This is a genomic window from Celerinatantimonas sediminis (assembly GCF_046054195.1).
GTDB lineage: Bacteria > Pseudomonadota > Gammaproteobacteria > Enterobacterales > Celerinatantimonadaceae > Celerinatantimonas.
The window spans coordinates 1-53,576 of sequence record NZ_JBEQCS010000024.1; the positions used below are offsets into that span (position 1 = coordinate 1).

Genomic DNA, 53,576 nt, shown 5'->3' on the forward strand with positions numbered 1-53,576 from the left:
GCTCTGGCATTTTCTCTTATGTGGCTACCTATGTGGGTTGACTAATATATGTACAACAAAGATCAACACGCTCTAGTTTACAAAGCAGTTGAATAAATAAAGAGCTAGCAAAAGGGCTAATGGCTATTAGCCCTTTTGAATCAGGCAAAAAGCGTGTACTCGTTAAATCTTAAATCGACCGACTTCTTCGCGAATCGAATCGGCGACATCGTTTAAGCGACTCACTTGTTGGGCTTCGTTTTCACTTTCATTGGCAAGCTCTGTGGCTACCACGCGAATGGTTTCACTATTACGGCTAATTTCTTCTGTAACTGAAGTTTGTTCCTCAGCAGCGGTTGCGATTTGGCTCGACATGTCGGAGATCTGCTCAATTGAATTGGCAATCACCTGCAGGCTTTGTGCTGCAGTGCTGGCATCATTCACACTGGTCTGAGCAATTTTTTGACTGTTGTTCATGACCCCAACGGCTTGTTCAGTTGAGGTTTGTAATTTATCGATCATGGTTTTAATCTCAACCGCTGATTTTTGCGTTTGCAAAGAAAGGGCCCTAACTTCATCGGCGACCACCGCAAAGCCTCGACCATGTTCACCTGCTCGAGCCGCTTCAATCGCCGCATTAAGTGCTAATAGGTTGGTTTGTTCGGCAATGTTGGTAATGGTTTCCAAAATAGTGCTGATCCCCTTCGCATGCGCACTTAACTCGCCGATAAAGCCAGTGGCATTTTCAACCTGTTGCGCAAGATGTTCTGTCGATGCGCGGCTTTGCTGCACTTGTTGTCGGCCCTGCTGACCCATTTCAACCGAATGGTTGGCTGCTTGTGCAGTTGTTTCTGCATTATTAGCAATTTCTGCAGTTGCACTGTTCATTTGCGTAACTGCTGCGGCAATTTGTTCTATCTCTTGTTGCTGCGCGCTAACGCGTTGTGCTCGCTCAATAGATGAATCATTAATTGCCAAAGCCTCACTACGCAGTCGATCGGCTAATTGAGCCAGGCGAGTCACAACGCCATGCATATGGGTGACAAACTGGTTAAATCCCACAGCAAGTTGACCAATTTCGTTGTTCTCGTTTTTAATACTGATGCGGCTCGTCAGATCGCCCTTACCTTGAGCAATTTCAGCAAGGGCTCCAGAGACGCGTTCTAAATCTTTGAAGACTAATTTAAAACCAAAGAACAATAGCAATGTGAAGATAATGACTAAAATACCGGCAATAATAATTTGCTCGATCATCGATTTATAAATAGGTGCCATTAATTGGTGCTTGTCCATATAAAAGACTAACAGCCATTGTGTATTGGGCACCTTAAGGCCAAACACAAACCGTTGCGTGCCAGCAATGTTCTCATCAGCTAAAACATCTCGTTGAGCCAACGTAGTTAGATTTTGATAAGTAAAATAATCATCGACTTCAGTTGCCTTGTGATTGACCATTTTAGGGTCAGGATAGGCAATGATATTGCCGTCTTGACTAACTAACATTGCTTTGCCGGAACCTGGAATTTTTAGCGATGCAATTTGGGTTGATAGCTGTTCTAGAGTTAAATTAGCACCGATAATCCCGGTAATCTGTTTGTCATTGTCGCGAACTGGATAGGTGACAATGACACCCAGCTGTTTGGTCGTCGAACTAACCAGTGGCCCAATAATCGTTGGTTCACCTGCCGCCTTAGCCTGTTTATACCAGCTTTTCTGACGAGGGTCGTAGTTAAGCCGATGCTTATCCATTTCTGGATCTTGGCGAAACATCTGGCCATTTTCATTCCCATAATAGGTCAAAGAAAAATTACCACTGCGATATGCTTGAGCGATAGCCGGGTAGGGAGACGCTTTTTCAGGTGGCGTTTTTTCAATGGCCGTGGCGAGTGATTTCAAGATAACCTCGCGGCTTTGCAACCAGTCACTGACGCTGCGTCCATAGGCGCCAGCCAAGTGTTGAGAGTCTTGTAAAAGTGATTTTTTAAGCTGCTGAGTTGCTGATAGAGTGTTCTCGGTGACTAAGTAGACAGTCGTGACGATAACTGCCGCCATACTTACTAACAATATTTTGCTACGCAGTGAAATATTTATCATTTATGAAGCTCCTTTTCATTCGACCGAATCACACTTAGTACTCAGACGTTAGCCTGAAGGCATAATTAAGCGTATCGGAAGAACAACATGATTTTTTAGTATTACTACATATGGGGGGCACAACTTAGGTGAGGATTCACGATGGGTTACTGCGCCACAAATTGGGTGAAAGCGTAAATTAATTGTTGAACAAGATTTGTCATTCGACAAGTTGAGCAGTTGTTATTTTATAGTAAAACTGTCCTAAAATTTTATTGATAAACAACTAGAACAGCTTATAAATCAATGGGTTTTATGAGAGTCATGGATAAGAAAATTTATTGAAAATTTTTAACTTTTATGTGACTTTTCGAATGAAAAATTCAATAGATCCCATATCTAAAGTGAGTTGGTTATTCATTGAGTGACTTAGAATGTGTTAACTTAACTCATGCGTTTCAATAGATTAATACATATTATTCATTAGGTTATATCGACATTTCCCATCTAATTGAAAATCGTGATGCGTTAGAGCATATATTCTGCCTACCCAATCTTGGAAATGCTCAAAAAGGTCCCTAAGCAAACGAATTATGGATATAAAGCACTCTTTCGCTGGGGTTGTAAGGGCTTGGCTCAGAGGCAGATGCTCGTTCTTTGAAAGGTTCATATTGCCGTTTAACTAAATGAAGTAGTTTGTAAGGCCTGATTTGATATTTAATCAAAGTCAGGCCTTTTTTGATGCTAAAGCTTAGTTTGTTTTAAAAGCGGAGCAAACTTTGCCATATCATTATCAATAGCTGTGATAGAGGGTCGCTGGACCAGTTGAGTGAATCGCCATCACCTGAATATCTTTTGGCGGTTGATTTGGATCCCCCATTCCCGGTGCTTGAGCGGGCATACCCTTTACGGCTAGAGCGCGAATATCGTTCGGCCTTTCTTTGAGTAACTTATGGATATCGGCTGTAGGGACATGTCCCTCGAAGATATATCCGTCTATTATCGCAGTATGACAAGACTCAAGTGCTTTAGGTATGTGATATTGCGCCTTGATTTGCTCCATATCATCAACTAGGTGATCTTTGACCTGAAAACCTTGTTGCGTCATGATTTTTGACCACCTTAAACAGCAAGCGCAGTTTTCAGAGCGGTAGAGTTCTACGGTTGGCTTGGCCCAAATTGGGGCGCTAAAAGCAAAGATAATTGCTGAAATAAGAAATTTTTTTACCATTATTCTATCCAAATATTAACGACTAATGTTCAGCTAAAATTCTCATAGGCAGGACTTTGTATACGGCCTATATTAAATGTTCGCTGTATGAATGTGTTTGTATTGCAAAAGATTTTTATCAAACGTTATGTCGAATTGATTGGATAGGGACGGGGTCATCAGGAACAACAAATGCGCAGATTAACTGTTGGTCATAGCCGTGAAAAAGTGAAGATTTTGTACTGCTTTGTTTAATTATATCGGTTTGGATCACAATAGGCTGGCAACTTGAACATGCAAGCGAAAGTGGTGTCGTAAGTTCTTTTGACTGATAGAGAGATTTATTGGTGCTGTGCCCAATAACGCATTGCGCCGACCAGGTGGGCTGAGGATGCCCTTGGGCTTGCACAGGTAATACCCATATCAGTAATAAACCTAAAACAATTAAAATTCGCTTCATAACGCATATATTAAGTGCCAGATAACGGTAAGTTAATCGTTACAGTTAAGGGAGAGTCAATCATTGTTTTAATTATTTAATTGATATATGTCAATTATTTCTTATTCGAGGGCATCAAATAATTTTTACGATATGTTCTTGGTGAAAAACCACAATGTTTTTTAAACATACGAGAGAAGTAACTAATATCAGTATAACCAATTGAAACTGCAATGTCGGTAATTGAAATGGATGATGTTTGCAGTAGCATTTTTGCTTTAGTAATACGTTGTGACTCGCGCCATTCTTTCATTGATTGGCCCATTTCCTCCTTAAACAAATGAGATAACCTTGATGAAGAGAGAAATACCTGTGATGCTATTTCTTCAATTGTATGATTACTATCAATATTGGATTCAAGGTAATCACATACTTCTTTTATTCGAGGATCTTTGGGGGTGTCTGAAAATTTATTTTGACAATAAACAGAAGCAATAATAATCCGTTCTAAAGAGTTCATTGCTAAAGCTTCAGACATAACTGTACTTTTAGAAAAGTGAGTGTTTGTTTCGTTGAAAAGAGTATATAATTGATTATAATTATCTTTGTCAATTATTTTTATAAGTCCTATGTTATCAATGGTATTTTCCCATGTGAGCCAATTTAACCAATAAGAACGAGGGAAGAAATAGATCCAATAATGCTCCCATGTATCACTTTTCTTAGAGCGTGTGTAGTTGTGAATTACGTTAGGAGGAAATAATAAAAGGTCTCCTTTTTCACAATCAAAAGACTGATTTTCAGTAATGATCGTACCACTACCATCGATCGTTAAGTTAATAATGAAGCCTTTCATTCCATTTGGACGGTAGATGCGTTTGTCTAAATGATTTCCTTTAGCAATACTTGTTAATCCGGCAACAAGAAAACTATCAAATATAATAGGCATAACACATCTACGTCCATTGGTATTAATATCAATCTGTTAGGATCTTAAGATCCCATGGCTGAATAAGTAGTTGGGAACCACTGTCATAATAACTGCTAGTTATAACATCTTTTTTCTTAGAGTCAACATGAAATTTCACTGTATTATTTGAATAATTGAAAACAAACTGAATATTATTTCCATTTTTATTTATTAAACTTTTTACTATTATGGGGAATTCACTCGAAGATTGATTTGATCTTAATGGTAAACCTTTTACTAAATAAGTGAAAAGTTGATAAAAGAGCTCTTTTGAAGGTAAACATCCCAAATATAGAGCTTGGCCACTACCAAACTTTGATAAAGTAGCTGCTGCATATTTATCCCAGTATTTATGTTTGTATTTTAACAGTATTTCATTATCGGCAGATAATGAAGTTAATAATTCCATCCATAATTTAGGTGATTCATCACAACACTTAATATCTGAAGTTGTTGATTCTAATTGAGTGTTCTCAGTTGGAATCACAAACTGAGAGTAGGATACTTGGCATGATTGAGATAATATGGCTGGTTGTGTGGTACTTCTTACTTGTATATTTTCATCACAAAAGCCAGATTTAAATCCAACAATGATTCGACCTCCTTGATGAACAAATTTATTTATTTGTTCAAGTTGCTCAGTTGATATGGCATATAACGCTGGAATAATAAGTACCTTATACTTACAATCATTACTATCCAGATGATTGATAAAATCAACTGATATATTCTGATCATAGAGACTGTCGTAAAAAGTACGCAAAATATCATTATAAATATAATTGCGTTTCTCTTTGATATTTAGTTGTGGCTCATCAGGGGGGAACCAGCTTAAAGCCTCTAATGAATCATTACTGACATAAATTGCGACATCGTTATCGACTCGTAATGACTCTAATTGATGTGATAGCTCACTAAATTCTTTTCCAATCTGAGTAGACTCTAAGTAAGTTGAATTTTCAGAAAAATCATGGCTTAAAAGCCCTTTCCAGTATGTTTCATAAGAATTGTGAATGGAATGCCAATGCCAGTAGGCGACCATCTTTGCACCACTTGCTATATGACTAAAAGCTTGCAGTCTCAGTTGTCCAGGAAAAGGCGTCCATTTAGCAAATCCTTGGGCTTGAGTTTCTAATACTAAGTAGTTTTCCCCTTTCTTGGTGCTTCTGGCCATGTCCCCACCAAAGGAGATTTCCCGACCAGTCAATTTATCTTGACTCGGATGATAAATATCGATGCCTGTAACATCCATTTTTTCTGCGGCGGCAAAATGGTCAACGGCTGGCTGTAAACCAAAGGAATAACCGCGCCATTCTAGGTCAAAGTTTTGTGTTACGAATTGGTGACTATTCGAGTAGTTTTTAACTAGCGCAACTTGCCAATCAAGGTAATCCTTTACTACTTCGCGACGAAATCTTGCAAACTCATTGCCTAAACTAGCGTTTATTGTGCCTTCAATTGGAGGGATATCATCCCAACTACAAATTCGATTGCTCCAATAGTTTAAGCCAAATGTATTATTAAGTTCGTCCAAGTCTTGGAATTTTTCTTGTAAATAATTTTTAAAGGCGCTTTTTATATATTTTCCAACATTATTATAATGTTTGGTTTCGTTATCCACTTGGTAGCCAATGATAGCAGGGTGTAAATGAATGTGTTTAAGTAATGAATTAATTACAATTTTGGCATGGTGTAAAAAATCTGGATTCATAATATCCATGATTTGCCGGTGACCATAAGTTTCCTGACCATCAGGTGTTGTCACAAGAATGTCTGGAAACTTTTTAGCTAGCCAATGAGGAATAGCATATGTCGGAGTTCCGATAATGACACCAATCCCTGCATCATGCATTGCGTCTAACACTCGATCAATATGATGAAAATTAAACACACCTTCTTCTGGTTCCAATGTACTCCAAGTGGATTCGGCAATTCTTACAACATTGATGTTTGCCTTTTTCATCATTTCAATATCTTTATCTAGTCGTTCTTCAGATATATACTCATCATAATAAGCGACACCATATAATAACTTAGACATGAAAACTCCTTTATTTAACGCTTTTTATCATCATTACCAAAATGCCACCAAATAATGAAATTGCAGCGAGGGATGGTAAAATACTTAAATAGTGGTGACCAAACATTTCGAATAATACAGCTCCTAGTACTGGACCAAGGATTTGAGCTCCAGTATTTGCTAAATTTAATATTCCTAGATCTTTGGCTGCATTCTCATTATTAGGCAGTACTTCTAAGTTGAGAGCTTGGTCTACTGAGAAGAATATTCCTGAGCCAATTCCTGAAATAATTCCATACCAAATCATAGATGTAGGTTCTGCATAGAAGTAGGGGAGAATAGTCCCAATAGCTATTAAGATGGCTGATAATACAACAGGTTTTTTGCGAGTTTTAAGTTTGTCTGCTATAGGCCCTGAAATAGGAGAGAAAATGAAGGCGGTGATAATAGTGGCTATTCCCATCAATGAAATGTATTTGCCAGACACGGTTTCATTAAGGCTCATTCCAGAAGTTAAGAAGAATAGCTGGTAAACACTAAAAGCCGTAATGGTAATGCAGATCATCATTTTACCAAAAAGTGCGAGATAGAAGTCTCGTGAACCTTTAATTGGGAAAATAAAATATTTGACAAAAAATTCCCAGTCTAATTTTTTTTGTTTTGGCATGCATAGGCTTGATTTTTCGCGCAAAATAACAGCCGCAATAGGCCCAGATATCAACATAAATATAGCCATAACGTTGTACCCCATATCAATGAGAGATGGATTGGATGCACTTAAAAAATATCCTCCTACGACAGGCCCACCATATTCACCTAGGATAAATCCCGCTGCATAGATTGAAGATATAACGCCTCTATGTTTAGGTGCTGTTTTATCAGCAATAGCCGCAATTAAAGGGGCGACAATAAAGTTAATAAAGGTTTGTAGTAAACACCATAAAACAATAAACATTGTTAAATGACTACTATCATTTATTCTTCCAAGAAAAAATATGACAGCAGCAGTTAGAACTGACCCAGCAAGCATCCAAGGCGTACGTCTTCCCCAGCGAGAACGGGTTAGGTCTGATAGTGCGCCAATGATAATCGTGGTGATGGTAGAGGTTATCGCACCGAGAGTTCCAAGCAGTGCTAAAAAGTTATTTACAGCCGAACCACTTCCTATAATATGGCTTAGTTTGGCGGGATTTAAAACAGAATTTAATCCCATGAATGGCCCAAGCCAAAAGAGAGCTCCTAACCCAGCAGCTATCCCCACATATAAGGGAGCTTTAGGTTGTTTTCCATCGGTTATTTCTTTAACCCAGGTGATTTCATCTGCATCATTATTATTTTCAATAGGAATATTTGATTCAATATCCGTGTGCATGCTAAGACCCTCATATAATTAAAAGTTAACTTTCATAAATTATTTTTGAGAAATTTATTAAGAAGTTAACAATATTAATTGCCTACTTAGTAACCACTGTAAGTACTATTTGTTTCGTAGTTAAGATATATTAACTTGATAAAATAAGAGTTAATTTACATGCTAATAAACTTGGACAAAGCTGCTACTGACGAAAAACTGTGATCCCTGAGACTTTCCAGTAGTCGTCGAATTGTTGCATGCAGTTGCTAAAGCGCAACTCAGTTGGACGTCAGTTCTGCTATAGCCAGACCTGCTTAGTTTTAGTCATGAAAAATATAGAGTGAGTGGTAGATGAGACGATTGTTAAGGCGATACGTGGTGAATAACACACGGTCGTAGAATGTAATGCGTAACCTTTTAGAAAAAAATCAGGGATAGAACAGTTAAGATAATTTTCATTGAAAAATGGTGCCGATTATCAGAATCGAACTGATGACCTACGCATTACGAATGCGTTGCTCTACCGACTGAGCTAAATCGGCACTACTTAGATGTTTGTTTTTAGGAATACGAACTGAGGTTAGGATAGATGCAGCTTAAGGCTGTTGAGTCATCATTTCCCTAAATAAGGTACAAATATTCCTTTAAGTATGATGAACGAGCGGGGCAAGCGTCCCAAAGTCTAATCACAAAGGCTTTGTTCAATCAGACATAAAAAACGTTGAAGAATCATAGACCTTAGCACCTCGAAGATCAATAGATTAAAGTCATTAAATCCTGAGCTTAAGTGTGAATATTTGATCTGGCGTCAATCATCGAGAGCCTGTTGCTTAGAAGGGCTTTGGCAACAGGTTACATCAGTTTATCTGCTCTTAACTATTACCTATGTGAAACTAAGATACGGACATTGCTTGTAATCGGTCAGTCAGCCATGGAATCACTTCTTTTTTGCGGCTCGTAACTCCGGCAAGAGTGATAGGTTCTTGGTCAGCTTTTTGCGGATCGAAGAAATGTAAAACTGAGTTGTGCTTGCTGATATCAGTGAGCATCAGCACCACCATATCTAATTTATTTGCCAAACACTCTTCTTTCATGAGCGCTAATAGCTCTGGCAGTATGGGCGCTATATCAGCTAAGTCCTGCATTTCAATCTGGGCTAACAAAATAGCTTTGCCTGCAATCTGATAATTTTTTGCATCTCGATGCAACAGTCTGTCGGCACTTTGCCCGGCAATATCTGTTTTGGCTTTGAGCAAGCCTTTGACAAATTGTTGGTAATCCAGCTTGGCAATTTTGGTAAGCTCAGCAACCGCTGTTTTATCAAACTCGGTTGTCGTTGGGCCTGTTAGGGCAACAGTATCGGATAATATCGCGCCAAGCAGCAATGTTGCTTGCGCTTTTGTTAACACCATTGCGCTTTCTTGAGTCATTACTTGCCAAACGATGGTCGCACTGCATCCGAGCGGGCGAATCCAGACATTCGGTGGGTTTTTGGTGACGACAGTTCCGAGCCTGTGATGATCGATAACGCCAATAATATTGCTATCTAGTAAGGTTTTTGGGCCCTGTTCTGCATCGGTAAAATCAACTAACCAGACTTTTTGATCTTTTAGTGAATCTTCAAGCAGGGATGGCTGCTCAATGCTCGCTGATTTAAGAATATAGCGAGTCTCAGGCGTTAGTTCTCCTTGGCGAAAAGCTTGTGCATGGTGACCTTGTTGATTGAGCCAGTCGGCCACAACGAGGGCACTGCATATGCTGTCACTGTCGGGATTTTTATGCCCAAAGACATAAATAAGAGATTCGTTAGAATTGATGGAAGAAGCTGAAAAAGCGTTGTTTTTTTGCATAAAGATACCTGATAGATCTGATTAAAGATAAAATCAGGCGCCATCATTCGTTGTTAAACGACGGTTTGGATAAGGTGGAACACCATCACCTTGTGTTTTAAAGAATAGCGAAATGCGACCATTAAAGCAATTTTATTGTGTGCAATATAATTGTTCGATTCTATTGATCGCTTTATAATTGCAATGGACAAACTATTATGTGTGGAATTGAGGTATTGCCCATGAATCCGTGTAAAGTGACCAGCGAACAAGCGACCAGTGCAATCAAAGATGAAGACTTGTTGCTTGATAAACAGGTTTGTTTTCCACTTTACAGCGCAGCAAATGCTATCGTGCGCGCCTATCGACCTTTGCTGACTGAGTTAGATTTAACTTATGTTCAATACTTGGTAATGATGGTGCTCTGGCAATCCAACGGCATCAATGTCAAAACGCTGGGTGAAAAGCTGCATTTAGATTCAGGAACTTTAACACCATTGTTGAAACGTCTGGAAGCCAAGAAGTTGGTCGAGCGTCGCATCAGCCAAGTTGATGAGCGAGTTAAAGAGCTGTTTCTGACCAATGAAGGCGTGGCTCTTAAGCAAAGAGCTTTATCTATCCCCAATGCAATGTTCTGCAAAATGAATCTAGAAGTTGAAGAACTCACAATGCTCAAAGAGTTGTGTGAGAAAGTCATCAAGACTTTAAAATAATCGCTTGGGCGTATTTGGGCCCAAAAATCTTCGTTTATCTTTGCGATGAAATTCACAAGTTAGATTATTTGTGTAAAAATTTTCATTTCAAAATTGCACACAATTAAATTGCGCGATATCTTATTGGTATTCATCCGTCTATTCACCATAATGAAATAACAAAAACACGAGGGACTAGCTATGAGTTCAATTTACGATATTGAAGTGGTTACTATTGATGGTAAACCACTGAAACTTTCTGAATATAAAGGTAAAACACTCTTAATCGTCAACACTGCATCGGAATGTGGTTTAACACCGCAGTATGAGGCGCTGGAAAAACTGTATGAAGCGCGCAAAGGTGAAGGCTTGGAAATTTTAGGTTTCCCATGTAATCAATTTGGAGCACAGGAACCGGGCCAAGAAGCAGAAATTAAATCATTCTGCACTAAAAACTATGGCGTAACCTTTTCGATGTTCAGCAAATTAGAAGTCAATGGACCAGATCGCCATCCATTATATCAAGCGCTGTACTCCGCAATCCCAGAGCGTACGACAGCACCAGACAGCGAGTTTGTTGATTTGCTTAAAGGTTATGGTTTCGAAGTCAAAGAGGGCAACATTCTGTGGAACTTCGAAAAATTCCTAGTAAGTAAAGATGGCGAAGTGGTTGGTCATTTTGCTCCAGATATGACTCCCGATCATCCAATCCTTAGCAAAGCATTAGACGAAGCATTAGCTAAATAATTGCTCAATTAAGCTGATGTGTCTCATTTTGTATTACAGAGACACATCAGTTAGGTATGAATTTTAAGCTGTCAGAATTTCGCTCAGATCGGATTTTGCGTCGCTAGTTAATCGCAAATCAAATTGTTCTTTAAGTGTGTTCAGTAAATTCTCGGTTAAAAAAGCTGGCGCTGTTGGACCGGTATAAATTCCTCTTACTCCAAGTGATAACAATGTTAAAAGGATTACAATAGCTTTTTGTTCAAACCATGAGAGCACTAATGTTAATGGCAGTTCATTGATGCCGCATTCAAAGCTATCGGCCAGTGCCAGCACAAGTTGAATAGCAGAATAAGCATCGTTGCATTGACCAACATCTAACAGCCGGGGTATCCCAGAAATCTCTCCGAAGTTTTGTTTATTAAAGCGATATTTACCACAGCCTAATGTTAAAATAAGTGCGTTATCAGGGACTTGTTGCGCAAAATCAGTGTAATAGCGTCGTTGTGTTTTTGCGCCGTCACAGCCACCAATTAAGAAAAAGTGGCTAATATTACCGGATTTAACTTGTTCAATAACCGCCGGAGCTGCGTTCATCAGACTTTGATGGCCAAAGCCAATGGTTATCTGCTGTTCTGCTTGCGTATCAGTAAAACCAGATTGGGCGAGCGCGCATTCAATTACGTCACTAAAATCATCTCCGGTTAAATGTTGCACTCCGGGCCAACCTACAATATTGCGGGTAAATAATCGGTCTGCATATTGGCCAACATTTGGGTCAATCAGGCAATTGGATGTCATAACGATAGCTCCAGGAAACTTAGCAAATTCTCTTTGCTGGTTTTGCCAAGCACTCCCGTAGTTACCAACCAAATGCGGAAATTTTTTTAGCTCAGGGTACGCATGGGCAGGAAGTAACTCACCGTTTGTATAAACATTGATCCCAAGATCTTGAGTCTGCTCTAATATGGTTTTAAGGTCACACATGTCGTGGCCAGATACTAGAATACATTTCCCAGCAATCGGATTCGTATTGACTCTGGATGGTTGCGGATGACCGAAACTTGCGGTTTCGCCAGCATCTAACATAGCCATAACTTGATAGTTTAACTGGCCTATTTGCATTGCTGTGTTTAACAGCTGTTGGTCATCGCGACAATCACTGCCGAGAAATCCCATTATCTGATGGTATTGAGTATAAACTGCGGTGTCGGTCTGTCCCAGAACACGCGCATGTTCCATGTAGGCTGCAGCTCCCTTTAATCCATACAGACACAGTAATCTCAAACCTAGAGTATCAGCACTTATCTGATTTTGTTCGCGATTCACGGCCGTTTGTTCTGCAATATTGACGATTGCTGGATAGTTGTTAGGAAGCTGAAAATACGCCGCTTTGGTCATTGGAGGAAGAGGGAGCGCATGTGCCAATGCGCTTTTTTCAACTAGGTTTGCCAATTGATCGCGATAGCTCTGTGCTTGTTGAGCTAATTGTAGAATTCTAATCGGATCAAAGTTGACGTTGGTCAGTGTGGCAAATAGAGCTTGGGGAGCCCATTGATCAATTTCGTCGTTCACAATGTTATATCGCCGGGCTAAATCGGCCCAAAACGATAATCCTTCTAAGAGAAACACGAGAATATCTTGAAGGTTTGAAACTTCAGCTGTTTTTCCACAGACGCCAGTTGTGTGATCGCAACCATAACTGGTACTGGTATGGGCAGTTTGTTCACATTGGGCACAAAACATTAGGTTATTCCTTATCTTAGATTTAGTTTGCTAAGGTATAATCACAATGTGTGCCAAATCATAACTATATGATTATTATTGTATTTTATAATTCATGAGTCATAAATGATGTTCTTTTGACATCATGTGATGATAAAAATACATCACAATTTATAGTGTTAGAGCTTAAGATTAATTTTGTCCAAGTTCTAAGCAATCTGCTCAGCATCCGTTTATGTCAGCCCAAGTTTTTGCCCTAAACGATAAAGATTTCCTCGGTCCATCCCTAGTTCTCGAGCGGCTTTTGCCCATACACCGTGATTGTTAGTTAGCGCTCGTTCTATTAATTGGCGCTGATAGCACTGCATCGCTTCTTTGAGAGGGAGGGTTTGCACTGATGGATGCATGGAATCTCTGCCTTTTAGAGGAAAATCTAATACACCTCGATGTATTACGCTCTGTGCTTGGCCCAAAGTCTTAAGAGCTGCGCGAGTGAGAATATGTTCTAGTTCGCGAATATTGCCTGGCCAGCTGTAGCTGTGAAGTTGTTTTAGCGCCGCATCGCCAAGGGTCAGAGGTTGACAATGAAACTGCACCGTTAAGCGCTTAATTAAAGCATCACATAACAGTGGCAGGTCATCGAGACGTTCTCTCAATGGGGGAACATGTACCGGAAATATAGCAAGGCGGTGATATAAGTCACTGCGAAAGCGCCCGGCAGCAACCTCTTGTTGTAGATCTCGATTGGTGGCAGCTATCAGGCGAACATCTATGATTTTCACAACGTCACTACCGATGCGCTGCAGTTCTCCCTGCTGGATAACGCGAAGCAGCTTCGCTTGCAGATTCAGCGATAATTCGCCCACTTCATCTAAAAAAAGTGTGCCTTGATCGGCTAATTCAAATTTGCCACTTCGGGCGTTAATAGCGCCGGTAAATGCCCCTTTAACATGGCCAAATAGCTCGCTTTCAGCTAATTGTTCCGGCAGCGCTGCACAATTCACTCGAATTAGTGGCTGGTCGTTACGCGCAGAGCGTTCATGAATACGATTTGCAACCAGCTCTTTGCCTGTGCCTGTTTCCCCACTAATAAGAACAGTCAGCGAGCTGTTGGCCACTAGATCGACATTGCTACGTAATTCGTTCATTACCAATGTCTGCCCCGTAAGTTGTGGAGCTTTGGCATGCTCATTTTTAATCAGAAGGCGAGTCATAGTGCGTTGATGTTGATTTGCTCGGCTCAAGCGTTCAAATTGTCTGCGATTATGCAAGGTGGCCGCGGCTAAGGCTGCTACCGTTTGGACGGTAATATCATCAATTTGGTCAAATTTCCCAGCTGCTTGCGCATCTAATGTGAGCGCTCCAACTAGCAGCTGTTCCACATATAAACTGCATCCCATACATGAGTGAACAATATTAAGAGGTTCTGAATTTTCTAGCAAACCGTCAAATGGGTCTGGTAACGGACATGAGGCGCTAAAACGAACAGGCTCTCGGCTATTTAATATCGCTTCTAAACGTGGATGTTGTGCGAGATAAAAACGTTGGCTTAATCGCTCTTTTTGTAAGCCACTGGAGGCAACAGGAATTAATGCTTGATGCTCATCGAGAATAAATAATGCGCAAGCATCGCATGGAAATACCTGTTTGATTGCATCGATCAGTGTCTGGTAGGTTGTATCGCTAGTGAGGTCTTTGCTAAGCATCAGCGATATGTTAAGCAACAATTGTTCGATAGACTCAAGCATGAAATGACCAACCAGTAGATGATAACGTAACGTGATGTTATTTTGACATCAATCTATCGAACTCTTTTGATCATAAACAGATTTTTTACAGGTAAACGATTTTGCATTACTGACTCAGCTGTCGAGATGGTATTGCTAGCAATCTCATCGGGAGCGAAATGCTAAGACAACTGGTGAACAAAGAATTATTCGCTATTTTGTTTGGGTTAAACCACATTTAATGAGAGGTCTATGCTAAGGATTAAAGAGCAACTTTGATATTATTTTTCATGAAAAATATCAATATGTTAAATGAATTACTGCTGCTATAGTAAAACTCTGTCTAGCTATTCATACCAGAGCTTGAGATGCGCCGATACAAGCATGTAGCATTTAGTATGAGAGTGACCGTTATTACCTTGTTTATTACCTTATCTGTTTTAATTATTGCGGTTGCTCTGGGATTACAATATTACTTTAGTCAGTCGCTGGCTCGCGACGCTGCCAAGGCTCAATTTAGCCATGTGGCCGATAGTGTCAGTGAAGAGTTTCATACATTAGACTCAAGAAGTTCCGCATCACTGCAGCTGCTTTCTCAATATTTTTATCTAGAACATTCCTATCAGCAAGAATCATTACCAAACGTCACCCGGATGATGGCCCAGGCGATGCGCCAAGAGCCATTTCTCTATGCAATGTACATGGGCTATGGGAATGGTGATTTTTATGAGCTTATTAATTTAGAAAATAACCAGATAGCTCGTCAAAAGCTTGGTGCTAAGGCGAGTGATAGATGGGCCTCTGTACGTATTTATAACTCAGCGCATGGGCGCGTGAGAAAGTGGGTCTACTACAATAAAGATTTTGTAATCACTCACCAACTTGAAAAATCGAGTGATTTTTACGCAAACCTTCGGCCTTGGTATCGAAATGCTTTAAAAAAAGACGGTGTGATTAAAACTGCTCCCTATTTATTTAATAACACTCAATTACCCGGGGTCACTTATGCCAAAAAGATCCCGGGAACTAAAAATGTCATTGCTGCTGATATTCCATTAAACACTTTAAGTCATTATTTAGTGCGTTATCGGCCCTATCCAAATGCCAAAACATTTATTTTTGATAACAATGGTAATTTGATTGCTGATTCTTTTAATATAAAATATCAACAAAGAGTTCTCAATGTTAAACCGATTGCATTAACGAGAAAAGAAAAAGCATATATTAGAAATCTTGGTGTATTGACTGTTTCGAATGAGCTGAATTGGCCACCCTTTGATTTTTCTAGTAGTGGCGTGCCACAGGGTTATTCAGTTGAGTTTATGCAACTGCTCGCTGATAAATTAGGATTGAGAATTAAATTTTTAAATGGCTATGACTGGGAGACTTTAACAAAATTATTTAAAAATAATCATATTGATATTTTAAATGCGCTTTTTAATATACCAAGTCGAGAAAAATGGGGGATTTACACGCACTCTTATATTCAGCTATCAACTGCTGCCGCTATATTAACAGATAATAGCCATATTAATTCTCTGGCAAAATTAAAAGGTAAAAAGGTAGCAATTCCCAAAGGGTGGGCATTAAGTGAGGTTATTCAAAAAAACTATCCTGAAATTCATGTCGTGACAACCCAAAACAGCATGGGATCCCTCGTTGCATTGCAAGAACAGCGTGTTGATGCTGTGATAGATACCTCTCAAGTCTTACACTATTTAACTCATATTCATCAGTTGCATAAGATCCATATTTACCAGTTAAAAAAAATCCAGACGGTCAATTTTAATCAAGGTTTATCGTTATTAATTCATGCTAATCAACCTGAGTTAAGAGCGCTACTTGATAAAGCCATTGCATCTGTTAGCGCGAGACAAAAAGATTACCTTAAAGCTCGATGGTTAGATGATACTGCACCTGATCAAATGCGACGCTCTATTCGCTCGGGAGTGGTTCCAGGTAAAATATTTACCCAATTAGCGCATCAAGTTACTCCTATTTCACCGAATCGTATAACCGATGGAGTTACTATCGATAACGTTTCTTATACTGTGTATGTTCATCAGATGCTGAGTGGCTCTGGTGATAAAAATTACATTGGGGTTATGGTGCCGACAGCTAATATTATGCAGCCATATATGAATAAAATTTATATGTCGTTGCTTGTAACGTTAGCTTTGTTGGTATTGATCACGCCTGTATTAATTTATTTTTCGCAGATGATCGTTCTACCAGTTAAAAAATTATCAGATGAGAATGAACGAATTAAAGAGCGTGATTTTTCATCATTGCATCGAGTTAAAAGCCACATTACTGAAATTAATGAGCTTTCACAGTCAATGTATAACATGGCGCTCTCTATTGTACGACATCAAAGGCAGCAGCAGAAATTACTTGATTCATTTATTCAATTAATCGCTCAGGCTATTGATGATAAATCACCATTTACAGGTATGCACTGTGCAAGGGTTCCTGAATTATCGATTATGTTAGCAGATGCCGCCAATCACAGCTCTCAGCCTGGATTGAAAAATTTTGATTTCACCGATAGCGATAAGCAGTATGAGTTTAAGATTGCGGCCTGGTTGCATGATTGCGGTAAAATTACGACGCCGGAACACATCATTGATAAAGGCAGTAAACTGGAAACAATTTATAACCGTATTCATGAGATAAGAACACGTTTTGAAGTGCTTTGGCGAGATGCTGAGATAGCCTACTGGAAGGGCTTAGCCAATGGTGATGAGCCTCTGCAATTAGAAAAAACTTGGCAAGATAAACAAGCGCAAATTCTCAGTGATTTTGCTTTTATAGCTCAATGCAATATTGGCAGTGAGCAGGTGGATGAGCAGCAGCTTACTCGAATTGCCAGAATCGCTGAACAAACTTGGACACGTCATCTTGATGACCGGTTGGGGTTGTCCCCTTGGGAAGTCGAAGAAATGGCTCATTATGAGAGTCCGACATTACCTTGCGAAGAGCCGCTACTTGCCGATAAGCCGCAACATTTAAGACACTGGGTTCACCATCCTAAAGAAAAAATGGCCGATGAGATTAAAATGCAGATCCCTGATTTAGCGGCAAATCTAGGTGAGGTTTATAATTTATCGATTCAGCGCGGTACGTTAACGGTTGAAGATCGCTTTCGAATTAACGAACACATTATCGCAACAATCAGCATGCTTGAGTCTTTGCCTTTACCAAAAGAGTTATCTCGGGTACCCGAGATAGCTGGTGGGCATCATGAGACGCTTATCGGAACAGGCTACCCTAGAGGATTAACTGGCGAGCAATTATCAACTGAAGCGCGCATTTTGGCAGTTGCCGATGTTTTTGAGGCGCTTACCGCATCCGATAGGCCATATAAAAAGGCGAAAACACTCAGCGAAGCGCTGGATATTCTCTCATCAATGGTTGATGAGCAAAAACTTGATAGAGATATTTTCCAACTATTGATAAGAAGTGGTGTTTATAAACGATATGCCGAGAAGTTTATAGATGAGTCTCAGTTTGATGAGGTTGATGAGAACAAATACTTAAATTGAAAATAACCATACAGCCCTTAGCGACGCTGACAGGTTGTACAACCGTGACAAGCTTGGCGGGTATCTTTGGATAAACGAGAGCGTTGGATTTTGCAATATGCGTTTTTCAAAGCTCGACGGGCCGAAAACCAGTCATCAGGCTTTGCAACAATTAAGTTACCATTGAACCTTTTTATAAGTTGAGTCCGGTACTGGTTAATGAATTGCGTGTCATAACCAATCTCAAAATAGTCGAGAGCTTGTTCAATTGATGTGAAATTCTTGATTATCTCTCGAATATCTGGCTTATCCATCGCATTCTCTTGGTTAGAATTTTAAACCAAACTAGCATAATTCATTGCTTCTAATTTTGATTTGAGTCGGGACCTTAAGCACGAAAGTCAGCCTCAAGTAAGAGCAATCCGCTGTAAACGAGAACAACTTGCGTTTTAATGTTACCAACTTATATCTCTTCGATAATTAGCTGTAATTTACAAAAATTTTAATTCCTTTATTTCTAAATTAAGCAGTTCTTAAGCTTATCGCTCTAGCTTTATATCACTTCTATTATCCGCTTTTATAAAGAGATTTTTATGAATAACGTTACTCGCTGGGACATTGTTGTAAAGCTAACGCATTGGATTGTTGCACTGCTTTTTTTAGCAAATTATTTTGTGACTCATGCAGGAAGCATTACTCATCAATGGATTGGTTACACGCTGGTGGGCGTTGTTGTCGTGCGCTTGCTTTGGGGATGTGTTGCAAAGCCTCCAGCACGATTGTCGTCTTTTTTGCCTTCGGTTCCCAAAGCAATTAAGCATGTGTTAGAGGTTATTCAGACGCGTACTGATGAGCACCAAGGGCATAATCCTGCTGGTGCGATTATGATCTGGTGTATGTGGTGTGGGGTGCCAGGGGCTGTTGGTCTTTTGTGATTGTTTTTGCAGCAATCTGAGGCGGATTTAGGCAAGGCAAATGTTCTGCCGTGTAGTTATTCTCCACAAAGAACGTTTAACGCTGAATAAGTCCGCCTCAGATGTTGCCCTGCGGGTTCATTTAAACGCATTCTGAACTTTGTTACATCCTGCTTGCTTAACTCATTAAGCTACGCAGGCTGTGCCGCGTTCAAAATGCGTTTAATTTGAACAAAATTCAACCACCAAAGATCAACAGCCCCTAGAGACAGGTATCTCTGGATATTTGTTAGAAGCACACCTATTTGGTTCTCATCACTTGCTTAAATTGATTCACGTAAGTGCGGTTAATATAACTTTTGGCTGTGTTTGTATTCATATCTGCGCGGTCGTTATTATGAGCAAAATTACGGGGCGCTCCTATGTCAAAGAAATGCTCCCAAAGCCTAACAAAGAGAAATAGAGCGTACTTTAAACTGTGATTTATTCGTACTATCCGCTATGTTATCAGGCAGATAAAATAGCAAGGGTATTACATGAACGCATTAAATCAGGTCAGTGGCAAACTGCGTGTTCTCGGTATTATTGGTGATCCAATTGCTCAAGTAAAAGCACCAATGATGGCCAACGCAGCTATTGAGCAGCAAAAACTTGTTGATACCTTGATGATCCCAATGCATGTCGAGCAAAATGGGCTTGCCGATTTTATCCATGCGCTAAGAGTGTACAAAAACTTTTATGGGGCAATTGTGACGATGCCGCATAAGCAGGCGGTTGTGGCCCTGCTTGACAGAGTATTACCTGATGCACACAGAATTGGCGCTTGTAATGTAATCAGAAGAGAAATGGATGGCTCTCTGACCGGTACGATGCTTGATGGTGAAGGCTTTGTTGCCGGCGTGAAAAAACAGGGCTATTCAGTTCAAGGACAAAGTTTCTTTTTGTGTGGTGCTGGAGGCGCGGCGACAGCAATAGCGTTTGCTCTTGCGGCAAATGGGGCTTCAACTATTAGTATCTATAATCGGACGCTTGATAAGGCCCAAACTTTAGCCGAAAAAATAACGCATTATTTCCCGATGACGACAGCTATTGCGACTGAGGTTGCACCCATTGAGCAGGACGTTGTTATCAATGCGACCTCGGTTGGAATGGGTGATAGTCAACATCTGCCATTTTCAATTGAAAAATTAAAACCAACGTCATTGGTGTGCGATATTGTCGTCTTCCCACAATTAACGCCATTGCTTAAACAAGCACAACAGCGCGGTTTTGCCGTTAACTATGGTAAAGCCATGCTAGAAAATCAGATGGATTTAATGCTCAAGTTTATGCTGGAAAGTCGCTAGTTTTCATCTAGTTCGATAATAGCTGTGTTCATAGCCACGTTTTATCAGTACTGCTTAAATGAGTGATACGGACTAAAGCTTATTTAACGTCTCTGCTGTGCCATTCGGATATCACTCAGAGACTGTTGTTGCTGACCTTGATGATTGAAATTATTTGGAGCAAGCCAATTTATCAAAGCATCGCGTATCATTGGCCAGTCTTTATCAATCATCGCATACCAAGATGTATCTCGGCTGCGGCCATTGTAGACGGCGGCTTGGCGAAAGATGCCTTCGAAGCTAAATCCAAGTCGTAAAGCAGCCGCTTTAGATGGCTCGTTAAGGCTGTCACATTTCCACTCATAGCGGCGATAGTGAAGCTGTTCAAAGACATAGCGCATTAGCAGAAATTGAGCTTCAGTTGCTGCAATTGTTTTTTGCAAAGCTGGAGAAAAAGCAACATTGCCAACTTCAACTACTCCATTGGCAGAATCAATACGCATAAGAGCAACGGATCCAACCGCCTTGTTTGATTGAGAATCAATGACGACGTAGCGTTTAGGATCTAAACACGATTCAATCTGTTGTAAATGTTCAGTGAGCTCTTCTATTGTATGAAATGGGCCGGTGAACATGTACGTCCAATCCCGCTCATCCGTCGCACTTGAGTATGCATCAAACAGATCTTGAGCGTGTTTTTGAACATTCAATGGTTCCAATCGACAATATTGCCCCTGTAAAACAATGCTCTGTGGTCGTGAACAAGCTGACCAGTGAGGCAGGGGATAACCAATGGCTTGGCCGTACTGATTGATAATAGTCATGGTGTTGTTATCCAAGGTAAAGCTAAGTCGAATTGAATAAATGCCATATTCGGCTTAGCTTTCATCTTCTCCAAGTGTTAAATAAAGCGGTCAGCACCACCTGATGCTTCAATGGTATGGCCGGTGACAAACTGATTTCGATTGGAAAGTAAAAAGGCTGCAATTGCTGCGATATCTTCTGGGCGGCCAAAATGACCCACTGGTGTTTTTTCTTTGCCAAGGATGGTCATAATCTCTTCATCGGTTTTATCATGAAGCTCTGCTCGATTGGCTCGTACTTTGGGCAACATGTTGTTTGCCCAGTTGTCGGTTGCAACGGCACCCACACCAATGGCATTGACCAGAATCCCCATTGAAGCAACATCCAGCGCGAGGCTGCGAGTCAGGTTATTAATGGCCGCACTTAGAGCATGAGATACGGTCAGTGGCGGATTGGCATAAATACCACCAACCGACGAGATATTTACAATGCGACCCCATTGATTTTTTTCCATTAGTGGGACAATTTCTCGACAAAAACGACGCATCGCACTGAATTTAATGGCAGTCATACTGTCCCAATCTTCATCAGAGGTTGTTAATAACGTGCCGCTGTGGGCACGTCCGGCATTATTGACTAATAGATCGATGCTGGGAAAGTGAACCAGTGCTTGTTTGACCGCTTGTGCTGGAAACTCGGCGTTGGCGACATCACCTGCGATGGGCAGCGTTTTTACTTGATATTGTTCGCCAATCTCATGGGCGGCTTGTTCTAGGCGAGGTTGAGTTCGGGCAACCATAATCAGATGAACACCACTTTGAGCCAATTCTTTACAAATACTCAAACCGATACCGGTACTTGCTCCAGTGACGAGTGCAACTTTGTCTTTAAGCTCTAAATCCATCATTGTCTCCTACGACTTTTATGGGCGAGAGTCGCTATCGCAAAGAGCGATAGTTTCTATTCAGATTTAAAAGGCGTGTCGTAAGGCTCAACGCAACATAATCGAGCCTTGTGGCACAGATGTGCTGGTAATAGATTAATTTTTCAGAATATTACTCTATTTAGACGGTTTTTAAGGTTAAATGCAAGAGGTTAGCGAGCGGGTTCTATTCCTATCATCTGTGGAATGGCTTGTTGCATTAACGCGATAAAAGTCGTTAGACGATTAGAGTAGTACTGGGCATAAGGATAAACCAGATACAAAGGAAGGGACGCCTCTTGCCAATTGGGCAGAATCTGCACCAGTTCACCCGAGTCAATAAGTGGTTGTACCAACCATGATGAAATGCTGGTGATTCCAAGTCCTCGTTTAGCGCATTGTGTTGCTGAGTAAATATTATCAGTTGAAAGAACAGGTTCGATGTTGATTTGCGTCGGCTCAGTATGACAATACTCATAAACATTCAATGCCTGACGATAATAAGTGCTAATGGCAATCCACGGCCAGGGTTCGAGATCTTTGGGATGCTGTGGTTTGGCAAAATTTTCGGCAAGTTGTGGGGAGGCAACGATGATCCGCGGGACGTAACAAAGAAGTTTGGCTATCACATTTTCATCGCTCACTTGTCCGACTTGAATAGCGCAGTCGATGTCCTCAGAGAGAAAATCGGTACTTTGATCATTCAAAAGCCAGTCGATGTGCATTTGTGGATAATCTTTAAGGTATTGCATCAGTGGTAAGATCAATTGCTCTTGACCAAATGCATGAGGTACTCGAACTCTTAGACGGCCCTTCAATTGGGCGTGATGCCCGCCAACCATCTCCGTTAATGTTTCCCATTTTGCGACGATCTCTTTGCTAAGTTCATAGCATCGCTCGCCCTCATCGGTCAGTTTTAGCTGATGCGTGGTTCTTAATAATAACTTTGAGCCCAGAATGGTTTCCAAAGCTTTCAAACGGCGGCTAATGGTCGGTTGTGTCGTATTAAGTTGCACAGCAGCTTTACTTAAACTTCCAGCTTCGACAATTCTAGCCCAAGTTTGTAACAACATAATGCGATCGGTGCTATTTGCTTTTGAGTCTTTATTCATACGTATTACGTATAACTATTGTGTTTAGAGGCTGTCTACACAGCACACTTAAATCTGGGCAATATGGGTTTTAAGTTAGCCATTGGAGCTAATCTTCCAGGAGAGAAGAAAATGACCGAAATTGCCGAGTTAAATAGTGCCACATATCCCACTATATCAAGAAAATTACTCATTGGGTTATCGGCTGGAGCCGGGTTTAGTGTTGCATCTATCTATTATAATCAACCCTTGGTTTCAGTATTGGCGCAAACCTTTCACCTTAATGTAAATCAAGTAGGATTGATTCCAACTTTAACACAAATCGGATACGCATTAGGTATATTACTACTGGTGCCGTTAGGTGACAGTGTGGATCGCAAAAAACTGATTATTGCCAAATCGTTTATGCTTGCTCTGAGTTTAGCGCTATGTGCGCTCTCACATAGCTTTGGCTCGTTGTTGCTGATTAGTCTGGGAATTGGTGTTTTAGCGACTACTGCTCAAGATATTGTCCCAGCAACGGCTGTGTTAGCAAATCCTGCCCAGCGAGGGAAAACAGTCGGAAGTGTCATGACTGGGCTTTTACTGGGCATATTGCTCTCACGCGTATTTAGCGGTGTGATGGGCGAATATTTAGGTTGGCGCAGTGTATTTGTAGGCTCTGCTCTATTGGTCGCTTTGTTAGGTTGTTACTTATGCAAAGTGATGCCAGAGCTTAAGCCTGAGAGTCGGTTAAGTTATCCGCAGGTGATGGCTTCGCTGTGGCCGTTATGGCGAAACTACCCACGACTTCGCCAAGCTGCTTTAGCTCAAGGCGCGTTATCGGTTGCATTTAGTGCATTTTGGAGTGTGTTAGCAATTTACTTATCCGATCACTATTCTCTAGGTAGTGCAGCGGCTGGGGCCTTTGGGTTAGCTGGTGCAGCGGGTGCAATAGCTGCTCCATTAGCGGGTGCCAGGGCTGACCGGATTGGCGCGCCAAAGGTTATCTTAGTTAGTATCGGTATCGTGATCCTATCGTTCTTAGGTATGAGCTTTGCGCTTATATTGCCTCTTCATTGGCAATTGCTGGTCCTTATTATTTGTGTCATTACCTTTGATTTTGGATTAAATGCCACGTTAATTTCTCATCAGAGCATCATTTACAGTTTGCATGAACACTCTCGTGGACGTTTAAACTCATTGCTGTTCACCTGTGTATTTATTGCTATGGCGCTGGGGTCTTCCATTGGGAGTTATGCATATATGCACTGGCATTGGATTGGTGTGATAGTTCTTGCTTTAATAAGTTCGGTTATTGCGCTATTGATTCGTTTCGTAAAAACCGATGCCTCCCATGCTGCTTTATAGAATGAGTAATTCAGCCGTATTACGTTTTTTCACTTTCTTATTATGAATTTAGCTTAAGTTAGACGAGCTTCAAAAAATAGCGCTCAACTTATTAAAAGTAATCGCTATTTTAATTAGAGATAATAATATCAATAGGATTGTTGCTATATTTTGTTCGTCTTTGCTTTTCGAGCCCGGTATTGGAAACCGGGCTTTTTTTTACATCCACTAGTTACGGCAACTGGCACTGATGTCTTTATCTGGCTGATAAATAGAGGTTTGAACATTCATCAGGCCCAACATTGAATCAAAAAAGTTGTCGTGACTATATCCCCCTTTACTGGCCACTTCTTTTAAACATTTAAGATTTAAATGGTTGGCTGTAAGTGTGTCATCGGCAAACCACATCATCCACGGAACATGTGTTTGCTCTTTTGGCGCAAAATTATATGGCGCTCCGTGTAAAAACATCCCTTTTTCTCCAAGCGATTCACCATGATCAGAGATATAAATCAATGCTGTGTTGTACTGGCCATTTAATTTTTTAAGCCGTTCAATAATCTGGCTAAGGACATAATCGGTATAGCGAATCGTATTATCATAGGTGTTTGTTATTTGCTCAACAGAGCAGTTTTCGATATCGGCTCGGTCACAATTTGGTTTAAAGAAGGCCATCTCTGATGGATAACGGCGAAAGTAAGTTGGGCCATGGCTGCCAATAATGTGCAGTACAATGATTCGATTGCCATCCATGGAGCGAATGTTTTCATCTAGGTCTTTCACAAGCGCCATGTCATAACAGGTGGTGCCATCACAAAGTGTCTGATCAGATTTAGGGTTCAGTTCGACCTTGTTTAATCGTTTGGCAATTGATTTATCACCACCATCATTTTCTTTCCACAGCACACTTATTCCAGAGCGATTTAGAACATCCAGTAAATTATCCTGGGCCATTGCTCTGGCATGATTATAGTTGGAGCGGTCCATCCTAGAGAAAAGGCAAGGAACTGATATCGCTGTTGCTGTGCCACAACTAGCCACGTTTTTAACCGACACCATATTAGTAATTTTATCGGTAAATGGTGTTGTATCACGCGCATAGCCATTGACTGGAAAATTATGACCACGAGCTGTTTCGCCGATAACGAGTACCGTTACCAATTGTTTGGTTTTCGCAAGTTCCAACGCTTTTGGCGTTTGTTTGGCGTCCAATCCGATTTTTTGATAGGGCAGCGGTTTGGCAAAATAAGTTCTATTGAGGTAGCGATATGTATTGTGGATAAAACTAGCTGGGATCATTCGGTTTTCGATATATCGGTTATTACGCACGACTGAAGCATAATTTTGATAGTAAAAAAGGGCAATGATATAAATGCCAATGGCGGATGCAATCATATACAAAAGCTTTTTAAAGACAAATTTAAAAGCTGATTCTTTTTTTATACCAATCAGAGCGAAAAATAGAGCAGGAATACCACCGAGGCCGAGAAACCACATAATGGCAAATGTACTGGTATAAGAGCTCGCTTCACTTGTATTTGTTTCAAAGATATTTTGAATCATTGAAACATCAAAAAATACACCATAATTATATTCGGCATAAAACAGTAAGCAGGATAACAAAATTAAAATAATGCTGATAGGCTTAGTAATATATGGCCAAGTTACAATATTGAAAATAATATTGTAGGCGAATATAAAAAATAGTGGAATTGAGATGACAAATCCTAAGTGATAATTATCTAGTTTTGATAGAATGTGGTAGATATCTTTATAAAACGGGATATTAGGAATGAGCGTAATAAAAATAGCCAGCAAAAGCGTATAATTTGCATTTGAAAATCTGAATTTTTTAGATTGTTTTTCCATCATAATAAAATCACCAACCAGACTATCATTGCAAAGATAATAGATAGCAGTACAGCGGCTGAACCTAAGTCTTTAGCGCTGCCACTGAGTTGATGCCATTCATCACTAATTCGATCAACTACCGCTTCAACTGCTGAATTTAGTAATTCGGTGATAAGGACAATGACAAGGCTTGTCAATAAGATTAAGTGCTCTGCCGTCGTAACATTTAAAAAGACAGATAAGATAGCCAATGGTACGCAGCAGTATACTTCCTGGCGAAAAGCTTCTTCTTGCCAGCCAAAACGAAATCCTTGCATTGAATAGCGAGTGGCATAGAAAAGTCTTTTAATCCCCGTATGCGTGTAGTGATGGTGCATCTATGGTTATCCTTATGAATCAAGGTGATTATTGCTAAGTGTAGCTGAAAATATTTTGCTCATGAGTTCTTAAAAAGCTATTTTTTACATTGAAAAATAGCTTTTTAAGATAACTTTAACCCTGCGATTAACTTGCTATTTCAATGATAGTTAAATAGCCCAACATGAGTTGCTTTGCTTATATTTTAGGCGTAAATTAATCCAGTTGGTTTTTGTGGATTTATTATTGAGGAAGTATGTAGATGGACCTACAGGCATTTATCCCGTTTATTTTATTTTCATTTTTTGCCAGTGTGACACCAGGGCCTGCTAATTTGGCTATTTTTTCACAGTCATGTAACAGTAAGTGGAATCACATGTTGTTATTTGGGCTCGGTATTTCAGTTGGATTTGCAATCGTTTTATTTGTTGGTGCTATTATTTATCTATCTGGTGCAAAACAAAGCGAAGATCTCTCGTATATACTAAAATTTATCGGCAGTTTATATTTTTTGTATCTGGGCGTGATGTTATATAGAAGTAAAATCAATTCAGTTGATCAAGGTGCTCAACTAAAGTCATTTTTAAAAGGTTTATTTATCCATCCTTTGAGTTATAAAGCTTGGCTGTTTGTCGTTTTGGCATATAGCTCATTTATTCCACCAAGCTTGCAGAATAATATTTTATATTTTGCCGAAATATTTTTAGTTTCGTCGATTGTTGCTATGTTACCTTGGATGATTGGCGGATTTGTGATTGGTAAAAAACTTAATGCAAGGCACTTGGTTGCTGTCAATCGGCTCTCTGGAGTGGCGTTGATAGGTTTAGTTGTCTATATCTGGCTGATTTAAGAAAAAATTGCGAATAAAATAGCGAAGCTAACGCCAGTCTATTCATCTCATCTGACTGGCGTATTTGTATCTTTTTTTCAAGTTTCCTCTCTCTTTTCAACCTGTCTGCTTTAAGCGGATTCTGAGTTTTATCGTAAAGCTCCACGTTCTTTGGCGGTGATTATACAGAGAAACATGTCTTTGCAGCCGTCATTCAAAATAGTAAATCGGCAGGGGACAAGGGCCTTAAAATCTCAGATGGATAACCATTGACATGTTTTGATAATCAAACTAATTTAGTAATCAAATAGTTTGATTGTCAAAATAATGTGAGGTGCTATGCGTTATCCGCTTGAACACAGCCACGCTTTTGATGCCGATTCTCATTCGGCAGAAAAGCGCACATTTTATGCGTTGTTGCTTACGGTTGTCGTTATGGTCATCGAAATTACTGCCGGTAGCATATATGGATCGATGGCGCTGCTTGCGGATGGCTGGCATATGAGCACTCATGCAGCTGCCTTTTGCATTACTTTATTTGCTTATTACTATGCAAAGAAAAATGCCGATAATCGGCGCTTCTCGTTTGGTACCGGTAAGGTGAGTGTGTTAGGTGGCTATACCAGTGCGGTTGCTCTTGGTATTGTGGCTCTGATTATGTTTGTGGAATCCATTCATCGGTTGCTACATCCAGAAAAAATTCAGTTTAATGAGGCAATTTTAGTTGCGGTGGTTGGGCTTGTTGTCAACGTCTTGAGTATTTGTTTGTTACACGATCATCATTCTCATGACCATGACCATGACCATGACCATGACCATGACCATGACCATGACCATGACCATGACCATCATCACCATAAACAGGATTACAATCTTCGGGCCGCATACATCCACGTGCTAGCCGATGCGCTCACTTCTATTTTGGCGATTATAGCGCTTACCTTTGGTAAATATTATGGTTGGAACTGGCTGGATGCATTAATGGGGATAGTGGGTGGTTTTGTTATTTGTAATTGGACACTGAGCCTAATGAAACAAACTAGCCCTATTTTGTTGGATGAGAATATAAGTGAGGTGTACCGCCAGCAGGTTGTCAGTGTTCTTTCTCCCTATGCGCAGGTTAAAGATTTACATATCTGGAAGATAAGCTCTGATCGATACAGTGCTGCGATAACGCTGTTGTCTACAACTTCTAAATCAGTCCAGGAATATAAACAGTTGTTATCTAATTTTGATGAGATCAGTCATCTCACTGTTGAAGTCCATTATGAATAATATTGAGAAAATTAATCAGGTTATTACTGAGTTTTATGACAAGATGTCATCATGGGAGCTGTCTGTTGTCAAAGAAACCGGTTATTCGTTGGCACAAATTCACACAATTGAAGTGCTCGGTGTACATGGTTCGCTAAAGATGAAAGAACTTGCCGAAAAGCTTGGAATTACAACTGGCACGTTAACCGTGCAAGTTGAAAAACTGGTGAATGCTCAATTGGTCGTGCGAGGCTCTTTACCTGCGGATCGCCGTGCGATTGTTGTGCAATTAACCGATGCAGGCATGGCGATTCATCGGCGCCATAACTTATTGCATGTGGATTTATTTAAAACACTGATGCGGGATATTGAGCCCGATGAAGCCGAAGTTCTGTTGAATTGTTTTGTGAAAATGAATCGAGAATTTTAGGACCGTTTTTGTTGTATCGTTGGCAAATGCCAGACTTGGCAGCAAAGCTATATGAATGAGCTGGAAGATAAAAAATTACCTCATGAAAATGAGGTAATTTGAATTACTTAACTATCAACAGGTATTAAGAATTCGCTCGTTACTATTTTTGCTTGTTCTGCTGACATTGGCCTGTCTTAGCAGTTTTGCTCTCTGTCACGGAAAAGCTTAGTACTTAGATGCTAATATTTCAATAAATATGAACAAATTTGCTAAATGTGTTTGTATATAAAAGCGTTATCAGATTGCTTTTAAGCGTGCTTTGCTACTATCAATTTTAGGTATCTATTTGTCAGATAATAAAAAATATATTTAAAATTACTTTTATCAATAATGCGGTGATAACTGTTTATTATTTATCCAGTTATTCGCAGTACTCTAAATCATTAAGTCTGCCCAGATCAATCTCTATGTCGTGTCCAATATTCCCAATGGCTTTAAACCGTAATCGTAAAAACTGAGTGTTTGATGACCAACTTAAGTGCGACTAAATGTGGAGTAACTAGCTATTGTGATAAGAGGCATCTTCGAATGTTAAAAATCTCTGAGCACGCATCGAAATGTTTGCCGAATTTGAGAAAGAGGCTGGACCGTTGACAAGCCAAACTAATTGCATTTGCGTTGCAAATTTATGGGGACGATTCATGCAATGTCAACGATAGTCTATCGATTTTGGCAATTTTAATTTGATTCGTTCCTTCAATCGTTTTGCATAAATATGCCTTGAGTTATTTGGTCATTTATGGCCTTAAAAGGCACAGTTAAATGTTTTAATGGGAGCATTTGAGTCAGCTAGTTTGGTCTAATATAGCATTTACAGAAGAGCACTTTTAAAGCTGTCAACCTTAATAGAGAATAGAACAGCGTTTTATATAGTAAGCTAATGGCAAGGCTGGATAAATCAACTAATAAAAATAACTATATGAAAAATATAGGTTTTAATGATTTTTAAGCATATGATCAATAAAAATATATTTTACTTATATAAAAATAAAATTGGTTTTATAAGTTAATTGAATTGGTACGACAATTTGTGAAATATATTCAGTATTTTTTATTGAACAATAAAAACCATTTTATAATTGTGGTTATATTGAAGAGTATATAAATAACTTTAAATTTAAACATAACTAATGAGAATGATTCTTTTTAAACGATGATAAACTTAACAAAAAATATAAATTACCCCAAATGGGTGAGTTAATTTAATAAGGAAATAACTAATATGATTTTGCTTGTTACTATTTTTGCTTGTCTTTGCTTTGACAACACCCAGTGGACCCCACTGGGTTTATTTTTTTGGCTTCTTAAAATAATAGATATGATATTTATAAGGTTTTATTTTCTGCGGAAAAAATAAATAACATATTGTTTTATAAGTAAAAATAAACCTTTCCTTCTTTATGTGTTCAACTCTTTAATTTAAATTTAGCTTTCTCAAAAACTCATCTTTCACAAATGAATCGATTCAGCATGTTTTTATTTTAATAATATTAGTTCTAGGACGAACTAATATTTTGGTTTTAAATTGGTGAGTAAAATAATCGATTACTTTTTATATAAATATTTAATATAAAATAAGAGATACCTATATATTTACAATGGCTTAACGCTTGTCCTTATGAGCCGGGGTGGCTCATAAATTGTTATTGAGAATAGCTCTCATTAATTATAACTGTAATGAATATAAACCTATTTTTTATTCTACTTGTGTTTTTGTGAGAAGGACGACAGAACTTTCTAGTTTTTTAATTTTGTAAAACCTCATTCCATATCAAACTTTAGATAAAAATTTGTAACTTTTTCTTTTCTAAAATAATTTGTTCTCTATTATTAGTGTTCTCATTTACATGTTGCTATTTTCTTGCCTGAAGGAAGTATTAAGGGAGTAATGCATGAAGTTAATACATCAACTTATCTTATTGATCATCGTCGTTATAATCGGATTTGTATCACTTGGCAGCTATGGATTACATTCACTGCGAACGAGCTTAATTGATGCGCGTGAGCACGAGCTTGAATCAATCTTAACATTTGCTCAAAAACAAGTTGATCCCATTGTCCAAGCGCAACAGCAAGGGACAATTTCTAAAGAACAGGCTGAGAAACAGGTTGTCCATGTCTTGTCACAATTTCGCACCGGAACTTCTTATCTATGGGCAAATGACAATAATGGCATCGCGCGAGTTCACGTTAAGCAGGAAAAAATAGGTCAATTTCAGAGTTCATACGCGCATGACATTCAATCACTTCAGGGCAAAGATTTTATCTTTAATGTTGGTGAAAACTTTAAACCTGGCGAAACGCAAAAAGTTGTGAAAGTAAACGCGGTGACAAAAATCTCCCAGTGGAATTGGGTGATGGGCATTGGCGTCTATATGGACGACTTATCGACAACCTACTGGCATTTTGCGCTGCGTTTTATGCTTATTGCTATTTTTGTCGTCATCGTGATTGGTTTCATTGTGGCATATGTCGCGCGCTCCATCTTTAGAAAAATCGGTGGTGAACCTGACTACGCGGTCGATATTACCAATAAGATTGCCAACGGTAATCTTGATGAAGTGATTGTTGGCTCTTTCACACAAGGCAGTTTGCTTGGGGCGATTAGTTCTATGCAAAAATCGTTGAGTTCGATGGTCGGTAATATTAAGCAGGCGGCCGACAAATTATCGATCTCAACCCGCCAGCTTGCGGGTGAGTTTAAAGTCATCACTGATTCTTCGCAGCAATCTTCTGATGCGTCAATTTCAACTTCAGCGGCAATTCAAGAACTATCAAACTGTATTAAAGATATTTCGCTTAATGCGCAATCAACAGAAAACAATTCTCAAAAATCATTTGAAACCAGCCAATCTGGGGTTGAATTGATTGAAGAGTCAAACCTGACGACAACCCAGATGGCCAACAAAATTTCAGCATCTGTCGCTGATTTTAAAACGCTTCAAGAACGTACCAGTGCCATTGGTAATATTGTGAAAGTGATTAATGATATTGCCGAACAAACCAATTTATTGGCACTAAATGCGGCGATTGAAGCGGCCAGAGCGGGTGAACAGGGCCGAGGGTTTGCCGTTGTGGCCGATGAGGTTCGAACGCTTGCGTCGCGCACAGCTTCTTCAACAGCGGAAATTACCAATACCATTGGTTTGATTCAAAAAGATACCGATACTGTGGCTAATACGCTGACTTCAGCATTACCTATCGTTGAGCAGAATGTCTCTATTTCGCAATCGGTCGGTGAAGTTCTTCAGCAAATTAGTGAACGAATCAGCGAGACACTAACGATGACTCGTGAAGTTTCTAGTGCAACCAATGAGCAGCAGATTGCTTCTAATGATTTGGCGCAGCACGTTGAAGAGATCTCTGGGTTAATCAAAGAAACCGCTCATTCAGTTGCCTCATGCAATGAAACGGTTGTTAGCTTAGACTCGCTCGCAGCCGAGCTTAATGAGAGTGTGAGTTTGTTTACAACCGCCTCGCGCGTTTAAAGTGATAGCAAAACCACTTGGGCTTATTGGCTCAGGTGGTTTTTTATTGGTGCCTGATATCAATACCGATGACTTAACTATTTTGGAATAACTGAATGATGCTTTAAGTCGTTATTTTTTGCTTGTATAGTATTTAAACCGTTCATAGGCTAATTTGTTGTTAAATAAACAATAAAGGAGTGAATAATGAGTATCTGGCTTGATTGGACTAAGCAAATTCAGGCAATTGCCCAAACGGGTGAAGCGTATAGCAAAGATGGGTATGATTTAGAGCGTTATGCCCAACTTAAAGCGATTTCTGAGCAGATGTTTGCCTATTTAAGTGACACTCCTGTTGAAAAAGTTCACGATTTATTTATTCCAGAACAAGGTTATCCCACCCCTAAAGTTGATGTTCGTGGCGGTATCATCAAAGACAATAAAATTTTATTAGTTCGCGAGCGCGAAGACGACTGTTGGACGATGCCCGGCGGTTGGGCTGATGTTTGTGAAACCCCTTCAATTGGTGTCGCTCGTGAAGTGCAAGAAGAGTCTGGCTATATGGTAAGTGCTTCACGTCTTGTTGCTGTTAAAGATCGATCAGAGCATGATTATCGCCCGATTTTCCCATTTCATATTTATAAATTGTTCTTTTTGTGTGAGCTGGAAGGTGGTTTGGCTCAAGTAAATCTAGAGATCTCAGATATTGATTTTTTCGCTCAAGATAAGTTGCCACCTTTATCTAAAAGTCGAGTTCTACCTGAAGATATTCAGATGATGTTCGATTATGCCAAAAATCCATCTCGGTTACCGTTTGTTGATTAATCATCACTCCTATCATCAACTTTTTGATAATGACCGGTTGCGCTCACACCTGCGCCAAATGAACACCAGGCGCTGGTTTGTTTGATAATCAGTTTATTGGGTAAAAAGTGGAAGTGAATTTTGCACTCCCCATTGGGGCTTTGATAAACGCCTTGATGATTTTTAACGGTTATGCGCGCTGTTAAATCTCCCATATGTGGGCCATATTTGAGAATATTTCGGCCGGGATACATCCCTGAAAATGAAATATCGACCAGATTATTCGCCGTTTTTTTTACAGAAATTCGATTCCATGCGTCCTGACCGACATATGACCAGTATTGTCCATTGATACTTGCTCGTGCTCTTTTTTTAGCCTGTTCTATCTCTTTGGCATAAAAGTGAGCGTTTGCTTTCGATTGATTGCTATCAGGAGCAAGTTTAAGCCATACATCTGCTGTTAAATACCGCTGCTGGTGGAAATAAGTTAGAGCAATATTGTTATAAGCAAGGGATTTTTGGTGATGATGTGCTGGGCAAATTTCCGCCAGAATGACCTGATATTCAAAGTTTCGACGTGCTTGCGTGTAATCTTGACTCTTATATGCCTGTAATCCTTGGCGTTGATAATGAGTATATTGTTGGCATTGTTCATCTGTCGCATTGGCTGCAAAAGAGCTAGATAATCCTAGTGTTAACAGAGCTATATAAACTAGTGATAGAGTTTTTTCTCTCATCGATAAATCAAATAAACGTTTTTAAGTAGCTCTTACTTTAACGTTTAAATGACGAACCGCAAATATGTAGTAGTATATAAAATTGTTGATAAAATATTTAATTAAGCTATTTTGTACGTCTTTATCGATTTATGTTATGGGCAACGATGCTGGTAAAATTGCAGGGAGATGGTGAATGAAAACAGCTGTCATTCTAATTGTCGCATTTGTTATTGCGCGAATTATTCTGAACAAGACGGATAAAAATCCACCACAAAATGTTGGTCATCCTAATCATAAAGATAATGCTAAATCGGAGCATGCCTATAAATCTCAGGCTAATACTCAGCCATATCGCAGCGCTATGAGTCCAGCAAGAACTTCGAAACAAACGCAATATGATTCTGATTCTGATTTAGGACCAGTTCCTACAGAGCTATACATTAATGGTGTGGTCTATCGTGATCCAGGTGTTATCAAAGCGATTATGGTCTACATTCAACATGGCCGGGTGCTCAGCGGGTTGCCCGATGAAATTATGTTTGTCGCAGATGCTCAGCTTGATGAAGCGATGCAAAATAGTGCCTCGGTAGCGCAGCGCTCAGGTTGGTCATCAGACTATGCTAAGCCTTCGCAGCCTTCGCCTAGTCACAAGAATATAAAATCGCGTAATTATGCTACTGAATCTAAAAATCGTAATTCGAGCCGACCTGCAGAGGTTAAATCAGCTAATTCATCATCTTTTGAGCAAAACGAAACGCACTATCAGAGTCAGTATCAAAGCCAGTATAAGTCACAGTTTAGTGACCGCAATGATAATGAATAGACTCGTTCTGATTTGATTATTTAAGATTTATACTATTTAGTAAAAAAGATAATTTGTCATTAATTAGTTAAAGCAAATGGTTTGTCCATATAGCAGTAAATCAAAAGTGTAATATGCTATTTGTATAATACACCTATAACCCAGCGCTTTTACTATATCTTGAATACTTCTTTCTGTCTTTTAATAAAAAAGACAATAGTTATTGCAATAGTAAAAAAGACTTAATAGGATAACGCTCAATTTCGGATTTCCTCCCTTTGAATGACTTGGAGAATTTATTTAATGGATATTAGCATTTCTACGATTATTACGGCTGTCATTGCCATTTTGGTGATTATTACGATTATTCGTTCAGTTCGAATTGTGCCCCAGGCTCAGCTTAATGTGATCGAACGGTTAGGTCGGTTTCACCGAGTATTACATGGTGGCTTACACTTTATTGTGCCATTTGTGGATCATGTTCGTTCTAAATTCACCACCCAAGAACAGCTTATTAATCTGCACCCACAAAGTGTGATTACTAAAGATAACGTGAGCATCACCATTGATGGTTTGGTTTATTTGCGTGTGAATGATGCGCAAAAAGCGACTTATGAAATCACCGACTTGCGCGATGCGACAGCGCAGCTGGCACAAACAACATTGCGTGCTGAAATTGGTAAAATGGAACTTGATGAAACTCTTTCCAGTCGTGAAGAGATGAACCAGGCGCTGCAAATTGCACTGGATCAGGCATCTGCTAGCTGGGGCGCTAAAGTAACGCGTGTTGAAATTAGCGATATTTCAGTGCCGCAAGATGTGCAATCAGCCATGGAGCTACAATTGCGAGCATCTCGTGAACGCCGTGCAATTGAAACTCAGGCAGCTGCTAATAAAAACCGTGTGATTGCTGAGGCTGAAGCGGCTCGTCAACAAGCCTATCTTGAAGCTGAGGCTAAAGAACGTATGGCAGAAGCGGATAAAAAAGCTCAAATCTTGATGGCCGAAGGGCAACGTCAGGGCATTGAGTTGATTGCGCAGGCACTAAAAGATAATGCATTTGCTGGTGAGTACATTCTGACTCAAGAGAGAATTAAAGCATGGAATGGTATTGCTTCGAGCGATTCAAGCAATAAAGTTGTGGTGCCTTATGAAGCAGCTGATTTAGTTGGAAGCTTGTCAGTGGTTTCGGACTTATTAAAAGGTGCGAGCGCGAAAAATTAAAGGATAGTCGATGATCAGTATCGATTGGTGGATTTTAGTTGTTTTGGGCGTTGTGCTAATTACTTCTGAGTTATTAGTAACGGCTTTTGTATTGATGTGGTTTGGTTTTGGGTTCGTATTGTCCGGGATGGTGAGCTATTTTGCACCATCTTTGAACTGGGGCATCCAAGTGCTAATCGCAGCCGTTGTTGGCGGTGTTTCGCTGTATATTGGCCGGCGCTTTTGTGTACAGAGTGATAATGAAGTTAATCCACAGATTTATACCTTTGAGGGTGGTTTAGGTGAGCTGGTGATTCGCGATGATAATGGTCATCAGCTGGTAAGTGTTCGTTGCCGGGGAACTTACTGGTCGGTTGCTAACCCCCAAATTCTACAACAACATCCTGGACTTGTTCATGGCTCTGGGGTGAGTGTTGAAAAAATTATTGATAATAAAGCGGTGATTAAACCACTTTAAATATTCTTTGATACGAAAAGCGGCTGTTAGCCGCTTTTTTTATGTGTTGTGAAAAGACTAAGTTGAGTGATATTCATGAAAAAGATCCCTTTGATTTTGTTTTGGGCGATTTGTGGTTACTGTTTACTGCTTGAGATTACATTAGCTCATTGGCAAAGCTACGTTGATCTTATTTCAGCCTTCGTTGTGATTGGGCCTGCATTATTTAGTCTATTGATTACGAAGGGAAACTATGTGCATCGATTAAGTGTTGCCTGCAAAATTATTTGGCTAAGCACTGGCGTATCGGTTATGGCAAGTTTCATCGAGATTCTAAATACAGCGTATCGGGATATAGAGAGCTTCCAGATGAGTTTAGCGGTTGCACTGTTGCCTGTGTTTTATAGTTTGCTGTTATCGTTATTGGTTGCGCCTTTGCTTTGGCGCCAAGTGAAAGGGTAATGGGGGATGAAAAATGGGCAACGAATATTCGTTGCCCGAGTGGTTTAAGCGGTCAACTGCTTGTCTTTTTTATTAAGACGCCAGATAAGCAATATGATTTGCCAGATTGCTAAAATCGTGGCCAAAAACATAAAGATAATCGTAATTAAGTAATTGTTCGGTTGGTTAAATGGATAAGAATATCGGTTATTAATCTCAATCGGGTGATGTTGCTGCGCTGAGCTTACGATGCCAATAACTTCATTATCTTGAGGTGTCGTTGCTATCTCACCTACGGCTAATTTTTGGTTAAAGAGCAAACTTTTCCAAGGTTGGTAACGGCTATATCTCCACGAAGAATCATCTACGCCAGTGAAGGGCGTTAGACTAATTAAGACACCTTGATGCGTCTGTTGATAAAGTCGAGTCAGTAATTTATCTCTAAGATCTTTGGCATACTCATCTTTAATTTGCTTCCAATCATATTCTAAATTACTTTTAGACGAGCGTTTAAATAATCCCTTTTTGCCTGATGCTGCCATTTTTTTAGCTTCATCCCAGTTATCGGCATGAATTAGGTCACTAAATTCAGACTTGATTTGTTTACAATCCTTCAAATTGCTTTCACAAACTTTGTCAATCAGTTGGATAAATTCAACGGGATGAGCGAAACGTAGCAGTGAGTTAAAATCGACATATCCGTGACGCTTTTTCGCAAGCTCCATTAAGTACATTTTTGCAAAAACACTCAGATGAGCTTTTTCAAACCATGGGGTATCGGAAAGCTTTTGGATATTTGAGTCTAATTTTAAAGGCTCGGCAAGTTTCTTATCGGTTCCATAAAGTTGGATATTACAGTTGTTTTCTATTTCACCATCTTCTTTGTCTAGCCAGCAACGGTAGGAACCTTTTAGTTTGATTAAAGTACCTGCTTTAGGGGGATGATTGTTAAAATCGGCTACGCTGGCATAGGTCTTTGGTGTGTCGCCCTTGATAAAATTTAAGGTGTAATACCAGTCAGCTTTTATCTGGTTGAATGTTCCAAGACCGATGATAACAGCGATAATGCCAACGAGAGCTGGCAATACGTGTTTACCCCAGAAAACTTGTTTGAGACCTGCCTGGTCAATACTTAATTCATTGGCACGCAGTAGATGGTAATCGGTAGTAATATCGTAAATCCGCTCTCTTTTGCTGAGCTCTAAGCGATTTTCCCAACCGGCAGGAACAATTAATTTGTTGCCCCCTAAGTAGACATTGCTATCATCGTCTTGATATAAGACCCCTTGAACAAGGTTAACTTGTTTAGGTTCTTGCAGTTTTTTGTTTTTAATCAGTAAAAACAACCCAAGAATAAAGGTCACTAGGCTTACAAGGCCGAATATTTGTCCAGATGTCTGATTGAAATCAGCTTGTATTAGGCAACCAAATCCGATGGCGAGAAATATCGAGGCGAGTATTTTAAAACCAGGGTGGTAGCGATACTCTCTTTCAGCCTGTGTTTCTTCTCGATTATTAATGATTTTATATTTGAGTTGATGTTCAAGTCCATCGCCTAATTGATTATCAGTGACATAATTAAGTAGCGTATCGTCTTTAATTTCACCTGGAGTACCTTGTTGCCACTGCTTATTTTGGCTTTGCTCTATTTGATCGACTTCATAGCCTTCAATCAGGGTAAACTGTTCGTTAAGCGAAATAACCAACATCTTCTTTTTATCAAAAGCGATGACTTCAGCTTTATTAGATTGAGTTAAAAATAAGCGACTAGAGTAGGGCAGTTCAACCTCTACACCACCTATCGCATCATGCCAAACCTCTCCCCCTTGAGAGCTAGAAATGCCATAGCGGGTAAACTCGCCCTCTAAATAATAGACTTCGGGTTTAACTCCCTCTTTGGGTTTTAGTTGGGCAACAATTGTTTTTTCGGCATTGGTTAATTCACGGTGGGGCTCGCTAGTGAGTAACGATTTCATTGCTGATTTGCTGTTAGAGCGACGCGAATAATAAACAATAGTACTGTATATCGAATATAGGACTAGCCCTATCGATAGCAGCGACATTAGAGTATTCATGAATTAAGTCAAATTAATTAGTCGATAAATGGTTGCGCGAGAATACCATATAAATTTTAATAATTCTATTAATTACACAGATGGAGGATGAAGCTCTGATAACTAAGAGATAAAACTAATAATATTAGCAAGATCATTTAGATACAAAAAACATTTAAATAAAGTAATGTGTGAGCGTATTGATAAATATGAGCTAACCCATAACTTTATATAAGTTTATGGATATCCATTTAAATCTGATTAGCATAAATTAAGGTATATTTTGAATATTTAAATGAAATATCTAAATGTCATATTTTATATAGGTTTTTATTTTTATACCGATGCAACGATTTGGGTAAGCTCTTGTTCATGTTGCCATTCAGCTTAGGTAAAAGGTTTTTAGCAAAAAAGATACGTTTTTTTATCTTAAAGTGGTTTGCGTTAAAAGCTTGATAACATTCGCTTGAATCGTCCCATTCTGATTAAGGGAAATCTCAATCTTTGCGTGGAGCAATCGCCAAGCTATGGTAGAATCCCTGCCACAATTGTTGTTTGTTTAGAGTTGAAATTAATGGGAAGAGCCTACGAAGTCCGTAAAGTGTCGATGGCTAAGACTGCGGGCGCTAAAACAAAAGTTTATTCTAAATACGGCAAAGAGATTTATGTCAGTGCCAAAAAAGGCGGCGGTGATCCAGATGCAAACCTATCACTGAAACGCCTGATTGAAAAAGCCAAAAAAGACCAGGTTCCATCACACGTTATTGATCGTGCAATCGAAAAAGCAACGGGTGGAGCCGGTGAAGATTATGCACCAGCTCGTTATGAAGGCTTCGGTCCTGGGGGCTGCATGGTGATTGTTGACTGTTTAACCGACAACAATAGCCGTACGTTCGCTTCTGTACGTCAAGCCTTTGTCAAAAATGATGCGAAGTTGGGAAGCCCAGGCGCTGTAGGTCATCTGTTTGACCATCAGGCTATTTTTGGTTTTGCGCATGATGATGAAGATGCGATTTTGGAAATTTTGATGGAAGCTGATGCTGATGTCAGTGAAATCGAAAGCGAAGATGGTTCTGTGACTGTATTCGCCCCATATACCGAATATGACAAAGTGCGTAGTGCGTTACTTGATGCAATGCCTGATCTGAACTTTGATATTGAAGAGATCTCTTTTGTGCCGCAAACCAGCACTGAACTCACCGGTGAAGATGCTGAGACATTCCAGCGATTCCTCGATGTGTTAAACGATGATGATGATGTTCAAAACGTTTACCACAACGCGGTGTTGCCAGACTAATCTTTTTGTCTATCGGCCAATACAAAAGGCGCCATTGGCGCCTTTGTGGGTTAAGCCCTAAGTTATTCAAACCGATAATTTTTAGGTATAACGACTACGCCATCCTCAGAGATGGTAAAGCGCTGTTTATCAAGGTGCTTATTAATGCCAATTTCTGTTCCTGGTGGAATCACAACATTTTTATCAATGATGCAGCGGTTGAGCCGACATCCTGGGCCTACTTCTACGTCATCGCAAAGAATACTGCTTTCAACAACCGCTTCATCTAATACCCGTACATTCTGAAATAAAATGGAGTGCTGCACACATCCGCCCGATACAACTACGCCCCCACTGACTATGGAGTTGATGGTGATCCCCTCGGTGCCTGAAGCGCCTGACACCATTTTTGCCGGTGCGACCTGTTTCTGATAAGAGCGAATCAGCCAGTCACTTTGATACAAATCGATGGGGGGCACGCTCTGCAATAAGTCCATATTGGCTTGATAATAGGAGTCAAGCGTCCCTACATCACGCCAATATTGATCTCGGCTGACGCGGCCACTGGCTCCGCCAAAATGGTACACATAAACCTGACCATGCTGCACCGCTTGGGGAATAATGTGGTGGCCAAAGTCAAACTGATCATTGTTTTGCTCAGCATTTTCACACAGGCATTTTTTTAAATAATCAAGACTAAAAATATAAACGCCCATAGAGGCTAAAGCTCGCTCGGGATTATCTTCAAGCGTTGGTGGATGCTCTGGTTTTTCGACGAAGCCTTCAACCTGCTGGCGAGAATTGGCGCTGACAATTCCAAAATGGCGGGATTGATGCGCATCAATCTCCATGCACGCTAATGTTAAATCGGCGCGAGTTTGGATATGTTGGCGCAGCATCGGCTCATAATCCATGCGATAGATATGATCGCCCGATAGAATAACCACGTATTTGGCGTTATTTCGCTCCAACAAATAAAGATTTTGGTAGATAGCGTCCGCTGTCCCACGATAACCGTTAATGTTCTCACTCATTTGTGGTGGGACCGGAGTGATAAATTCACCTAATTCTGGATTGAAAATAGACCAGCCATCTCGCAGGTGTTTATGTAGAGAGTGCGACTGATACTGTGTCAGAACTAAAATGCGGCGTAATCCAGAGTGTAAGCAGTTCGCAAGAGTAAAATCGATGAGGCGATATTTTCCGCCAAAGGGAACAGCCGGCTTGGCCCGATACTGCGTTAAAGGTGAAAGTCGAGAACCTTTGCCCCCGGCTAGGATGACAGTAATAGCTTGCTCTAACATTCAAGGCTCCTTTAGCCGTGTTTAAGCATCAGTGGAGTAAATTAGTTTACTCGCAATTGATGTGCCAGCAACCAAAGTGGGCCAATAATCAGCTATCTGTCAATTTTATGATTATTTTTCAAGCTGTTAATCTGTGGGAAATAAAGGTGGGTAAGAAATACCCACCTAGACAGAGCAGTTTCGTGTCACTTAAGCACTTTTTTGGTGCGGATGGCGAGTGTTTGTTCCCGCTTGCAGATTACGCATAATCAACGCGTATTCCAGGTCGATATTTTCTGGAACAGGGAAGTAAACCGTATGACCACTGCCAAGTGCAGCTTCTAACGGCTCACCTTTTTTGTTTTCCAATTGCTCAAGCGTGAATGTGATGTTGCCTTGTGGCGTCATCAGCTCAAGTGAATCACCCAGTAAGAATTTATTTTTAACCGCAACTTCAGCCATGCCATTGCTTGCACGACCAATGACTTCGCCGACAAACTGCTGTGAGTCACTGATAGAGTAACCGTAGTCGTAATTTTGGTATTCTTCATGAGTATGGCGGCGCAAGAACCCTTCGGTGTAACCACGGTGAGCCAAGCTCTCTAAGGTGCCCAATAAACTTTCATCAAATGGTTTGCCAGCAACTGCATCATCAATTGCTTTGCGATAAACCTGAGCGGTACGTGCACAGTAATAATAAGATTTGGTACGCCCTTCAATTTTCAGCGAGTGAATGCCCATTTTGGTCAGACGTTCAACATGTTGTACGGCTCGAAGGTCTTTGGAGTTCATAATATAGGTGCCGTGCTCATCCTCAAAAGCGGCCATTTTGTCATCTGGACGATGGCTTTCTGAGAGCAAGACCACTTCATCTGAAGGTTTGCCAAGACCAAGCGTGTTATCTGGACGTTCATTGAGCACTTCAACTGGATTTGCGGCATTTGGGTCGAATTGTTCGACAATCTGTCCGGCATCGTCTTCTTTGCCTTTTTCGACTTTATATTCCCAGCGGCAAGCGTTTGTGCACGTTCCTTGGTTAGGGTCACGTTTGTTGATGTAACCAGAAAGCAAGCAGCGTCCAGAGTAGGCCATGCACAAAGCACCATGGACGAAAATCTCGATTTCAGTGCTTGGGCATTGTTTGCGGATCTCTTCAATCTCTTCTAACGAGAGTTCTCGAGACATAATGACGCGTGAAATCCCTTGTGATGCCCAGAATTTGACCGTTGCCCAGTTCACCGCATTGGCTTGCACTGAAAGGTGAATTGTCATATCCGGAAATGCTTCTCGCACCATCATAATTAAACCAGGATCTGACATAATCAATGCATCAGGGCCCATATCAATCACTGGTTTTAGATCGCGAATAAAGGTTTTTAATTTAGAGTTATGGGGCTGAATATTACAAACCACATAAAATTTCTTACCCTGGGCATGGGCTTCATCAATCCCAATTTTTAGATTTTCGTGGTTAAATTCATTATTACGAACCCGCAAGCTATAGCGAGGCTGGCCTGCGTAGACAGCATCAGCGCCGTAGGCAAATGCATAACGCATATTTTTAAGGCTCCCAGCTGGGGATAACAGCTCGGGTACAAATGGTTTTTCTGTGCTCATGATTAAATCTCTGTTGTCTGATCTCAAGTCAGTACGACACCACCTGATGGTATCGCAAGGGCGCAAATTCTACGTTAAAAATGCGGTTATGCCTAGGAGCTGTTGACCTTTTGTGATTAGTTATGCAGCAATCTGAAAGGAATATAGGCAAAGCAAACGTTGTGCCGTGTAGTTCTGCACAAAAAACGTTTAACGCTGGATAAATTCCTCTCAGATACTGCCCTTCGGGTTCATTTAAACGCATCCTGAACTTTGTTGCACCCTGCTTGCTTAACTCGTTAAGCGACACAGGATGCGGCGCGTTCAAAATGCGTTTAATTTGAACAAAATTCAACCACCAAAGATCAACAGCCCCTAGGAGATGTTATTTTCTCAAGCTAATAAAAAAGAGCTGCAGGACAGCTCTTTGGCTAAAGCATATTAGTTATTAATGCAAAGTCAGATTATAGAAATAAGCTAACATCAATAAGCCGATGAGATAAACTGACCAGTGATCTTCTTTTGCTCGGCCACTTACCAGTTTTAGAAATGCATACACAACGAGCGCCGCTGCGATGCCATTGCCGGCGTTAAAGGTAAAGATTGTGATCACGATGCAGATAAATGCGGGTAGGTAATCTGTCACATCAGAAAAGTTAACTCGGCTGATGCTTTTCATCATATTAATCCCAATGAACATCAATACCGGTGCCGTTGCTGCCTCTGGAATGGTGGTGGCAATAGGGGCAATAAATAGCGTCAGCAAGAAACAGATAGCTGTGACAACAGCGGTAAATCCAGTGCGACCGCCAGCTTCAACACCTGCAGAACTTTCTAAATAGGTGGTCAAAACTGGGCATGAAAACAGTGAGCCGAAGGTTGTCGCTGTTGAGTCCACATGGAAACACTTATCAATCCCTGGCAGGTTGCCATCTTTATCAAGATAACCTGCCTGTGCGCCCACTCCGAGTAATGTCCCGAGAGTTGAGAAAAAATCAGGGATAAAAAATGCCAGTAAAAATGGCAGATATTTAGGCTCTAACGCGCCGCTAATATCTAGTTTAAAAGCCATGTCAGAAATGTTCGCAGGCATGCTAAAGAAGTGTGTTGGCATTTTCGCCAAACCTAAACATAGAGCTGCGATAGTTGTGATAATAATCGATATCAGAATGCCGCCCTGAATTTTGCGAATACTCATCACTAAAATTAAAAAGAAGCTGGCGATGGCTAGCAGTGTATGTGGGTTGGTTAAATCACCAAAATTAAGCACATTTTTATGCGCATTCGCGATGACTAACCCAGCTTCTCTTGCCCCTAATAACGCGATAAATAGGCCAATTCCGACGCCAACCGAGACTTTAATGCCATGGGGAATCACGGTAACGATGAAATCGCGAACCCCAAAAAACGACACCAGCATGAAGATAATGCCAGAGATGAAAATAATCCCCGATGCAACGCCAATTGGCACACCATTACCAAGCAGGGTAAAGGAAAAGATAGCGACACTGCCAAGGCCTGGGCCTAGCACAAAAGGACGGTTAGTATAAAACGCCATACCTAAGGTGGTGATCGCTGTCATTAAGATGGTCACGGTCATGGCACTGGCAAAAGGGATACCCGCGTGGCTGAGCATACCGGGAACAACCGCAATAATGTAAGCCATAGTGGCAAAGGTTGTGATCCCACCAATGATTTCCCTTTTCATCGATGTGCCATTTTCGGCAAATTTAAACCAGCGAGCAAGAAGCCCTCTCTGGTGCGTGTCGGCTTGCATGATTATTCTCCTGAGACTTTTCTTTTATAGGGGGTATGCATCTCTTGCGGGATGATTGGCTCGCTTACTAGCTGCTTTCTTAGCGAATCAAATTCCTTTAACCAGAGTTGCTTTTGCTGTTGTTGCCAATCGATAGAGCTCCATGAGGCTTCGATGCTGTTAATAATCATCTGGCGGATACCATCCAGATCGAAGCCAAAATCTTCTACAAGAACCTGATAACACTTGGCACTATTGGTGTTATGGATATGCCAGTCGTCGGTACCTGGGACGATGTTGAGTCCTGCTCGCGCCATTTTTCGAATTGGATGATTTTGCTGCCAAGTGCGATGTTCTGGCCATTGTGAAAGGTAATAGGTATTTGACGGAATGACGGTAAATGGTACGCCGCAATAAGCATAGGCTTGGCAAAGCGTTTCGTTTTCAACGATGGTGTAACCGTGATCAATTCGATCACAACCAATCAGCTCAATACCAGCTTGTACATTTCGCCAATGCAGACCAAATTCAGAGCAGTGAGCGGTGAGTTTTAAGCCGTGTTTGCGAGCAAGTTGATAAGCGCGCCAGAACTTCTCCACGCTGGCATTTTGTTCTTTGTAATCGATGCCAATGCCCAACACATAAGGGTGAGGATGGGCAATGACCATATTCACCATTTTAACGGCTTCTTCGGGAGATTTTTCGCGGTTAATTGAGGGAATTAAACGGATTGTGACACCGAAGTCTTGTTGCGCTTGGTCGGCTGCTTGAATCAGAGTTTGGTTCAGTGTTTGATACTCGATTGGCGTATCACTAGGGTTCCAAAATGTTTCAATGTAGCGAAGTCCAACCGCTGCTGCATCTTCAGCAACTTCCAATACAACTCGGTGATAATCTTCTGGCTCTTTCATCAACTGATATAAAAAAGTTAACGCTTGAATGCCACCTTTGCGAGGTTTTCCAGATGTTTGGTATGCTCGGTAATACGACTGCGCTTGTTCGTCTGAGAGCTCAACATGATATTTCTCTGCCAGCGCCTGCATCGTTGCTAAGCGCACGCCTCCAAGCAGATGATAATGTAATTCAGCTTTAGGAATGAGAGTTAGAAACTCAGTTAACGAAAGTGATGGCATATCAATTTAAAATTTGGGCAATAGTTAACCTATTATGGCTAGATGCCAAGATGAAAAGGAAATGCTGTTTTTTAACCAGTAATGCCGACTCGGCATAACCGACTCAAATTATGGATTTTCTTTGAAAAAAGGCTGACAAAAGAGTCGTTGTGAATACTTGTGTTGTAAGCTTTCCCAGAGCTGCTGGGCTTGCATACTTAACGAGGTGTTGTAGCGATATAGGCGAATTTTAAAGGGCAGTGAATAGAGTTCAGGGTCTAATGCAACAATTTCTTGCTTTTGTAACTCCTCGCCAATGAGCACATCGGGTAACCAAGCGACTCCTTTGCCAAGCAGTACCATCTCTTTGTGTAATTGACACATAGATGAGTGAAAAATCGGGTTTAAATGGGTCGAAAACTCTGGTTGGTGCTGCTCTAGTAAACGCGCTGAATAAGAGTTGTCTGTGTATCGTAAGTAGGGAAGCTCGCTCTCATCGAGTGAAAAAAGTGGCTTGCCATTTTTTTGAGCGCAAACGAGTAAAAATTGTCCCTGACCTAGTAATAGATTTTTAAACGGAGGCTGTAACAGAGCAATGTGATCAAATGCCAGTAGGTAATCACAGAGCCCTTCTTTGAGCGCATGAATGCCTTCTTCTACGCGCAAAACATCAACCGAATAAGGCAATGTTGTCCCTGTTTCTTGGACACTATCAAGCAGTTGAATAAGCGTTGGGCTCGCTAGCGAATGGGGCGATGCTATCGTCACCGGGCTTAAGATTGACTGGGTATCGGCATTTAGTTGAGCGATGGCCGATTGCATCTGGTTTACCATGTTTCTGGCAACCACTAAAAACTGTTTTCCAGCGGGGGTGAGACTAACCGGTGTTGTATTGCGGTCAATCAGCTGTTGTCCTACAGAGGATTCTAAAGAGCGAATTCGTCGGCCAAAGGCTGGTTGCGTGATATGGCGCAGCTGCGCGGCTTTAGAAAAATGCTGGACTTTAGCCAGCATCAAAAAATCTTCCAGCCAGTTGGTATCAATGTTCATTGTGTAACATCCTTATCTATCGATTCCTTCTGGCTGTTGGTTATTATGTTGTTAAGAACAACGGTTTTAACAAGTTTATTCCGTTGCTTGCAGGCCACCTAGTGCTTCGTACAATGCTGGCAGAAATTGGCTTAATTCACCACACATCAGAGCAAAGTCAGCATCGAATCGGGCGAGTGGATCTTCGCTATTGATATCATCGTTTTCTTCAAGCAGTTCATCAGCAAATTTCAAACGTTTTAAAGCAACTTCATCCGTTAGCACAAATGATAGATTATCAGCATAAGTGAGCGCTAATTTGGTCACCATCTTATCCGCTTCTAAGTGAGCTGCGATTTCATCACTCAGCAAGTCTTGCTCTTTGGCTCGAATAATACCGCCATGCTCAAGGGCGCTGCGAAATTCGGCTTCACTACCTAACTCAAAGCCACTTGGGACTTGGCCATCTTTAAGCCAATCGGTCATAGTGACATCCGCTGGGGTTTCAAGACTAACCGGCACGACAGGTAATGAGCCTAGAGATTTTCTAAGCACCCCTAAGAGTTCATCAGCTTTGCGTGCACTTGAGGCATCAACACAGATAAAACCACCGTCAGGACTAATCCAAGCGAAAGTTAAATTATGGCGAGTAAATGCACGAGGAAGCAGTTGCTGAATAATTTCGTCTTTCAACGATTGTTTTTCAGCTTTTTTCAGTGAACGTTGCTGCTCTGCTTCTTGGCTTTCAATCTTTTCTTGTAGAGCTTCGCGCACCACCGTTGAGGGCAGAATTTTTTCTTCTTTTTTTACACACAGTAACAATTCGTTATTGGCGCTGTGAGTTAATGCGCTGCCTTGTTTGCCTAAAGGACTAACCCAGCCTAACTGGCTTAGATCCTGACTGCCGCAAGGTTTAAAGGCGAAGGAGCTCATGGCATCTTCAAGTTGCTCTTGGGTATGCGTAAAAGGTTTGGTAAGCCGATAGAGCAAAAGATTTTTAAACCACATGGTGTGATAATCCTAATTCAGTAATAAGCAAGAAACGCATTCTAACAAAGCTGACCGATTCAGCCATAGTTACTTAGACATAGTTATTTAGATCAGCAGTACGAGAGGCTGTTGATCTTTGACAGTTGAATTTTGTTCAAATCAAACGCATTTTATGGGGTGTAGCCTGCGCGGATTTTTGAGTTAAGCAAGTAGGGGCAACAAAGTTCAGAATGCTTTTAAATGAACTTAAGTGCAGCATCTTCTAATCATGAGTCGATAAATTGGTATGAGAAGGCGTGCGTATTGATTGGCTACTTTTATATATTTCTAAACGATTTCGGCCTCTTTGTTTTGATTGATAGAGTGCTTGGTCGGCATTGGAAAAACAGCGGTCGATATTGCCTTCGCCTGTTGCCATTGAGCAAACTCCGATGCTACAGGTGAGGTTAAAATGCATGTTCTCATAACTAACCGGTGTTGCAGCTATAGCAACCCGGACTCGTTCAAATATTGCCCTAAGCTCTAGCTCATTGGCAACTTCTGCTATTACTACGAACTCGTCACCACCAAAACGATAGAGACGATCATGGACACGCAAGCAGTTAATAATTCGACGAGCAAATGTTTGCAATGCAAGATCGCCGGCGCGGTGTCCGTATTGATCGTTAATCGCTTTAAAATGGTCGATGTCGATAATTGCAATAGCAAGTTTAAGCTGTGCGTCGGTAAGATTTTCGCGCAGAGTTTGCATCTCATGCTCAAGTGCTCGGCGGTTATGCGCTTGGGTTAGTTGGTCGAGGTTGATATCTCGGTTTAAGCGCTGAATATGATCAATCAAACGCTGTGCATCCAAAACTAATGCGCCGTAAATAAGCTGATTTCGATAAGTATTTTGAGTGACAGAGACGAGTACCGCCAGCTCTTCAGCATTTTTACATTTAGCAAATAACCATAATGAAAGGCTTTCTCGAGTTTCGTTGCTCTGTCGGCGAAAGTTCGCAACGGCTCGTAAAATGGTTATTCGATAGCGAAATGGGACAATTTCCCAAACGCTCATCTGTTCCATCTCTTCCTGCGTCCAGCCGAGAATATTCGTAGCCCCGCGATTGACCGATAAAATCACGCCTTTTTCTGAAAATAAAATCAGTGCGCCTGATGACGAATCGAGAATGACTGAAAGTTTTAACTGTTTATGTAGGTTGTCGGTGCTAATGGCGTTGAATTCAGCAAATAATGCGTTGTAGCGAACTGAGTTATGAATCAGTGCCGCAAGGCTCACTATGATAAAGCTTGCAGCAAATAGCGCTAATGCAAAATCCGGCTCCAGCAGCTTATTGACGACCAATGTTTTGTAGATGAGCCCCAGTAACAGCGGCATTGCAAAAATTGGTAAAATCAGCCGTTTAAATAACCTTGAACCGGGGGCATCGACGAACAATAACGCATTGATATGGCTTCTTTGATTAAGAACCGGAGCGGCGATAAAAAACATGATAAAGGCGATACAGGTATGAAAAGCCATGCTGGAAAACACCGGGACTTTAAATAATCCGAGCGGATTATAAATGTAACCGAGCAAGGCGATTGTCGGAGAAGCTAACCCAATCACACAAACAATATCCAGATAAACAGCTCTTTTTTGCCAACGCGGATAGAGCACGGTAAAAAGCCCGGCGAAGATAAAACTGACTGACGTTGCTATGGATGGCCGTCCTGGATACTGATTACTCCATTTATCCGTAAATAAAAGTTGGTCGATGTGTAAGTTAATCGTAAAGGCATATTCAATTGCGGTTGCGCTAAACAGCGCAATTAAAATTCCACCGATAATATAAACGGGATAATAAAAACGCTTATAAATGGAAAATAGAGCACAGCCACATAAAAAAAAGCCGATTGCTGTATTGGGTTTCATTGAGGGGAACACTGGCATCAGCTGGGTGAGCGTAATACTTTGAATCTCCCAGCCGAGCAAAACTAAAAGGCTACCTGTTAAAAAGACAAAGGTGAAAAAGCCAATAATCACCTTACGTATATAAGGTGATAAATGAGATGCGTGCTGGATCATCGAAGAATCCTGCCCATAGTGTTCCTTATCCTTGAACTGCCCCTTAATAAATCATAGAGGGGAATTTGTGCCATGGGAGAACAATTTATAAAAATGCTGCGTATTTAGAAAAATTGAGTAGATATTTATCATTGCTATCGCAACAGCGTCTTAGCTATTTTGAAAGAGTGTTTAAGATGATTTTTATGCAGGTGAGCTTTTATTTAAATTCATTGACTATTTTGACGGATTATCGGTGTCGATATCTCTGTATGGGTATAAGTGGATATCTGTTTGGGAAAAATGAAGGTAGCTTATATTGGCGAACACTCTTTGGCTTGAGCTGTGCGAGTAAATGCCAGTTTGATATAGTAGAGACCGATACCAGAACGTTGTCGTTTGTTCATAAATAAAAGTAATTATCAAGGATTTTCAATGAGGTACTTAAAGACATTGCTGTGTGTTTTACCCATTTTAAGTGCATTTTCGAGTCTGCCTGCCAAGGCAAAGCCATCTGATGTGCAATTGATGCAGGCAATGACCGACTATAAAATTTATATCATCAAGCAGTTGCAGCAGTTCGTAACCCATACTGATGCTTTAACTAGCGCATTAAAAGCCGGAAATGTGAGTGCAGCTCAGGAGTTGTATGTTTCAACTCGCGTCTATTATGAACATATTGAACCTGCCACAATTTCACTGCGCTCTTTAAATCAGCGCATTGATGGCAGCGATGATAATCAATTAGGATTTCGCTACATTGCTCAACTGTTATGGCGCTCTGGCACTGATAGTGCGCAGTTGAGTAAGCCAGCTGATAAGCTCGAAAGTGATGTAAAGTCGATGCAAAATGAGCTGACAATGAACTCTTTTGAAACGCGAGCCATGCTTAAAGGTGCACTTGAGGATATTGCTGAGAATGAGCACCGCTCTGAAGAAGGCTCCAAGCAGTTATCTGCGCAAGATTTTCTGAGCGAACAATATGCCAGCCTTAAAGGCGTTGAGCAGTTGTATCTGGTGCTAAAACCATTGATTGAACAAGAGTCGCCACAGCTTAAAACAAATTTGGATAAACACTTTAGCAAGATGAACCAGTGGATGAGTCAATATCAGACAACTATTGGAGGCTTTGAACAGCTTTCATCGCTTAAAGAAGGTCAACGTCAGGCATTAGTGAAACAGTGGCAGCAATTGCACAATTTGTTCGGGCAACTGGTCAATGTGTTGCTGTAGATGATAGGTTAATAGTGCGTTTGGCGCTTACAGCTTTTTATTGAGAGGGTCATTACATGACAAAAAAATTGTTATTTGCAATATCTTTGGGACTATCTGTCACGAGTATGACCAGTTATTACGCCAATGCGGCAGAAGCTGCCAATACGATTGATGTGTCGTTGCTTAAACAAAGTTGCTTGCCAATGGCAATTAACACTCATCCGGGCAATATCCATTTTGTAGTCACTAACCGCACGGATAAAGCTGCATCGTGGGGCATTTTAAACGCCGGCCAAGTGGTTGCAATACAAGAAAGTATTCCACCAAACGCCCATCAAGAATTAATGCTGCATTTGGACCCCGGGCAATACGCCATTTTGTGTGGAGCTAAAGATAATCCACACGGTCAGCTCACAGTACAACTGCCACAAGCGAAACCAGATAAACCATTTGAGCCATCCGCGCAGGATATCGCCGACCTTGGCAAACGATATCAGGGTTACTTGGCAGGCCAAGGCCAGCTTCTAGAGAAACAATCTCAAAAATGGGATGGTGGTGAAGTCGCATTAGATTTTGCTGTGAGTTACTACGCAATGTTGCCATTTGCTAGCGTTTATCAAGGTGTGCCCAAAGAAGACCGTCTTGGTGGCGATGCGAATAACATCGAAGCTTTGCGCCAGCAGATTAGTCAACTTAAAGAGCAAAGTTCTAAACAAGCGCTTAGTTTTGCTCAAGACCTTCAAGCGCTGCAGCAGGGGCTATCGCAACAAGCAAATGCGGGGGCGCAGTGGCAAGGCTTGGCTCAGGATGTAAAAACCTTTGTGCAAACCGCAACGCCATTGATGAATCGGTTAGATAAAGCAACGTTAGATGCCACGATGAGTCATATTCAGACTTGGTTGAAAGGGGATAATCCAAATATCCGCCAAAAACTACGTGCAGACTTAGCTCATATTGGCGAAGCGCTGAAGCTTAAAAAGCCTGAAGAAAAACAAAAAGAAGAGAAGGCAAAAGCTGATGACAACGCGCCGCAAAAAGATGACTCAGCTGCCTCAGACAGTGATCAAAGCAAAACTGATGCAACAGCGACTGATACAAGCTCAGATACTCAATCAAGTAACGATAAGAGCCAATCAAAAACAGATGAGAGCTCTAAAAATGAAGGGCAGTAGCCCTTCATTGCTTTGATTAAAAAGTTACTTTGCCCATTTACTGGCCAATTTGGCAACGCGTTCACCATAGGCCTTCGCGGTGTTTAAATCGCCTTTGGGAATCGCTTCTGCCCCAGCATCCGGTGGGGCTTGAACGAGTACCCCAGTTGAGCCCCCTAAATTATTAATATCTTCACGGGTTGAGGTTGATGTGTTGGCCGGAAGCATGCCAAGGCTGACCCACAGTCCACCATGTTGAGCGGCGAGTGTTTGCAGGTAAGTGAGTGTGATTTGTTTATCGCCATTGAGACTACCGCTGACGCTAAAGCCACCGAAAAGTTTATCGCTCCAACCACTATTGAACCAAATTTTTGAGCTAGCATCGGCAAATTTTTTAAACTGCCAGCTCGGTCCGCCCATATAGGTGGGCGTCCCAAAAATGATTGCGTCTGAATCGCTTAGAGTTTGCCAATCGGCATCAGAGATTTCGCCTTCACTGCTAATTTCAATGAGTTTGGCACCCGCACCTTCAGCGATAATTTCGGCTACTTTTTTGGTATGGCCATAACCTGAGTGGAAAATAACGCTTACTTGACTCATAAATTCTCCTTAAATGAACAATGTTCGTTGGTTTTGAAATTACCTACAAGTAATGCTTATTTATTGATTTAGCTTAGCATGACTAGAGCGTGTTGATCTTTGTTGTACATATATTAGTCAACCCACATAGGTAGCCACATAAGAGAAAATGCCAGAGC

At 40.7% G+C, this 53,576-nt stretch carries 43 protein-coding genes, 1 tRNA gene and 1 riboswitch; of the genes, 18 read left to right on the forward strand and 26 right to left on the reverse strand.

Going from position 1 to position 53,576, the window contains the following annotated elements; all coding sequences use genetic code 11:
- Window positions 1-162: 162 nt before the first annotated feature.
- The 8 genes from ABTQ23_RS19370 to ABTQ23_RS19405 form a co-directional block, all read right to left on the reverse strand.
- Window positions 163-2,073: a methyl-accepting chemotaxis protein gene (locus ABTQ23_RS19370; RefSeq protein ID WP_408617409.1), complete on the reverse strand. Its 1,911-nt coding sequence runs from the start codon at window positions 2,071-2,073 to the stop codon at window positions 163-165.
- Between the two features lie 772 nt (window positions 2,074-2,845).
- The gene (locus ABTQ23_RS19375; RefSeq protein ID WP_408617410.1) at window positions 2,846-3,283 is read right to left on the reverse strand and encodes a DUF411 domain-containing protein; all 438 of its coding nucleotides are present in this window, start codon (window positions 3,281-3,283) and stop codon (window positions 2,846-2,848) included.
- Between the two features lie 118 nt (window positions 3,284-3,401).
- Window positions 3,402-3,722, reverse strand: a complete 321-nt coding sequence (locus ABTQ23_RS19380) for a hypothetical protein (protein WP_408617411.1) — start codon at window positions 3,720-3,722, stop codon at window positions 3,402-3,404.
- Window positions 3,723-3,816: 94 nt separating this feature from the next.
- On the reverse strand, window positions 3,817-4,650 hold the full coding sequence (gene araC / locus ABTQ23_RS19385) for an arabinose operon transcriptional regulator AraC (RefSeq protein ID WP_408617412.1): 834 nt from the start codon (window positions 4,648-4,650) through the stop codon (window positions 3,817-3,819).
- A gap of 28 nt (window positions 4,651-4,678) precedes the next feature.
- Window positions 4,679-6,712: a beta-galactosidase gene (locus ABTQ23_RS19390; protein WP_408617413.1), complete on the reverse strand. Its 2,034-nt coding sequence runs from the start codon at window positions 6,710-6,712 to the stop codon at window positions 4,679-4,681.
- A 10-nt stretch (window positions 6,713-6,722) separates the two neighbouring features.
- The gene (locus tag ABTQ23_RS19395; RefSeq protein WP_408617414.1) at window positions 6,723-8,063 is read right to left on the reverse strand and encodes an MFS transporter; all 1,341 of its coding nucleotides are present in this window, start codon (window positions 8,061-8,063) and stop codon (window positions 6,723-6,725) included.
- Window positions 8,064-8,511: 448 nt separating this feature from the next.
- A tRNA-Thr gene (locus ABTQ23_RS19400) sits at window positions 8,512-8,587 on the reverse strand.
- A gap of 351 nt (window positions 8,588-8,938) precedes the next feature.
- On the reverse strand, window positions 8,939-9,895 hold the full coding sequence (locus ABTQ23_RS19405; RefSeq protein WP_408617415.1) for a manganese-dependent inorganic pyrophosphatase: 957 nt from the start codon (window positions 9,893-9,895) through the stop codon (window positions 8,939-8,941).
- Window positions 9,896-9,922: 27 nt separating this feature from the next.
- Window positions 9,923-9,994, reverse strand: a riboswitch (Fluoride riboswitch).
- 122 nt (window positions 9,995-10,116) lie between these two features.
- Here ABTQ23_RS19405 and ohrR point away from each other — a divergent pair.
- Together ohrR and ABTQ23_RS19415 are read left to right on the forward strand one after the other, a co-directional pair.
- Entirely contained in the window at window positions 10,117-10,587 is a 471-nt protein-coding gene (gene ohrR, locus ABTQ23_RS19410) for a transcriptional regulator OhrR (protein WP_408617416.1), read from the forward strand.
- 180 nt (window positions 10,588-10,767) lie between these two features.
- Complete coding sequence (locus ABTQ23_RS19415) at window positions 10,768-11,313, forward strand: glutathione peroxidase (protein WP_408617417.1); 546 nt, start codon at window positions 10,768-10,770, stop codon at window positions 11,311-11,313.
- A 63-nt stretch (window positions 11,314-11,376) separates the two neighbouring features.
- On the opposite strand, the gene hcp is transcribed toward ABTQ23_RS19415, so the two are convergent.
- Together hcp and norR are read right to left on the reverse strand one after the other, a co-directional pair.
- The gene (gene hcp, locus ABTQ23_RS19420; protein ID WP_408617418.1) at window positions 11,377-13,038 is read right to left on the reverse strand and encodes a hydroxylamine reductase; all 1,662 of its coding nucleotides are present in this window, start codon (window positions 13,036-13,038) and stop codon (window positions 11,377-11,379) included.
- A gap of 212 nt (window positions 13,039-13,250) precedes the next feature.
- Entirely contained in the window at window positions 13,251-14,765 is a 1,515-nt protein-coding gene (gene norR / locus ABTQ23_RS19425) for a nitric oxide reductase transcriptional regulator NorR (RefSeq protein ID WP_408617419.1), read from the reverse strand.
- A gap of 347 nt (window positions 14,766-15,112) precedes the next feature.
- On the opposite strand from norR, the gene ABTQ23_RS19430 reads away from it, so the two are divergent.
- Window positions 15,113-18,289, forward strand: a complete 3,177-nt coding sequence (locus ABTQ23_RS19430) for an HD domain-containing phosphohydrolase (RefSeq protein ID WP_408617420.1) — start codon at window positions 15,113-15,115, stop codon at window positions 18,287-18,289.
- Window positions 18,290-18,306: 17 nt separating this feature from the next.
- On the opposite strand, the gene ABTQ23_RS19435 is transcribed toward ABTQ23_RS19430, so the two are convergent.
- Complete coding sequence (locus tag ABTQ23_RS19435; protein WP_408617421.1) at window positions 18,307-18,582, reverse strand: nitrogenase-stabilizing/protective protein NifW; 276 nt, start codon at window positions 18,580-18,582, stop codon at window positions 18,307-18,309.
- Between the two features lie 279 nt (window positions 18,583-18,861).
- Between ABTQ23_RS19435 and ABTQ23_RS19440 the strand changes: the two genes are divergently transcribed.
- Window positions 18,862-19,203 (forward strand): cytochrome b/b6 domain-containing protein, encoded by a 342-nt coding sequence (locus ABTQ23_RS19440; RefSeq protein WP_408617422.1) that lies wholly within the window; start codon window positions 18,862-18,864, stop codon window positions 19,201-19,203.
- Window positions 19,204-19,718: 515 nt separating this feature from the next.
- A complete protein-coding gene (locus ABTQ23_RS19445) occupies window positions 19,719-20,528 on the forward strand; it encodes a shikimate dehydrogenase family protein (protein WP_408617423.1) in 810 nt (269 codons plus the stop codon).
- 83 nt (window positions 20,529-20,611) lie between these two features.
- On the opposite strand, the gene ABTQ23_RS19450 is transcribed toward ABTQ23_RS19445, so the two are convergent.
- The 3 genes from ABTQ23_RS19450 to ABTQ23_RS19460 all read right to left on the reverse strand — a co-directional run bounded on the left by ABTQ23_RS19450 (window position 20,612) and on the right by ABTQ23_RS19460 (window position 23,345).
- A complete protein-coding gene (locus ABTQ23_RS19450; RefSeq protein WP_408617424.1) occupies window positions 20,612-21,331 on the reverse strand; it encodes a GNAT family N-acetyltransferase in 720 nt (239 codons plus the stop codon).
- Window positions 21,332-21,408: 77 nt separating this feature from the next.
- Window positions 21,409-22,218 carry an SDR family NAD(P)-dependent oxidoreductase gene (locus ABTQ23_RS19455; RefSeq protein ID WP_408617425.1) on the reverse strand — a complete coding sequence of 270 codons (810 nt, stop codon included), beginning with the start codon at window positions 22,216-22,218 and terminating at the stop codon, window positions 21,409-21,411.
- Window positions 22,219-22,406: 188 nt separating this feature from the next.
- Entirely contained in the window at window positions 22,407-23,345 is a 939-nt protein-coding gene (locus ABTQ23_RS19460) for a LysR family transcriptional regulator (RefSeq protein WP_408617426.1), read from the reverse strand.
- Window positions 23,346-23,456: 111 nt separating this feature from the next.
- Between ABTQ23_RS19460 and ABTQ23_RS19465 the strand changes: the two genes are divergently transcribed.
- A complete protein-coding gene (locus ABTQ23_RS19465) occupies window positions 23,457-24,674 on the forward strand; it encodes an MFS transporter (RefSeq protein ID WP_408617427.1) in 1,218 nt (405 codons plus the stop codon).
- Between the two features lie 207 nt (window positions 24,675-24,881).
- On the opposite strand, the gene ABTQ23_RS19470 is transcribed toward ABTQ23_RS19465, so the two are convergent.
- Both ABTQ23_RS19470 and ABTQ23_RS19475 read right to left on the reverse strand, forming a co-directional pair.
- A complete protein-coding gene (locus tag ABTQ23_RS19470) occupies window positions 24,882-26,525 on the reverse strand; it encodes a phosphoethanolamine transferase (RefSeq protein ID WP_408617428.1) in 1,644 nt (547 codons plus the stop codon).
- Complete coding sequence (locus tag ABTQ23_RS19475) at window positions 26,522-26,881, reverse strand: diacylglycerol kinase (protein ID WP_408617429.1); 360 nt, start codon at window positions 26,879-26,881, stop codon at window positions 26,522-26,524. The genes ABTQ23_RS19470 and ABTQ23_RS19475 overlap by 4 nt, the downstream gene beginning before the upstream one ends.
- 242 nt (window positions 26,882-27,123) lie before the next feature.
- Here ABTQ23_RS19475 and ABTQ23_RS19480 point away from each other — a divergent pair, with 242 nt between their 5' ends.
- The 5 genes from ABTQ23_RS19480 (at window position 27,124) to ABTQ23_RS19500 (ending at window position 33,708) form a co-directional block, all read left to right on the forward strand.
- The gene (locus tag ABTQ23_RS19480) at window positions 27,124-27,711 is read left to right on the forward strand and encodes a LysE family translocator (RefSeq protein WP_408617430.1); all 588 of its coding nucleotides are present in this window, start codon (window positions 27,124-27,126) and stop codon (window positions 27,709-27,711) included.
- 318 nt (window positions 27,712-28,029) lie between these two features.
- A complete protein-coding gene (dmeF, locus tag ABTQ23_RS19485; RefSeq protein WP_408617431.1) occupies window positions 28,030-28,965 on the forward strand; it encodes a CDF family Co(II)/Ni(II) efflux transporter DmeF in 936 nt (311 codons plus the stop codon).
- On the forward strand, window positions 28,958-29,374 hold the full coding sequence (locus ABTQ23_RS19490; RefSeq protein WP_408617432.1) for a MarR family winged helix-turn-helix transcriptional regulator: 417 nt from the start codon (window positions 28,958-28,960) through the stop codon (window positions 29,372-29,374). The genes dmeF and ABTQ23_RS19490 overlap by 8 nt, the downstream gene beginning before the upstream one ends.
- Window positions 29,375-31,308: 1,934 nt before the next feature.
- On the forward strand, window positions 31,309-32,904 hold the full coding sequence (locus ABTQ23_RS19495) for a methyl-accepting chemotaxis protein (RefSeq protein ID WP_408617433.1): 1,596 nt from the start codon (window positions 31,309-31,311) through the stop codon (window positions 32,902-32,904).
- Between the two features lie 186 nt (window positions 32,905-33,090).
- Window positions 33,091-33,708, forward strand: a complete 618-nt coding sequence (locus ABTQ23_RS19500) for an NUDIX hydrolase (protein ID WP_408617434.1) — start codon at window positions 33,091-33,093, stop codon at window positions 33,706-33,708.
- Here ABTQ23_RS19500 and ABTQ23_RS19505 read toward each other — a convergent pair.
- Entirely contained in the window at window positions 33,705-34,424 is a 720-nt protein-coding gene (locus ABTQ23_RS19505) for a hypothetical protein (RefSeq protein ID WP_408617435.1), read from the reverse strand. The genes ABTQ23_RS19500 and ABTQ23_RS19505 overlap by 4 nt on opposite strands.
- A 175-nt stretch (window positions 34,425-34,599) precedes the next feature.
- Between ABTQ23_RS19505 and ABTQ23_RS19510 the strand changes: the two genes are divergently transcribed.
- From ABTQ23_RS19510 to ABTQ23_RS19525, 4 genes are all read left to right on the forward strand, one after another.
- Entirely contained in the window at window positions 34,600-35,229 is a 630-nt protein-coding gene (locus tag ABTQ23_RS19510; protein ID WP_408617436.1) for a hypothetical protein, read from the forward strand.
- A gap of 282 nt (window positions 35,230-35,511) precedes the next feature.
- Window positions 35,512-36,432 carry an SPFH domain-containing protein gene (locus ABTQ23_RS19515; RefSeq protein ID WP_408617437.1) on the forward strand — a complete coding sequence of 307 codons (921 nt, stop codon included), beginning with the start codon at window positions 35,512-35,514 and terminating at the stop codon, window positions 36,430-36,432.
- 10 nt (window positions 36,433-36,442) lie between these two features.
- Window positions 36,443-36,889 carry an NfeD family protein gene (locus ABTQ23_RS19520; protein ID WP_408617438.1) on the forward strand — a complete coding sequence of 149 codons (447 nt, stop codon included), beginning with the start codon at window positions 36,443-36,445 and terminating at the stop codon, window positions 36,887-36,889.
- Window positions 36,890-36,964: 75 nt separating this feature from the next.
- On the forward strand, window positions 36,965-37,330 hold the full coding sequence (locus ABTQ23_RS19525; RefSeq protein WP_408617439.1) for a hypothetical protein: 366 nt from the start codon (window positions 36,965-36,967) through the stop codon (window positions 37,328-37,330).
- 44 nt (window positions 37,331-37,374) lie between these two features.
- On the opposite strand, the gene ABTQ23_RS19530 is transcribed toward ABTQ23_RS19525, so the two are convergent.
- Window positions 37,375-39,285 carry an IgaA/UmoB family intracellular growth attenuator gene (locus ABTQ23_RS19530; protein ID WP_408617440.1) on the reverse strand — a complete coding sequence of 637 codons (1,911 nt, stop codon included), beginning with the start codon at window positions 39,283-39,285 and terminating at the stop codon, window positions 37,375-37,377.
- A gap of 652 nt (window positions 39,286-39,937) precedes the next feature.
- Here ABTQ23_RS19530 and ABTQ23_RS19535 point away from each other — a divergent pair.
- Window positions 39,938-40,660, forward strand: a complete 723-nt coding sequence (locus ABTQ23_RS19535) for a YebC/PmpR family DNA-binding transcriptional regulator (RefSeq protein ID WP_408617441.1) — start codon at window positions 39,938-39,940, stop codon at window positions 40,658-40,660.
- 62 nt (window positions 40,661-40,722) lie between these two features.
- Here ABTQ23_RS19535 and glgC read toward each other — a convergent pair whose 3' ends face one another.
- The 7 genes from glgC to ABTQ23_RS19570 form a co-directional block, all read right to left on the reverse strand.
- On the reverse strand, window positions 40,723-41,943 hold the full coding sequence (gene glgC / locus ABTQ23_RS19540) for a glucose-1-phosphate adenylyltransferase (protein ID WP_408617442.1): 1,221 nt from the start codon (window positions 41,941-41,943) through the stop codon (window positions 40,723-40,725).
- Window positions 41,944-42,132: 189 nt separating this feature from the next.
- The gene (gene trhP / locus ABTQ23_RS19545) at window positions 42,133-43,539 is read right to left on the reverse strand and encodes a prephenate-dependent tRNA uridine(34) hydroxylase TrhP (protein WP_408617443.1); all 1,407 of its coding nucleotides are present in this window, start codon (window positions 43,537-43,539) and stop codon (window positions 42,133-42,135) included.
- A 427-nt stretch (window positions 43,540-43,966) separates the two neighbouring features.
- Window positions 43,967-45,295 (reverse strand): NCS2 family permease, encoded by a 1,329-nt coding sequence (locus tag ABTQ23_RS19550; RefSeq protein ID WP_408617444.1) that lies wholly within the window; start codon window positions 45,293-45,295, stop codon window positions 43,967-43,969.
- A gap of 2 nt (window positions 45,296-45,297) precedes the next feature.
- Window positions 45,298-46,407 (reverse strand): adenosine deaminase family protein, encoded by a 1,110-nt coding sequence (locus ABTQ23_RS19555; protein ID WP_408617445.1) that lies wholly within the window; start codon window positions 46,405-46,407, stop codon window positions 45,298-45,300.
- Window positions 46,408-46,515: 108 nt separating this feature from the next.
- A complete protein-coding gene (locus tag ABTQ23_RS19560; protein WP_408617446.1) occupies window positions 46,516-47,436 on the reverse strand; it encodes a LysR family transcriptional regulator in 921 nt (306 codons plus the stop codon).
- Window positions 47,437-47,511: 75 nt separating this feature from the next.
- Window positions 47,512-48,423 carry a recombination-associated protein RdgC gene (rdgC, locus tag ABTQ23_RS19565; RefSeq protein ID WP_408617447.1) on the reverse strand — a complete coding sequence of 304 codons (912 nt, stop codon included), beginning with the start codon at window positions 48,421-48,423 and terminating at the stop codon, window positions 47,512-47,514.
- Window positions 48,424-48,667: 244 nt separating this feature from the next.
- Entirely contained in the window at window positions 48,668-50,473 is a 1,806-nt protein-coding gene (locus tag ABTQ23_RS19570) for a GGDEF domain-containing protein (protein WP_408617448.1), read from the reverse strand.
- Window positions 50,474-50,887: 414 nt separating this feature from the next.
- Between ABTQ23_RS19570 and ABTQ23_RS19575 the strand changes: the two genes are divergently transcribed.
- Together ABTQ23_RS19575 and ABTQ23_RS19580 are read left to right on the forward strand one after the other, a co-directional pair.
- A complete protein-coding gene (locus ABTQ23_RS19575; protein ID WP_408617449.1) occupies window positions 50,888-51,685 on the forward strand; it encodes an EfeM/EfeO family lipoprotein in 798 nt (265 codons plus the stop codon).
- A gap of 56 nt (window positions 51,686-51,741) precedes the next feature.
- The gene (locus ABTQ23_RS19580; protein WP_408617450.1) at window positions 51,742-52,839 is read left to right on the forward strand and encodes a cupredoxin domain-containing protein; all 1,098 of its coding nucleotides are present in this window, start codon (window positions 51,742-51,744) and stop codon (window positions 52,837-52,839) included.
- A gap of 24 nt (window positions 52,840-52,863) precedes the next feature.
- On the opposite strand, the gene ABTQ23_RS19585 is transcribed toward ABTQ23_RS19580, so the two are convergent.
- Complete coding sequence (locus ABTQ23_RS19585; protein WP_408617451.1) at window positions 52,864-53,418, reverse strand: flavodoxin family protein; 555 nt, start codon at window positions 53,416-53,418, stop codon at window positions 52,864-52,866.
- Window positions 53,419-53,576: the final 158 nt, after the last annotated feature.

What these genes read in the sequence shown, in the direction of transcription:
- ABTQ23_RS19505 (WP_408617435.1), bottom strand. Translation starts at nt 34,424, where the DNA reads ATGAGAGAAAAAACTCTATCACTAGTTTATATAGCTCTGTTAACACTA.
- ABTQ23_RS19430 (WP_408617420.1), top strand. Translation starts at nt 15,113, where the DNA reads ATGCGCCGATACAAGCATGTAGCATTTAGTATGAGAGTGACCGTTATT.
- ABTQ23_RS19525 (WP_408617439.1), top strand. Translation starts at nt 36,965, where the DNA reads ATGAAAAAGATCCCTTTGATTTTGTTTTGGGCGATTTGTGGTTACTGT.
- ABTQ23_RS19570 (WP_408617448.1), bottom strand. Translation starts at nt 50,473, where the DNA reads ATGATCCAGCACGCATCTCATTTATCACCTTATATACGTAAGGTGATT.
- ABTQ23_RS19370 (WP_408617409.1), bottom strand. Translation starts at nt 2,073, where the DNA reads ATGATAAATATTTCACTGCGTAGCAAAATATTGTTAGTAAGTATGGCG.
- ABTQ23_RS19490 (WP_408617432.1), top strand. Translation starts at nt 28,958, where the DNA reads ATGAATAATATTGAGAAAATTAATCAGGTTATTACTGAGTTTTATGAC.
- trhP (WP_408617443.1), bottom strand. Translation starts at nt 43,539, where the DNA reads ATGAGCACAGAAAAACCATTTGTACCCGAGCTGTTATCCCCAGCTGGG.
- ABTQ23_RS19460 (WP_408617426.1), bottom strand. Translation starts at nt 23,345, where the DNA reads ATGAATAAAGACTCAAAAGCAAATAGCACCGATCGCATTATGTTGTTA.
- ABTQ23_RS19445 (WP_408617423.1), top strand. Translation starts at nt 19,719, where the DNA reads ATGAACGCATTAAATCAGGTCAGTGGCAAACTGCGTGTTCTCGGTATT.
- ABTQ23_RS19515 (WP_408617437.1), top strand. Translation starts at nt 35,512, where the DNA reads ATGGATATTAGCATTTCTACGATTATTACGGCTGTCATTGCCATTTTG.
- ABTQ23_RS19390 (WP_408617413.1), bottom strand. Translation starts at nt 6,712, where the DNA reads ATGTCTAAGTTATTATATGGTGTCGCTTATTATGATGAGTATATATCT.
- ABTQ23_RS19520 (WP_408617438.1), top strand. Translation starts at nt 36,443, where the DNA reads ATGATCAGTATCGATTGGTGGATTTTAGTTGTTTTGGGCGTTGTGCTA.
- ABTQ23_RS19395 (WP_408617414.1), bottom strand. Translation starts at nt 8,063, where the DNA reads ATGCACACGGATATTGAATCAAATATTCCTATTGAAAATAATAATGAT.
- ABTQ23_RS19550 (WP_408617444.1), bottom strand. Translation starts at nt 45,295, where the DNA reads ATGCAAGCCGACACGCACCAGAGAGGGCTTCTTGCTCGCTGGTTTAAA.
- ABTQ23_RS19500 (WP_408617434.1), top strand. Translation starts at nt 33,091, where the DNA reads ATGAGTATCTGGCTTGATTGGACTAAGCAAATTCAGGCAATTGCCCAA.
- ABTQ23_RS19575 (WP_408617449.1), top strand. Translation starts at nt 50,888, where the DNA reads ATGAGGTACTTAAAGACATTGCTGTGTGTTTTACCCATTTTAAGTGCA.
- hcp (WP_408617418.1), bottom strand. Translation starts at nt 13,038, where the DNA reads ATGTTTTGTGCCCAATGTGAACAAACTGCCCATACCAGTACCAGTTAT.
- rdgC (WP_408617447.1), bottom strand. Translation starts at nt 48,423, where the DNA reads ATGTGGTTTAAAAATCTTTTGCTCTATCGGCTTACCAAACCTTTTACG.
- ABTQ23_RS19480 (WP_408617430.1), top strand. Translation starts at nt 27,124, where the DNA reads ATGGACCTACAGGCATTTATCCCGTTTATTTTATTTTCATTTTTTGCC.
- araC (WP_408617412.1), bottom strand. Translation starts at nt 4,650, where the DNA reads ATGCCTATTATATTTGATAGTTTTCTTGTTGCCGGATTAACAAGTATT.
- ABTQ23_RS19440 (WP_408617422.1), top strand. Translation starts at nt 18,862, where the DNA reads ATGAATAACGTTACTCGCTGGGACATTGTTGTAAAGCTAACGCATTGG.
- ABTQ23_RS19535 (WP_408617441.1), top strand. Translation starts at nt 39,938, where the DNA reads ATGGGAAGAGCCTACGAAGTCCGTAAAGTGTCGATGGCTAAGACTGCG.
- ABTQ23_RS19560 (WP_408617446.1), bottom strand. Translation starts at nt 47,436, where the DNA reads ATGAACATTGATACCAACTGGCTGGAAGATTTTTTGATGCTGGCTAAA.
- ABTQ23_RS19465 (WP_408617427.1), top strand. Translation starts at nt 23,457, where the DNA reads ATGACCGAAATTGCCGAGTTAAATAGTGCCACATATCCCACTATATCA.
- ABTQ23_RS19380 (WP_408617411.1), bottom strand. Translation starts at nt 3,722, where the DNA reads ATGAAGCGAATTTTAATTGTTTTAGGTTTATTACTGATATGGGTATTA.
- ABTQ23_RS19470 (WP_408617428.1), bottom strand. Translation starts at nt 26,525, where the DNA reads ATGATGGAAAAACAATCTAAAAAATTCAGATTTTCAAATGCAAATTAT.
- ABTQ23_RS19555 (WP_408617445.1), bottom strand. Translation starts at nt 46,407, where the DNA reads ATGCCATCACTTTCGTTAACTGAGTTTCTAACTCTCATTCCTAAAGCT.
- norR (WP_408617419.1), bottom strand. Translation starts at nt 14,765, where the DNA reads ATGCTTGAGTCTATCGAACAATTGTTGCTTAACATATCGCTGATGCTT.
- ABTQ23_RS19405 (WP_408617415.1), bottom strand. Translation starts at nt 9,895, where the DNA reads ATGCAAAAAAACAACGCTTTTTCAGCTTCTTCCATCAATTCTAACGAA.
- ohrR (WP_408617416.1), top strand. Translation starts at nt 10,117, where the DNA reads ATGAATCCGTGTAAAGTGACCAGCGAACAAGCGACCAGTGCAATCAAA.
- ABTQ23_RS19475 (WP_408617429.1), bottom strand. Translation starts at nt 26,881, where the DNA reads ATGCACCATCACTACACGCATACGGGGATTAAAAGACTTTTCTATGCC.
- ABTQ23_RS19495 (WP_408617433.1), top strand. Translation starts at nt 31,309, where the DNA reads ATGAAGTTAATACATCAACTTATCTTATTGATCATCGTCGTTATAATC.
- ABTQ23_RS19375 (WP_408617410.1), bottom strand. Translation starts at nt 3,283, where the DNA reads ATGGTAAAAAAATTTCTTATTTCAGCAATTATCTTTGCTTTTAGCGCC.
- ABTQ23_RS19415 (WP_408617417.1), top strand. Translation starts at nt 10,768, where the DNA reads ATGAGTTCAATTTACGATATTGAAGTGGTTACTATTGATGGTAAACCA.
- ABTQ23_RS19455 (WP_408617425.1), bottom strand. Translation starts at nt 22,218, where the DNA reads ATGATGGATTTAGAGCTTAAAGACAAAGTTGCACTCGTCACTGGAGCA.
- ABTQ23_RS19580 (WP_408617450.1), top strand. Translation starts at nt 51,742, where the DNA reads ATGACAAAAAAATTGTTATTTGCAATATCTTTGGGACTATCTGTCACG.
- glgC (WP_408617442.1), bottom strand. Translation starts at nt 41,943, where the DNA reads ATGTTAGAGCAAGCTATTACTGTCATCCTAGCCGGGGGCAAAGGTTCT.
- ABTQ23_RS19435 (WP_408617421.1), bottom strand. Translation starts at nt 18,582, where the DNA reads ATGGATAAGCCAGATATTCGAGAGATAATCAAGAATTTCACATCAATT.
- dmeF (WP_408617431.1), top strand. Translation starts at nt 28,030, where the DNA reads ATGCGTTATCCGCTTGAACACAGCCACGCTTTTGATGCCGATTCTCAT.
- ABTQ23_RS19585 (WP_408617451.1), bottom strand. Translation starts at nt 53,418, where the DNA reads ATGAGTCAAGTAAGCGTTATTTTCCACTCAGGTTATGGCCATACCAAA.
- ABTQ23_RS19510 (WP_408617436.1), top strand. Translation starts at nt 34,600, where the DNA reads ATGAAAACAGCTGTCATTCTAATTGTCGCATTTGTTATTGCGCGAATT.
- ABTQ23_RS19450 (WP_408617424.1), bottom strand. Translation starts at nt 21,331, where the DNA reads ATGACTATTATCAATCAGTACGGCCAAGCCATTGGTTATCCCCTGCCT.
- ABTQ23_RS19530 (WP_408617440.1), bottom strand. Translation starts at nt 39,285, where the DNA reads ATGAAATCGTTACTCACTAGCGAGCCCCACCGTGAATTAACCAATGCC.